The following is a 49,230-nucleotide window of genomic DNA, read 5'->3' on the forward strand; positions in this document are numbered from 1 at the left end:
CGACCGTTGCACGCGTCAACGGTCACGCCTTCGGCGGCGGCGTGGGCCTGATCGCCTGCTGCGACCTGGCCGTGGCGCTCGAGACCGCAAAGTTCGGCCTGACGGAAGTGCGCCTGGGCCTGGCGCCGGCGACCATCGCGCCGTTCGTCATCCCGCGCATCGGCGTCAACAATGCCCGTCACTACATGCTCACCGGTGAGCGCGTCGACGCCGAACGCGCCGTGCATATCGGCCTGGTCAGCGATACCGTACCCACCGGCCAGCTCGACGGCCACGTGGCCGACCTGGTCGACCTGCTGCTCGCCGGCGGCCCGCACGCGCAGGCGCACTGCAAGGAATTGATCCACACCATCGCCAGCGGCCGTCACGATGAAGCCGAAACCGACCGCCGCACCTCCGAACTGATCGCCGCCCTGCGCGTCTCCCGAGAAGGCCAGGAAGGCCTCAACGCCTTCCTCGAAAAGCGTAAGCCGTCCTGGATTGCAGGCGATTCCTGAAAAATCTTTATGTCCACAGATAAACACAGATTAAAAACAACAGGCGAGCCAAACGAGGTGGATTGGGTAGATCCCGATTCTTCCATCGAGCGCCCGCACCCGGACTCTTTCTTTATCTGTGTTCATCTGTGTTCATCTGTGGACAATTTTATTATTGGGGGACTATGTTCAAAACAGTTCTGATTGCCAATCGCGGCGAGATCGCCTGCCGCATCATCGCCACCTGCCGCCACCTGGGCGTGGAGACCGTGGCCGTCTACTCCGACGCCGACGCGAACGCGCGGCACGTGCGCCTGGCCGACCGGGCCGTGCATATCGGTGCCGCGGCCGCGCGCGAGTCCTACCTCGATGTCGATCGCATCATCCAGGCGGCGAAGGCCACGGGCGCGCAGGCCATTCATCCCGGCTACGGCTTCCTGGCCGAAAACGTCGACTTTGCGCGAAAGCTCCGCGATGCCGGCGTGACTTTGATTGGACCCACCCCGGAGACCATGGACCTGATGGGCTCCAAGGCCGCGGCCAAGGCGAAGATGGAAGCCGCCGACGTGCCGCTCATCCCCGGCTACCACGGTGACGACCAGGACGACAATAAGTTGATGAAAGAGGCCGAGCGCGTCGGCTTCCCGCTGATGCTGAAAGCCGCAGCCGGCGGCGGCGGCAAGGGCATGCGCGTGGTGCATTCGAAAACGGATTTCGAAGAGGCATTGAAAGCTGCCCGGCGCGAAGCCGCCGGCGCTTTCGGCGACGAGCGCATGATCATCGAGCGCTACCTGCCCACGCCCCGCCATATCGAGGCCCAGGTCTTTGCCGACACCCACGGCCATACCGTGCACCTGTTCGAACGCGACTGCTCCAGCCAGCGCCGCCACCAGAAGATCATCGAGGAAGCCCCGGCCGCCAAACTCGATGACGAGGTTCGCCAGCGCCTGCTGGCCGCGGCCGTACGTGCGGCCGCAGCGGTCGACTACGTCGGCGCCGGCACGGTCGAATTCCTGGTCGACGGCGACGAATTCTTCTTCCTGGAAATGAATACCCGTCTGCAGGTCGAGCACCCGGTGACCGAATGCATCACCGGCCTGGACCTGGTCGAGTGGCAGCTCCGCGTTGCCGCCGGCGAGCAGTTGCCTTTGAGGCAGAATGACATCCGCGCGACCGGCCACGCCATGGAAGCGCGTATCTACGCCGAGGACCCGGACCACGGATTCGTTCCCTCGACCGGCCGCATTGATGCGCTGGCGCTGCCCGAGACCGACTGGGTGCGCATCGATTCGGGCGTGGACGAAGGCGACGAGGTCAGCATGCACTACGACCCGATGATCGCCAAACTGATCGTCCACGACAGCACGCGCGAGGCCTGCCTGGCCCGGCTCAACCAGGCCCTGGCAGCGAGCTTCGTTGCCGGCCCGACCACCAACCTGGGCTTCCTGCAGGCCCTGGCCGGGTCGCAGGTGTTCACGGAAGCGGCCATCGACACCGGCCTGCTCGACCGCGAACTGTCGACGATTCTCGAAGCCGGCGAACCGCCACTCGACGTACTGGCCGCGGCCGCCGGCCGCTGGCTGCTGATGCAGGAATCGAAGGCGACCGGCGATACTCCCTGGGACACCTGCGACAGCTGGCGCCTGGGCGAGCCAGCCACGCGATCGCTCGACATCGAATGCGCCGACAAACGCGTCACTGTCGAGGCGATCGGTTTCGGCGGAGATTACCGCCTGCAGATCGATGACGAGACCCACCCGGTCCGCATCAAACAGTTGTCCGACACCGAATTCAGTCTGACGCTGGACGGCCAGGGCCGTCGCCTTCAGATCCACGCCGCCGGCGAACACCGCCTGGAAGTCTGTCTCGACAACCGCCGCTGGCCCGTCAACCGCCATGCCCGCTTCGAAGCCGCCGTTGACAGCAGCGCCGGCGACGGCCGCCTGCTCGCCCCCATGCCCGGCAAGATCCTCGAAATCCGCGCCAAGGCCGGTCAGTCGGTCAGCGAAGGCGAAACCCTGCTGATCATGGAAGCAATGAAGATGGAACTGGCGATCAAGGCGCCTATGGACGGCGAAGTCAGCGAGATTGCCGTCACCGCCGAAGACATTGTCGAGGCCGACACACTGCTTCTGGCCTTGGATCCGAAAATCTAGCGACTGCCATTACCCCGATCCGGGCGAGCCTCCCGCTCGAGCGCGTCCGCCTTCCGGTTCATCAATCGTGTAGCCGACAGGAGGAACCTGACGGCCAACACTGCCAGGGTAATCAGCAGTGCCAGGCCAATCAGCTGACCCACCAACGTTCCCATTGAAAATTCCATTTGACTATCCTGGTTTGTAGTACCTTTCCGCAGATTAACAGGTCCGTTCCGATAGCTGAATTCGGACCCCCCCGCCAATCGTAAGAACCACTGCGCGAAAGGGTGGTCACAACTCATATATTCCAATCGGAAAACGCCAATGCGGTGGATCATCAGCGTTCTCGTCGTCCTGGCCCTGGTAGCGGGCCTGTGGTGGATGGAGCAACAACGGCAGGCGGAACTGGTGCCGGAGGCCGACCTGGACATCCCGGCCGAGCCCGAGCAGCCCGAACCACGCCATCCCTTGCCCGAACCCGAGCCGATCCCGACGCCCGACGAAACCATGGGAGACGACAGCCCGGAAGCATCCGATACGTCGCCGGAAGCCCAACCTGAGCCGGAGCCACTACCGGACCTGGCCGACAGCGACACCGCCGCACTCGAAGCGTTGGCAAGCCTGCTCGGCAACGACTTCGTCCAGCAGTGGATCAAGCCCGAGTTCGTCATCCCGCGCGCGGTTTCGGTGATCAACAGCCTCGAAGGCGAAGCACCGGCGCTGAAATCGTTGCCGGTACGAACGCTGGATACCGAGCCGCTCACCGAGGAGAGTGGTGATGGTGAGAAGCTACTCTGGACCGAAGCCAACACCGCCCGCTACGAAAGCCTGGTCGCCTCGATCGAGTCCATACCGGCAGACGAAGCCGCGATGCTCTACCGACGCTACTACCCGTTGTTTCAGGAAGCCTGGCAAGAGCTCGGCGAGACAGAGCCGTATTTCAATGACCGTCTCATTGACGTCGTCGATCACCTGCTGGCCACGCCGGAAGTCGAACTGCCGTTCGAGGTCGTGCCCTACGAGGGGCGACTGCATTTTGCAGACGAAGCGCTGCAGGAAGAGTCATGGGGCCGCAAGCTGCTGATCCGGATGGGACCGGATCAGGCTGCCGCCATCAAGCAATGGCTGCGTGATTTCCGGCAGGAGCTTGCCGCTCCGCCTGAGGGCGAGGAGGAGAAGGATTTCTCCTGAACGCTAATCCGCCAAGGTCAATTTCGTCACCTTCTGGAAACCTCGCGGCAATTTCCGGCCGCGCTGGGCGCGCTCACCCCAGTAGTTTTCGGTATCCGCCCAGCTCAGACGCAGGTAGCGCTGCCCGGCCCAGACCAGGCAATCCTCGCCGGCGGCGATGACGATGGCACCGGCCATTTTCTCGCCGGCCTTCTTTGCCTTGGGCGGGATATTGATGAGCTTGTTGCCCTTGCCCTTGGACAGCTCGGGGACTTCGGACAGGTAGTAGGCGAGCAGGTAGCCCTCGGTGGTGGCGCAGACGATGACGGCTTCCTCGTCCTCGGTCACCGGTGAGATCGGCAGCACGTCCGAGCCCGCCGGCACGGTGAGCATTTGCTTGCCGGCCTTCTGGCGTGTGTGCAGGTGCTCCAGCTGCGTGACGAAGCCGTAGCCGGCATCACTGGCCAGCAACACCCGATCTTCGGGCGCGCCGATGGCCAGGCTGCGGAAAGCCGCGTCGGCCTTGGGACTGAAGCGGCCGGTGAGCGGCTCGCCCAGGCTACGAGCCGAAGGCAGTTCATGGGCAATCAACGAATAGCTGCGTCCGGTGGAATCCAGAAAGCAGGCCGTCTGCGTGCTGCGGCCGCGCGCGGCGGCCAGGAATTCGTCGCCGGCACGGTAATTGAGTTCCTCGGGCTTGATGTCGTGGCCCTTGGCCGCGCGCACCCAGCCATTGTCGCTGAGCACCACGGTGACCGGCTCGGACGGCACCAGGTCGGTTTCCTTCAGGGCCTGGGCGGCGGCACGTTCGACGATCTGCGAGCGGCGCTCATCGCCGTAGGCTTCGGCGTCTTCGAGCAGTTCGTCACGAATCAGGCGGGTGAGCTTCTTCGGCGAAGCCAGGATGGCCTCGATCTGCTTGCGCTCGTCTTCGAGCTTGTCCTTTTCGCCCTGGATCTTCATTTCCTCGAGCTTCGCGAGATTGCGTAGCTTGAGCTCGAGGATGGCCTCGGCCTGGGTACCGGTCAGGCCGAAGCGCTCCATCAGGACGGGCTTGGGCTCATCTTCGGTGCGGATGATGTGGATCACCTCGTCGATATTGAGATAGGCGATCAGCAGACCATCGAGAATATGCAGGCGATCGACGACCTGATCGAGCCGATATTCCAGACGCCGGGTGACGGTCTGGCGCCGGAACTCCAGCCACTCGATCAACAGTTCCTTGAGATTGCGCACGCCGGGCCGGCCGTTGAGGCCGATGACGTTGAGATTCATGCGCGCACTCTTTTCCAGGTCGGTGGTCGCGAACAGGTGGCCCATGAGCTGTTCGAGATCGACCCGGTTGCTGCGGGGCACGATGACCAGGCGGGTGGGATGCTCGTGGTCGGACTCGTCGCGCAAGTCGGTCACCCAGGGCAACTTCTTGGCCTGCATCTGCGAGGCGATCTGCTCGAGCACCTTGGCCGGCGAGACCTGGTGCGGCAGCGCCGTGATGATGATCTCCTCGCCTTCCCGTTCCCACTTGGCGCGCTGTCGGATACCGCCCGAGCCGGTCTCGTAGAGGTTGAGCAGTTCCTCCCGGGAGCTGACGATTTCCGGCCCGCCGGGAAAGTCCGGGGCGGGGATGTGTTCGCACAGCTCGGCCACGCTGGTCTTCTTGGGCGCCTCGAGCAGGCGCACGCAGGCCGAGACCACCTCGCGCAGGTTGTGCGGCGGGATGTCGGTGGCCATGCCCACGGCGATACCCTGCCCGCCATTGAGCAGCACGTTGGGTAGACGGGCAGGCAGAAGCTTGGGCTCTTTCAGCGTGCCGTCGAAGTTGGGCACCCACTCCACAGTGCCCTGCCCCAGCTCGGCCAGCAGGGCCTTGGCATACGGCGCCAGGCGCGACTCAGTGTAGCGCATGGCCGCGAAGGACTTGGGGTCATCGGGCGAGCCGAAGTTGCCCTGCCCGTCGACCAGCGGGTAGCGATACGAGAACGGCTGGGCCATCAGCACCATGGCCTCGTAGCAGGCGGAATCGCCGTGCGGATGGAATTTGCCGATCACGTCACCCACCGTGCGGGCGGATTTCTTGTGCTTGGACGCCGCCGACAGCCCCAGCTCGCTCATGGCGTAGACGATGCGCCGCTGCACGGGCTTGAGACCGTCGCACACGTTGGGCAGGGCGCGGTCGAGCACGACGTACATGGCGTAGTCGAGATAGGCGCGCTCGGCGTAGGTGCGCAGGGGTTGCTGTTCGAAGTCGCCGGAAACGGGTTTGATTTCGCTCATGGCCGGGAATTGTCGCCCAAGACGGGCAACCTTGCCACAGCGATTACCGACGAAATACCGGAAGTACCGGTGGCCGGCGCTCCCTATGGATGGCTGGGGCCGGAATGCTCTCCTAGAGGAGAACCCAGGCGATAATGGCGAACGTCACCAGCACGCTCCCGGCGGCGGTCAGGTAGACCTTCACCGGCGTGGTGTCGGTGCTCACCTTCGGCTCTGACCATTCGCCTTGCGGCATTGACGCCTCGGTGGACTCCCTGAGCACATCGAGCACCTCGTCGATCGTCTCCTCGTCGAAGTGGAATGGATCGAAGCGTTTGTGGCCGCGGTGCTCGAGCTTCTTGCGCAAGGTGCGGTCGAGTGTGAGGTATTTCATCGCCCAGAGTTTGAAGCGCCGCCTTTCGATCGGCCGCTTGCGAAGCAATGTGATGTCGCGGTGGCGCGGGTCGTCATTGAGCTTGTTGTAGAGCTTCTCGACGTGTTCGCGCTCACCTTCCAGGCACTGGAAGAAGATGTCGTTGCCGAAGCACAGTACGCCACCGATATTCCTGGGTTCGTTGTTGCGGCGCGACTGGATGAGGATGCGACCGACTTCCGGCTCGACGCCCAGTGCCCCCTTGTTGCGGGCGACATTGGAACGGCTGGCGTAGACCAGTTCGATCAGTTCCGGCATGGGCGTCTCTCTTCTCTGGTGACTTTCATCGGTTGAACAGCATACGAACCAATGAGTCACCGGAATGTGAGGGGTGGACGCCTGCCCTCAGCATTTCGGTCGAGTCCGCATGGCGGGTTCAATCGGCCAGGTTGACACCGCGTGCAGCCGCATCCAGCCAGGCGATGACGTTGCCGTCCTGCAGGAACTCGATCCGGTTCAAGTCGGGATTGTGCCGCAGTGCGACTCCTGCCCCGCCGTCCAGTTCCAGCGGCGTCCCGCCGGCCATGCGAATGGAATTGGTACCAAGATCGAGGCCGACATCGAACTGGCCTCGCATCCAGAGACCCCTTCGACCGTGCGTGTGTCGATCGAACTCGATGCCGGTGTCGTAGTAGCCGGCCCCCGGCTGCCCGGCCAGACGCAGACCGGCCATCCAGCTGCCGTCCATGCCCGGTTCCCACCAGTCATGTTCCTCGGGAAGGGGTCCGGTTTGTACCTGCAGCCCGGCATTGCCCACATGGGCCTTGTTCTGGACATTCAGCCCGATCAGGTAGGAACGATCTTCTCCGATGTCGTAAGTCTCGATGCTGTTGCCAATGGCGGCGCCCGAGCCGTAGGCGAATACGTCGGCATGATAAGCGGCGGACCAGCCCGAGCCGCGCTTGCGCAGATTGACGATGCTGGCGACGCCATCGCCGCGATCATGATTGGTATCGAGGTTGACGAAGAAGGCCAGCGGATAGGATTTGGCCCCGGCCGGCACGTCGTTGTGCTGTTGCAAGCTCATCAACGTGTGGGTGTAACCGGTATCACCGGGATTGGGAGCGTCGTTGTATCGACGATAATCCAGCGGTGCATTGACCGGCATGAACTGTTCCGGGTCGGCGCCGCCGTCAGCCTGTTCATCGACGAACAGTGCCGCCTGCGGCTCGATCTCGACATGGGCCCACTGCGGGAAAGGGAAATCCGACACGGCCCAGGCCAGTCCCCCGGCAAACAGGAATGTTACGGCAAGTGCCGGCCAGCGAAGCCTGCCGTGCAGACCCCGACTGCCCTGGCGGCGGATAAAACGATCGAGGTCGCGCCTGAGAATGCGCCGGCGGCGCCCGATGCCTACATCTGCCAACCGGCCGGCGGCAATTTCGGCTTCGATATCGGCGGTTGAAACGCGAAGCAGCGCGGCCGCTTCATCCACGGTCAGGACGGGAAGAACATTCATGGCGCTCGACTCCGATTGAAGCCCACAACGGGTCAAAGACTAGCACGCCCCTTTCCGTGATTCCGGGCTTGAGCCGCTACCAGTCATGCCGGCCGAAGAGCCGTAATCTCGCACGGTTGACTCACCCCGAACACTGAATTCCGGATCAGGCTGTGCTCCGGCAGGTGCCTCCGAACAACCATTCGCTGCCTCAGGGAGGTCCCGGATCGGGGCTGCGCCCCGTCCGGTGACTCCGACTTATCGTATCGCCAGGTGACGGAGGTCCCGGCTCTTCGCTTCGCTGCGGCCGGGACGTTAAGACGCTTGCTGCGACAACCCTCCGTGCCGCTTCAGGGAGGTCCCGGCTCTTCGCTTCGCTGCGGCCGGGACGTTAAGACGCTCGCGGAGCGAGCGTCTTAACGCTTTACGAACTTGAGGGTGAAGCGGTCGCTTTCGCCGATCTGGCGGTATTGCTCCTCGTCCTCGCCCTCGGGAACGCGCAGGCTCGGCGGCAGGGTCCAGACGCCGTTGGGGTGGTCGGCCGTGTCGTCCGGATTGGCGTTGATCTCCGAGGCTTCTTCCAGCACGAAGCCGGAGGATTCGACGACGCCCACCACCCAGCTCTGCTTGAGATAGCCGGTGCCCGGATCCTGCTCACCGTCTTCGGGCAGGCGATGGCCAACCACGCCGAATACCCCGCCGGGCTTGAGCACATCGTATGCTGCTTCGGCCACGTCACGGAAAGTGCCGTCACCGGCATAGCTGTGCACGTTGCGGAAAGTCAGCACCATGTCGGCCGAGCCGGGCTCGCCCAGGTCTACCATCTCCGGCGGATCGAACGCGATGATCTCCACCTCGCCGAAACGCTCGGCGGCTATGCGTTCCTTGTAGGTCGCCATGCCCGGCTCGTAGTAGCCCGGCAACTCTTCCTGCTCCATGTTCCAGTGCGCGGCCACGAGCTTGCCCTCCTCGGCCAGATAGGGACCGAGAATCTCCGTATACCACCCGCCAGCCGGCGAAATCTCGATCACGGTCATGTCCGGCTCGATGCCGAAAAAGGTCAGGGTCTCGTAGGGATTCCGGTACTGGTCCCGCTCGGCTTCTTCAGCCGGCCGGACGTCGCTTTCGATGATGTCCTTCAACTTTTCGTCGGCCAGGACCGGGGCGGCCAGCATCAGGGCCGAAATTACGAGACCGCTTGCGCGCAGTGCTTTCATGGTGTCACTCCAGAGTTGCGGTGAGTTGGAACAATCGGTGCCCGCTGAGCAGGTACTTGCGCTCGAACGGGCTGATTGGGTCGTCAACCCGGAAAGATACCACTTTCACGTCGACGACTCCGGCCAGCGCCAGCGCCCGTGCGAATTCGTCGACGTACAGCTCGAAATTACTGCGTAGCTCCAGCCGCCCGCCCAGTGCGAGCAGGCTGGGGAAGGCCGGGTGGCCGTGCCAACGGCGCTTGAGATGCGCCGGCTTGGGCCAGGGGTTGGGATAAAGCAGGTAGTGATGCGCCGGTTTGCAGCCGGCCTCGCTCATCAACCGCCACAGATCGGCCAGGTCGGCCCGGACCAGGCGGGCATTGGCCGGCAGCTCGGGAGACTTGCCGAGCCGGGCCGCACTCTTGTCGATGCCGACGACCAGGCATTCGGGATATTTTTGCGCCAGCGCGACCGTGGAGACGCCGGTCCCGCAGCCCGAATCCAGTACCACGGGCCAAGCGGAGTCGAGCGATCGGTTCAGTTCGCCGAATGCGCGGCGACTGTAGTCGTGGACAGGCGATTGCCAGGCATGGCGCAAATGCCGCAGCACCGTTTCCTCGAGCCGCCGGTGCGGTCCGGTCTGCGAGGTCTGCGGGATGCGCGATTGCGCCATGGGCGGCAGGGAAATGGTGGGCCGTGAAGGACTCGAACCTTCAACCAATAGGTTAAAAGCCTACTGCTCTACCATTGAGCTAACGGCCCGAAAAGCGAGCCGCGTATGATACCCCCGCTTTCGCCGCCGCTCAACAGTCCGGGCCCGCCGATTCGTTGCGATAAACCTCGAAGGGCCGCTCCGCCTCCTGCATGGTCACCTCGCCGTCGCGCTCAAGCGGCACAGCCAGCACACGCACGCTACAGGCCTCCGGCATTGCCTCGGCCTCGCCGGGCGAACGATACGCCACCGAAACGCGCACGCCGGATCCGAGGGCCACGCTTCGCTTACCGGGAAGGCGAAACGCTTCTCCGTCTTCGAGCACCAGTACCAGATGATCGCCACCGCCGAGCTGTGAGGCGTCGAGGAGCTGGACGCTCTCGACCTGGCCGACGATGCTTTCCCCGGCCGCGGCCATCCCTGCCGGCAGCAAGCACCACAGCAGCAGGCCGGTGATCGATGGTCGATGCATGTTCATTCCTGTTCCTCTCGGGACAAATCCAGTATGACCTCGTGAATCCCGTCCTCATCCGCGGCTTCGACGCGAAAGCCCAGGTCGCGCGCGAGGCCGAGCATGCGGGTATTTTGCTGCAGCACCTGGCCGACTACTTCTTCGACACCGGTCTCGCGGCAGTGACGAATCAGGCGCGAGAGCAGTATGCGGCCCAGGCCGCGACCCTTGATATTCGAACGTACGACAACAGCGAACTCGGCCCGGTGCCCCAGTGAATCGAGAACGATGCGCGCCACGCCCAGGGTGCGGCCCTCGTCGTCGACGGCGATGAAGGCCATCTCGCGCTCGTAGTCGATCTGGGTGAAACGGGCGAGTTCCGTATGCTCCGGCGCGCGAATCACGCCGAAGAACCGGAAGCGGACGTCCTCGGCTTCCAGGCTGTCGAAGAAATCGCGATGCGCCGGCTCATCCTCGGGGCGGATCGGCCGTAGCGTGATCTCGCCGTCGCCGAACGGGACACGCTCGACCAGATGCGTCGGATACGGGGCGATGGCCGGGCGTCTGCGCGGACCGGCGTCGACACTTCGCAGTTCGACACGGGCATCCAGGGCCACGACACCCTCGTCGTCGGCCAGCAGCGGGTTGATGTCGATCGACTCGACCATCCGGAGATCGGTCATCAAGCGCGCCACCCGCACGAGCACGTCACAGATCAGGTCGGCGCGGGCCGCCGGGCGGTTGCGGTAGCCGGCCAGCAGTTTCGCCACCCGGGTGCGATCGATCATCTGCCGGGCCAGGCTCATGTTCAGCGGCGGTAGACCGACGACGGTATCGCCGACCACCTCCACGGCCGTGCCGCCGCTGCCGAACACCATGACTGGGCCGAAGACCGGGTCGGTGCTGGCGCCGACGATCAACTCGACGCTCTCGGGCCGCCGGACCATGCGCTGTACCGAAAATCCCTCGAGCCGGGCATGGGCAAGCTGTTCGACGCGTCGGGCGATGCCTTCGGCCGCCTCGTGCACGGCCTGTTCGGACTCGAGGTCGAGCACCACGCCGCCGACGTCGGACTTGTGCGTGATGTCAGCGGAAATCACCTTCAGCGCCACCGGGAAGCCGATTTCGACAGCCATGCGGGCGGCTTCTTCGGGTGTTTCGGCCCGGCGCGTTTCAACAACGGGGATGCCGTAGGCCGAAAGCACGCACTTGGCCTCGATCTCACTCAGCCAGTTGCGTTGCTCTCGATGGGCACGATCGAGAATGACGGAAACCGAGTCAGGATCCATGACCGCCGAAGTGGGCATCTCCGACGGCGTTTCCATCAACGCGGTCTGATTGGCGCGGTACTCCTGCAGGGCCAAAAAGGCGGCCACGGCGTCGGCCGGCGACAGGAAGCCGGGCAGGCCGGCGGCGGCGAATTCCTCGTAGGCCTCGCGAGCCGAGGCTCCGCCCAGCCAACAGCCAAAGACGGGTTTGCCGGCTTTGGAGGCCACCGGGGCCAACTCCGCGGCGATGGTGCGACTGCCCGCCATCGCGGTCGGCGCGTGCACGATGAGTATGGCATCCACTTCATCGGCCGAAATCAGGATATCCAGCGCCTTGCGATAGCGCTCCGGCGAGGCGTCGCCGATGATGTCGATCGGATTGCCGTGCGACCAGTTGTGCGGCAAGACCTCATCGAGCCGGGCCCCGGTGGCGTCGTCCAGCTCGGCCAGGGTTCCGCCGTTGAGGACGAGTTCGTCGGTGGCAAGGATGCCCGGCCCGCCGCCGTTGGTGAGGATGGCCAGGCGATTGCCCTCGTGCGGTCGCACGCGGCCCAGGAATTCGGCGGCACGGAACAGATCTTCGATGCCGTAGACACGCAGCGCGCCGGCACGGCGGATGGCCGCGGCATAGACCTCGTCGCTTCCAGCCAGCGCCCCGGTGTGCGAGGCGGCCGCCCGGGCGCTCTCGGGTGCGCGACCCGACTTGACCACCACCAGCGGCTTGTTGCGCGAGGCCGCCCGTGCCGCCGACATGAACTTGCGCCCGTCGGTGAGCGCTTCCATGTAGAGCAGGATCGAGCGCGTCCGCGCATCCGACCCCAGGTAGTCGATGACATCGCCGATGTCGACATCCAGGCAGTTGCCCAGCGAGATGAATGACGAAAAGCCGATCTCGCGCTCGGCGGCCCAGTCGAGCACCGTGGTGGCCAGCGCCCCGGACTGGGTGATGAAGCCGATGCGGCCGGGTACGGGCTGGCCCGGTGCGAAACTGGCGTTGAGGCCGATACCCGGGATCATCAGGCCGACGCAGTTGGGGCCGAGAATGCGCAAGCCGTGGCGCCCTCCGTGTTCGAGCATCTCGGCTTCCAGATCGCGACCGCTGTCGGCGCTGGCTTCCTTGAAACCGGCGGTGACCACCACCGCCGCGCGCGTGCCGAAGGCACCCAGGTCTTCGAGTATGCCGGGGACCGTCTCGGGTGGCGTGCAAATCACGGCCAGGTCGGGTACTTCGGGCAGGTCCGTCGTCTTGCGGTAGACCTTGCGCCCGACTACTTCGCGGTGGTGGAGATTGACCGGATAGAGTTCGCCCTCGAAGTCACCGCCAATCAGGTTGGCGAACACGGCCTGGCCGACGCTGCCAGGCCGCTCCGAGGCGCCGAAGACCGCGACCGAACGCGGCGCGAACATCCGGTCGAGATGGCGAATTGACATGCCCGGCTCCCTGGCAGGAATTGGTATCGCAGCGGCAGATTATCACGTCGGTTGGAAAAGCTCGATCAAGCCGGGTGTCTCAGCCGCGCTCGCCCAGGCGGGCCTTGGCGGCCTCGTAGACAGCTTCGAGTTCATCGTGGTCGAGATCGGCGAGATCGATCGCACGATCGCGTGCCATCTCTTCCATGGTGCGAAAGCGCCGTTCGAACTTGTAATTGCAACGCCTCAGCGCCGCCCCCGGGTCGACATCGAGCTTGCGCGCCAGGTTGGTGACCGCGAACAGCAGGTCGCCGATTTCCTCCTCGATATTGTCGGCGTCGTCGTTGGCGAGCGCGGCCCGCAGTTCCTCGGCTTCTTCGTGCAGCTTGTCGAAAACGGGATCGATATCGGGCCAGTCGAAGCCGACGCGGGCGGCACGCTTTTGCAGCTTCACCGCCCTGCGCAGGGCCGGCAGCCCGCGCGAGACCCCGTCGAGAACGCTCTCGTCAGCCTGCCCCTTCTCGGCGCGCTCGGCGGCCTTGATCGCTTCCCAGTTGGCGCTCTGCTGCTCGACATTGTCGAAGGCAGCATCGCCGAAGACGTGCGGATGGCGGCGCACCAGCTTGTCGGCGATTGCCCCGGCGACGTCGTCGAAGCCGAACCGCGATTGCTCTTCGGCCATGCGAGCGTGGAACACTACCTGGAAGAGCAGGTCGCCGAGCTCGTCGCGCAGATCGTCGAAATCCTCACGCTCGATGGCGTCGGCCACCTCGTGGGCTTCTTCGACGGTGTAGGGCGCGATGGTGCGAAAGGTCTGCTCGACATCCCAGGGGCAGCCACGCTCGGGGTCGCGCAGCCGCGCCATGATGTCGATCAGCCGATCGATGGCGGTACGGTCGGTCATCGTGGCGGAAGGATAACCCGAAAACGCGCGCCACCGAATTCACCGGTGTCGACCTCGAGTCGGCCCCCGCTCGCCTCGACCAGTTCGCGCACGATCGACAGGCCCAGGCCCTGGCCGTCGCGCCGTTCGTCGCCGCGCTGGCCGCGCTCGAACAGTCGATCGAGCGCCTCGGGCGCGATCCCGGGGCCGTTGTCCTCGATCTCGATGATCACGCCATTTCGCCGCTGGCCGGGTTCACCGGGGCGAACCGCTGCACGCAGGCGTCCGTTGCCGTATTTGGCGGCGTTTTCCATCAGATTGCCGCAGACTTCCCAAAGGTCGCGCTCGTCCATGTGGGCGACCAGTTCAGCATCGCCGATGACTTCCGCCCGAAGATCGCTGTCGACGTGCAAACGTTCGAGCGAGTCGGCCATGCGTTCGAGGATCGGGCGCACGGGAACCGCTGCCGGCAAGGCGCGGCGTGTGGAACGTTGCGCCCGCTCGAGCTGCCGACGGATGATCTGCTCCATATCGTCGATCTGGCGGGCCAGGTCGGACGGACGGGACGGTTCGCTGGATTCGAGCCGGGCGCGCAGGACGGCGACCGGCGTCTTGAGTGCATGCGCCAGATCAGCCAGGGCCTCGGAATAGCGCCGGGCGTTGTCGCGCTCGGCCGCCAGCAGGGCATTGAGGTTGTCGGTCAGCGGGCGCAACTCGCGCGGATAGCGCCCCTCGATCCCTTCGCGGCGGCCCGACTCGATCGCCGCCACTTCGGCGGCCACCCGCCGCAACGGTCGCAGGATCATCAGCAGCAGCACGACCTGGCCGGCGATGATCAATACCGCTGCCAGCCCCAACCAGCGCCACAGGTCGCCTCTGAACCCCGCCAATTCCATTCGCAGGCGATTCGGGTCCTCGGCTGCCCAGATGGTCAGGTCGATGATCTCCCCCCCGGGCAGTTCCCAACCCAGGCCGATGGCGAATACGTTCCAGTTGCCGTCGGCTTCCAGGCCACGGAACAGCTCGGTACCGCGCTCGATCAGCCGCGCATTGGGCTGCGGCTCGACACCCATCAGCGAAGGCGAACGCCATTCGCCCTCAGGGGTCATCGCGCCGCCGTGCAGGCTCGAACCGGGCCGGTTGAGGCGCGGTTCGGCGAGTGACTCCGGAATGACGGGCTGGCCGTTCTCGTCGACCTCGACGGTGGACAGGATCAGGTAGACCACCGCCTCGAGGCGCTCACGCATGCTGGACTCGGCAGCGTTCGTGAACACCCGGTCGATGGCGCCCCCCACGGCGGCCAGGGCGATCAGCAGGGCCAGCCCGGCGCCGACGAGCAGGCGAAGCAGCAGGGAGGGCGAGCGGGCCGTGCGTTCAGCCACGGCGACGGCTCAGTCGTCAGCCTGGCGAAAGCGGTAGCCGCGCCCGCGCAAGGTTTCGATGGGTTGCCATACCCCGTCCGGGTCGAGCTTCTTGCGCAACCGGCCGATGATCACCTCGATGACGTTGCTGTCGGGGTCGGCGTCCTCGTCGTAGAGATGCTCGTTGAGCTCCATCTTCGAAACCACCTGATCGGGATGCAGCATGAAGTACTCGAGCACCTTGTACTCGAAGGTGGTCAACTCCATCGCCTCCCCGTGCAGGCTGACTTGCTGGCTGGAAAGATTGACCGCCAGAGGACCGATACGGACTTCCGGTGCGGCGTGGCCGGCCGAACGCCTCAGCAGGGCGTTGACCCGCGCCATCAGTTCCTCTATGCGGAACGGCTTGGTGACGTAGTCGTCGGCGCCGGACTCGAGTGCTTCGACCTTGTCCTGCCAGTCCGAGCGGGCGGTCAGAATCAGGACGGGATACTTGAGTTCGCGCTCGCGTACCTTGCGCACGATTTCCATGCCGCTCTCGCCCGGCAGGCCCAGGTCGACGATGGCCAGGTCGATCGGGTATTCGGTGGCGAAATGCAGCCCGTCGGTGCCGTCGGCGGCGAGATCGACGGCATGCCCCTGTCGCTTGAGCGCACGGCCGAGCAACTCGCGCAGTTCGGTTTCGTCTTCGACCACCAGTATCCTCATGTTCAGTCCCCGTCGGCCGGAACGCGCACCGTGCGCACCACGCCGTCGTCGGTGACGATGCGAATCACGTGGATGCGCCGGCCGTCGCGCTCGACCGTGTGCGCCGAGACGACCTTGGCGTCGTATTCCTGCGCCACGCGCTGAGCCGCTTCCTCGAGCGTGATCGCCCAGGCCGAGACCACCAGCAAGGCGGACAGGGTCAGCGCAATCAGGAGCTTGTTAAGCAGTCGGTGCATGGCGATTCTTCTGTTGGTTACGCAGCGATTCTAGCGCGAGGGGATAAATCGGTGCTGAACTCGGGTCGTTCTTTCGTTTTGTCGTGTAGTCGTTTTATCGTTTCTTCGCTCGATCGCTGATGGGTTACTCGAACTCAGGCTCCCCTAGCCTCCCGACCTGGCTCCTCGCCACGACAACTCGAGCAACAATTGAACGACTTAACGATCAGACGATTAAACGATCAGTAGATTTCGGCGGCACAGCAGCGCAAGCTGCCACCGGCCTTCTCGATCTCGTCGAGCTCGACGCCGTGCACGGTGAAACCCCATTCTTCCAGTTTTTTCAGTTTCTCTGGCGCCAGAGCATCGACGGCGGTCTGGCTCATGAACAGGTCGGAAAAGCTCAGCGCGATCACATTGCCGGCAAAGGCTTCCTTTTCCTCGTTGGTGATTTCTAGAACGTGGCCCGGAAAAGCCTCGGCGATGGCCCTGGGTACTTCGGGGTCGACGAAGGCATCCGGGCATATGATGAGCGCGCGCGAGGCAAGCACGGCCATGACGACGTTCGTGTGGTACTCATGTTCATTGAGCTCGAACTGGAAGGTCAGGGCCAGATCGAAAACCTCATGCATGGCCTTACAGCCGGCCTCGTCGACGCGCTGGGTAATGCCGCAGAAGCCGATACGGCGGGCACGGTCGAGCACCAGCGCGCCGGTAAGTTCCGCCACCAGGCCCTGCCCTGACAGATCGATGGTCTCGTAGTGCATCAGGTCGCTGAAGAAAGCGCAGATGTCGGCACGCTCGGCCTCGCGCTGGCGCTCCGGATGCAGCATGGCGCCCACGATGAATCGCCCGGGTGCCGTGGCGAAGACGTTGTTGGGAAACACATCATCGGGCGTTTCGGGCTTGCCGGGAAAGCGCACCAGCGGAATACCGCAGGCCGTAATCCGCTCACTGAGCTGGCGATGCTGATCCAGGGCGCGTTCGGGATCGACATCGACGGCGAGATCCATGTACTCGTTGTCCCGTGCCGTCTGCTCGGACAACCTGAAACCGCTGGGCTCGACCAGAAATACAGCACGCGGCACGGCCGGGCCGTCGCCGATGAGCCAGCCGTCCTCGATCTGCTTCCTGAATTCTGCCGGGGTACGAACGATCACCTGGAAAACTCCGCTGGGCCTTGAGAAGCTGCACAATATGGGACCCTGGCCGTAATGGGTCAAGGCGCTGGTGTACTGTCCGGTACTAATTGCTGGTATCAGCGAGTCGCCAAGCGGTCAGCTGCCAGGCGCGCGCTCGCCGGAAGGGTGGGTCCCTTTCAAGAGAGCGGAACGCCGCAGATGGCCGCTTGGCGGCTCGCCCGAAGGGAGTCCCGCAAATGGCCCACAACGGCGTTGCAAGCCTTGAACAGAGGGCCCCGCTCTGCCCTGCGGCTCGCGCCTTGTTGTGAACCATTTGCGGGACTCTGATATCAGCAATTAGTGCCGGACAGTACACTAGAGTCAGCCCGCGGCGGCCCACGGTCCGGTCGAGGCGCTCATCGCCTCCAGCAGCAGACCGGTGTCGGCGCCGTCTGAGTGCATGTTCTGGCTCAGGTGACGGCGCCAATACCTGGCGCCGGGCTGGCCGTGGAACAGACCGAGCATGTGCCGGGCCACGTGGTTGAGGCGGCCGCCCGCTTCGATGTGCCGGCGAGCGTAGTCGACCATGGCCTCGACCACGGCCTCACGGGATCGGGCCGCCGGCCACCCCAGCTCGCGGCTGAGTTGGGCCAGTATCCAAGGATTCTGGTAAGCGGCACGGCCGAGCATGACGCCGTCGACATACTCGAGATGCTCGAGTGCATCGTCAATTTCGGTAATGCCGCCGTTGATCAAGATGTTCAATTCGGGATTGCGGGCCTTGAGCGCATGCACGCGTTCGTGGATGAGGGGCGGAACTTCGCGGTTTTCCTTGGGGCTCAGCCCCGACAGCCAGGCCTTGCGCGCGTGAACGATGACGGTGCTGATCCCGCTTTCGGCCACCGTATCGACGAATTCGAAGAAGAAACCCTCGCTCTCGCATTCGTCGACCCCGATGCGCGTCTTGACCGTCACCGGGATTTCGACCGCCTCGCGCATGGCCGCGAGGCAGTCGCGTACCAGCCCGGGCTCTTTCATCAGGCAGGCGCCGAAACGGCCCTTCTGGACCCGGTCGGAAGGACAGCCGACGTTGAGATTGATTTCGTCGTAACCGAATTCCGCACCTGCCCGAGCCGCCCGAGCCAGTTCTTCCGGGTCGCTGCCGCCGAGCTGCAACGCCACCGGGTGCTCGGCCGGATCGAAGCCCAATAGCCGCTCGCGGTCACCGTGAATGACCGCGCCGGTCGTGACCATCTCCGTATAAAGCAGGACTCGCGGCGCCAGCAAGCGGTGGAAGTACCGACAATGGCGGTCGGTCCAGTCCATCATCGGGGCGACGCTGAGGGTTTCCGGGCGCGGCATGGGGAAAGACCGTCTCTGAAAGTTCGAGGTTCAGGCGCCATTGTAACGACCCGGCCGGGTCCAGCTTGCCGCGGATCAGCACCCTGTGGCATATTCCACCCTATCTGTAGCTGCAAAACAGCGCCTTGAGGCTGTTTTGATTGGGGGAACAATATGCCGTCCAGCCAGGATTCCGACCCGGGGCCAGCCCAGCGACACCTCCAGTCGCTCGAGTGGCCTGTAGGGCTGGCGCGGCGCAGTATCGAAATGACGGTAATGAACTACTGCGGCATCACGACCGTGGTGGTCGTCACCGGCTTCGTATTCTATCGCTACTTCACCGGCGACACGGCCGGCGCGCTGATCAACGCGTTCATCGTCGTGATGATGACCACCGTCCTTCTGATGGGACAGTCATCGCGATTCCGGAAGGCCGCCCTGATCCTGTTCGGTTTCATCATCAGCCTCTCCTGCCTGCTGAGCGCCTTGCTAGTCAGCCCCAACGGCCTGCTCTGGGCCTATCTGGTGCTGTGGATCAACTTCCTGGTCCTGCCGCGCAGCTTCGCGATCGGCTGCAACCTGATACTCACCGTTACGCTGACCGCCAGCGTCGGGCTATTCGACTCTGTACTTCATCAGATCAGCTGGTTGACCGTGGCCGTCTTGATCTCAGGCTTCGGGCTGGTGTTCACCAACCAGCTTCGCGAGCAGCGACGCATGCTTTCGGAACTGGCCACACTGGATCCACTGACCGGTGCCGGCAATCGCCGGCTGATGCAGCACGACCTGGAAAAGGCCGTGGCCGAACGCCGTCGCAGCCGACGACCGGCGACGCTGATGGTGCTCGACCTAGACCACTTCAAGCGCATCAACGACACGCACGGCCACGAAGCCGGCGACAAGGTGCTTTCGGAGTTCGTGGCGGTCCTGCACAACGCGCTTCGCACGGAAGACGGGCTCTATCGCCTGGGCGGCGAAGAATTCGTGGTGCTATTACGCGATATGGATGCCGAGACCGCGAAGTCCAATCTCGACGATTTGCATCGTCGCCTGAGCGGAAAGGTGGACGGCCCCGACAGCCCCCTGTACTTCTCTGCCGGAGCGGCCGTTCTCAAGAACGGTGAAAACTGGTCAAAGTGGCTCGCGCGCGCCGACCACGCCCTCTACAGTGCCAAACGCGCCGGACGGAACCGCCTGATCATCGCCTGAAGACACGAAACCGGTGGGAAAACCCGTTTCAGCGCTCCTGTACGCCATCCTCGGTTGCAACCAGCACGACATCGGCGCCGCGCCGGGCGAACAGGCCGCAGGTGACGACGCCGGGAATCTGGTTGATCTCGGTCTCGACCTTGACCGGATCCACGAGGTCAAGGTTGCGCACGTCGAGAATCAGGTTGCCGTTGTCGGTGGTGAAATCCTCGCGCAACTCCGGCCGGCCGCCCATACCGACGAGCTTGCGCGAGACCATCGCTCGGGCCATGGGAATGACCTCGACGGGCAGCGGAAAATCGCCGAGCACGTTCACGCACTTGGACTCGTCGACGATGCAGACGAACCGCCTACTGGCCGCAGCGATGATTTTCTCGCGGGTGAGCGCCCCGCCGCCGCCCTTGATCAGGCGCCTGTGCTCGTCAACTTCGTCAGCACCGTCCACGTAGACTTCCAGATCACCGGTGTGGTTGAGGTCGACCACGCGCACGCCGATCGCCTTCAAGCGCTCGGTGGTCGCCTCCGATGAAGATACGGCCGCTTCGAGTCGCTTTCCGGAGGCGGCCAGTTCGTCGATAAAGGCGTTGACCGTGCTGCCCGTCCCGACGCCGAGTGTCATGCCGTCCTCGACATACTTCAGGGCCGCGCGGGCGACCTCGATCTTGAGTCGTTGCTTGCTCATAGCTTTTCCATTCCCATGATGTAGTCCCAGTGGGCCTTGTCGACCGGCATGACCGACAGCCGGTTGCCCTTGCGTATCAGCGGCAGCCCTTCCAGGGCCTCGCCGTGCTCCTTGATCTCGCGCAGTGGGATGGTGCGCTTCGTGCGCCGCTTGAATCTGACGTCGACCAGCATCCAGCGTGGGTCGTCGGGATCGCTTTTCGGATCGTGGTACTTGGAATCCGGATCGAATTGCGTCGGGTCGGGGTAGGGCTTGCTCGCCACCTCGGCGATGCCGACGATGCCCGGCTCCTTGCAGTTGGAGTGGTAGAAGAAAATCTTGTCGCCGATTTTCATGTCGTCGCGCATGAAGTTGCGCGCCTGGTAATTGCGCACCCCGTCCCAGGGTTCGGTGCCGACGCGCTCGAGATCGTCGATGCCGAAAACGTCGGGCTCGGATTTCATCAGCCAGTAGTTCATTACTGAGTGTTAAGTGTGATGTGTGGAGTGTGAAGTGTGAAGTTTACTTGAACCATTGCAGGCCTTGCTCGGTCACGACGCCGTCGAGGGGAATGTCCCACTCGTCCGTCGGCAAGGTTTCCACCTCCTGCACGGCGTAGGCGACACCGATAAGCCGCGGCAGTTGGCCGATGCGTTCCCGGCGAAAGGCAAAGGCGCGATCGTAGAAGCCCGCGCCCATGCCCAGGCGGGCCCCGTCCGGCGCGAACCCCACCAGCGGCATCAACACCAATTCAAGCGCCTTCGGTTCGAGGCGGTCGCCATCGACCGGCTCGGGAATACCGAAACGGTTCGGCGCCATGTCATTATCGGGTCGCCAGTGACAGAAGTGCATGCGCCGTCCACGGACGACCGGCAGGCACGTCTCGTGACCGGTTTCGTGCAGCTTCGCAAGGGCCGGCATCAGGTCGGGTTCGCCGCCGTGCGCCACGAAGCCCGCGATTCTCTGGCAACGCGACTGTGTACACAACTGGAGAATGTTCCGCCCGATTGCGGAATCATGGGACTTCCTGACCGAAGACTGGAGTTCACGACGCCGTTTGATCAGAAGTCGGCGCAAATCGGCCTTGTTGTCTGGCTCGGCGTATTCGGAATCCATGGCGGGAGGATTTGCCCGGCGGGAATATAAGGAGCGGCGCTCTCCACACGTGCCGCTGCAGGTCGGTGACCTTGAACCAGAGGTTCAGGTGGGTTGGCTCTTCCAACCTTTAGGCAATTCGCTTGAAAAGCGGACTGCACACCAGCTGGAAAGTCGCCATCCCGAGGTCGATAAGTAGGGACAAGGCATCTTACGTTCCTGCTGGCGAACACCGCAGAGAGCGCCTACCCCCAGTCTAGTCCTGCTCCAGGGCCCGATCAAGCCGATCGGCCAAATCGCGCACCCTCGAGTCAACCTGGTCGCGCCGGTCGTGCATCTGCTGGCGCAACTTGAGCACTTCTTCGGCCAGGTTGAGTGCGGCCATGACGGCGATCTTGTCCATCGAGGAAACCTTGCCGGAATCGCGGATCTCGCGCATTTGCTGGTCGAGAAACAGGGCTGATTCCATCAGCGTGCGACGCTGGTCCGGCGTACACATGACGCGGTATTCGCGGTCGACGATGCGGACGGTGACCGGTTCGGGAGACTGGCTCATGGCGTTATCCTGCGTTTTCCAGCGCCTTGAGGCGCTCGATCATCGCCTCGACCCGCGTGCGGGCTTCCTCGTTGCGCTGCACCAGGGTGGCTCGTTCGGCCACCAGCGATTCCTGCCGGGCCAGCAGGGAACTGTTCTCGTCTTCCAGGCGCTCGAGGCGTTTGAACAACTCCTCGAGGCGCTGCTCCAGCCGGTCGATGCTGCGAACGGTATGCTCCAGCGAATCCATGTCGGGGTCCCCGTTTCGAAAACTTTCAAGGGGTTAATCATAGAACCTGTCAAGCCGCTTCACAACTCCCCGATTAAGACCACCCCGAGTGATAAACTGAGCAACCTGACTTTCAGCACCCGAATTCATGACGACCGAACAGGAATCCAAGCTGGCCTGGCTGCTGGCCGTGGCCGCCGACAGCGCGCCCGAATCCGTGGCCGAAACCCACGCCGTGGTCACCGGACTGATTTGCGGCAAACCCGACCAGGACGAAAGCGAGCTGGCCACGCACCTGGCCGCCCTGCAGATGGGCGACTGGACCTCCGAGCGTATTCTCGACCAGCTCGGCCCGGCCCTGAACCAGCTTCGCAGCGAGCTGGCGTCGGAGAACATGGACTTCCAGTTGCTGCTGCCCACCGAAGACCGGCCGCTGGCCGAACGCACGCGTTGCCTGGCGCACTGGTGCTCGGGCTTTCTCACCGGCTTCGGCGCCGCCTCCCCCACCATCCGGTCCGAAGAGGCCAGTGACGCGCTGCGCATGATCGAGCAGATCGCGCGCGCAGACACTGACCCGGAATCCGACCAGGAAGCCGAGGAAGGCGCCTACATCGAACTGGTCGAGTTCGTACGCGTGGCCATCCTGATGCTGCGCGAGGAATGCCGGGCCGGCGCCACGAAACACTGAACCCTTACCGGTCATGATCAAGAGCGATGAATTCACCCGCCGCCGTCAGCGGCTGATGGAAGAGGCCGGCAACGAGGCCCTGATCGTGCTGGCCGCCGCGCCGGAGCGGCTGCGCAACGGCGACGTGTTCTATCCCTACCGCCAGGACAGCGATTTCCTCTACCTGACCGGCCTGGACGAACCCGAGGCCGTGCTGGTACTGCGCCCGGGCCGCAACGACGGTGAACAAATCCTGTTCCTGCGTGAACGCAACCCGGATCGCGAGCGCTGGGACGGGCCGCGCCTGGGACTCGACGGCGCCATCGAACGACTGGGCATGGACGACGCCTTTCCCATCGGCGATCTCGATGAAATTCTCCCGGCCATGATGGAAGGCTGTGACCGGATCTATCATCTGGTCGGCAAGGATGTGCAACTCGATCAGCGCATCATCGGCTGGCGCAACCGGCTGCGCGCGGAGCAGCGCGGCACCCACGGTCCCGGCGAAATCGTCGCGCTCGAACCGCTGCTGCACGAGCAGCGCCTGATCAAGTCGCGCGACGAGATCCGCTGCATGCAGCGCGCGGCGAAGATTTCCGCCGCCGCCGTCACGCGCGCCATGCGCGCCTGCAAGCCGGGCATGAACGAAAGCGAAATCATGGCCGAGCTGTACTACGAGTACATCCGCAACGGCTGCCCGGCGGCCTATCTCCCGATCGTCGCCGGCGGCGCGAATGCCTGCGTCCTGCACTACATCCGCAACGACCAGCCGCTGTCCGACGACGGGCTGCTTCTGATCGATGCCGGCTGCGAGTTCCAGGGCTATGCCGCCGATATCTCGCGAACCTTTCCCGTCAACGGGCGATTTTCCGGACCGCAACGGGATCTCTATGACGCCGTACTGGCCGCCCAGCATGCCGCCATCGATCGGGTCCGGCCGGGCGAGCCTTTCGAGGCCTTTCACGAGGCCGCCGTGGAAACGCTCACCCGCGGCCTGATCGACCTCGGCCTGCTGGACGGAAACCTGGAGGAGAACCTCGAAAAAGCGCATTACCGCCGCTTCTACATGCACAAGACCGGCCACTGGCTGGGCCTGGACGTGCACGACGTGGGCGACTACCGCATCGACGAACAGTCGCGCGTACTCGAAAAGAACATGGTGACCACTGTCGAACCGGGGCTCTACATCGACGATGGCGAAGACATCCCCGAGCATTTCCGCAATATCGGCATCCGCATCGAAGACGACATCCGCGTCACCGATAACGAGCCCGAGAACCTGACGTCGGCGGTTCCCACCGACCCGGACGAGATCGAGGCGCTCATGCGGTCATGAGTGATTTCGACGTCATCATTGTCGGCGGCGGCCTGGCCGGCTCGGCCCTGGCGATCGGCCTGGCGCAGGCCGGAAGCCGGGTCGCCCTCGTCGAGGCGTTCGAGCCGAAGGCGCAGTCGCGGCCGAGCTTCGACGATCGCACCCTGGTGGTCAACGCCGCCTCGCTCAACATCCTGTCGAACCTGGGCATCCTCGACGACCGTCTCACGACCTGTGCGCTCAAGCGCATCGAGATCAGCCGTGCCGGTGCGCCCGGCCACCTCTCGCTCAGGGCCGAAGAACACGGTTGCGAGCGCTTCGGCGCCGTCATCGTCGCGCGCGAGTTGGGCGCGGCCATGCTTCGCCGACTCGAGGCGCTCGGCACCATCGAATCGCTCTGCCCGGAAAGGCTGGCAGCCATCGATGCCGATGACGAACACATCGAGGTCGAACTGGAAAGCGGCAAGCGGCTACGTGGGCAGCTGCTGGTCGGCTCCGACGGCACCAACTCCACCGTCCGCCGCCTGGCCGGCATCGACAGCACGCGCCACGACTACGGCCAGTCGGCCATGATCTTCAACGTCCACTGCCCCGGTCGCCAGGCCGACACCGCCTGGGAGCGCTTCACGCCGGTCGGCCCGCTGGCCCTCCTGCCGCAGCCCGACGAACGCCTGGGCGTGGTCTGGATCGATCGCAACGAGCGAATCGAATCCGCCCTCGCGCTGGACGACGAGGCACTTCTGGAGCGCCTCGAATCTCGCAGCGGCCGCGCAGCCGGCGGCTTCGTCTCTCCCGGCAAGCGGGTGAGCTACCCGCTGGCGCTTACCCGTACGCCCTGCCCGCTCGGACGGCGCGTGGTCCTGGTCGGCAACGCCGCCAACACGATCCATCCCGTCTCGGCCCAGGGGTTCAACCTGGGTCTGCGCGACGTCGCGGCCCTGGTCGATCATGCCGGAGCGTCCGACGATCCCGGCCACGACGACGTGCTGTCGGCCTGGCTCGCGGACCGACAATCCGATCAGGCCGCGACCGTGCGCTATACCGACACCCTGGCGCGGGCCTTTTCGAACCCGTCGTCGATCATGCGCCTGGGCACCGGCCTGGGCCTGTTCGCCCACGCCGCCGTACCGGCGATGTCGGGACGCCTGGTTCGTGCCGCCATGGGTTTTCGTGAGCCGGTCAGTTCCCTGGCCGCCGAGGTTCGTCGATGAAAATCGATCACGACATCGTCATTGCCGGCGGCGGGGTCGCCGGCGCCACGGCCGCGGCCCTGCTGGCGCAGGCCGGCCAGCGCGTCGCCCTGATCGACCGGCGCCGGCCCGAAGATCCGGACCCGACCGCGGATTTCGACCCACGCGTGGTCGCCATAGCGCCCGGCTCGGCCGCCGTGCTACGCGCCGCGGGCGCCTGGGAATGCCTGCCGGCCGAGCGTCTCGGCCCCTACGACCGCATGCAGGTGCATGCCGACGGCGGCGAGATCGAGTTCCGGGCTTCCGAGCACGGCCTGGCCCATCTCGGCTGGATCGCGGAAGTGCCCTGGCTTCAGGCTTGTTGCTGGCAGGCGCTGGCCGGTATGGAAAGCGTCGAGTTGATCGCGCCGGCCGGCGTGAAGGACTTCAGCCAGCGCGAAGACCACGTCCGCGTCGAACGCGACAACGGCAAGACCCTGCGCGCCCGGTTGCTGGTGGCCGCCGACGGCGCACACAGTCGGCTCCGCCAGATGGCCGGTATCGAGACGGAAATTTGGCACTACAACCAGCGCGCCCTGGTCACGCACGTCACGACCGAGCGGCCCAACGCGGGCATCGCCTGGCAGCGCTTCACCGAGCACGGCCCACTGGCCCTCCTGCCCCTGGCCGACGGCCGTTCCTCGGTCGTGTGGTCACAACCCGAACGCCGCGTAGCCGAGTTGAAATCGCTCGACGAGGCCGCGTTCCTGGCCGACCTCAACGATTGCCAGGACAGTCCCTTCGGCATGGCCACCGCGGCGACCCGACGTTACGCCTTTCCGCTCATCCGTCGCCAGGCAAAGTCACTGGCACAAGGCAGATTCGCTCTGCTCGGCGATGCCGCGCGCAACGTCCATCCCCTGGCCGGGCAGGGTCTCAACCTGGGCCTCATGGACGCCGCCGCGCTGGCAGAAGCACTGGCCGATTGGACCGGAAACACCGACCCGACGCGAGCGCTCAGACACTACGAGCGCTGGCGCATCAGTGGCGGCAGCGTGGTCGCCGGCGGCATCCACGCCATCAACGAATTCACCCGCGCCGGTCCCGGGCGAAGTCTCGCCGGCCTCGGGTTCTCGGTTGCAGGCAAGCTGTGGCCGTTGCGCGAGGCATTTGTCGAGCACGCCTGCGGTCTCGATCGCGACAGTCCCGGGCTGGCCCGTAGCGCCCGATGAACACGCCCTCGCCCCTCAAGGCCGCGCTGCTGGTACTCGCAGGCGCCATCATGCTCAGTTTCGCAGCGATTTTCGCCCGCTTGACCGGCATGCCGCCGACGACCTCGGGGTTTTACCGCATGGTCTTCGGCTGCCTGGCCTTCGCCACCCTGCTCGCCCTGCGCCCGGAAATGCGGGTGGGCTGGCGTGACAACTGGATCGGCTCCCTGCTGATCGGCGCCTTCTTCGCCGCCGATATCTGGTTCTGGCACCGCGCCATTGACTACATCGGCCCGGGCCTTTCGACCCTGCTGGCCAACTTCCAGGTCTTTCTGCTCACCGCCATCGGCGTGATCTGGATGCGCGAACGTGTCGGCTGGCGCTTCGCCTCCGGCCTGGGGCTGGCCATGGGCGGCCTGTGGCTGCTGTTCGGCCGCGACTGGGCCAACCTGCCGCCCGACTATCGCGTGGGCGTCATCCTGGGCCTGCTGACCGCGCTGGCCTACGCGCTGTATCTTCTCAGCCTCCGGGGCTTCCAGATACGCCACGGCCATATCCGACCCGAGGCCAGGCTATTGCAGTCAACCCTGTTCTGCGGCCTGATCCTGGGTCTGGCGAATCTGCTCGAGGGTAATTCCTTCGACATCCCGACCTGGCAGGCGCTGGCCTCATTGATCGGCCTGGGCGTGGTCTGCCAGGTGCTCGGCTGGCTATCGATCACCCGCGGCATGCCCTTCCTGCCGGCCGGAATAGTCGGCTTGCTGCTGCTCATCCAGCCAGCCTCCTCGGTACTGTGGGACTACCTCATCTTCGGCCTCAGGCTGGACGCCTGGCAGCTGACCGGCATCGGCCTGGCCCTGATCGGCATCTACCTCGGTCTGCGCTCGGCTTCGAGGCGAAAGCTTGGGTAGGTCGGGGTTATATCCCCGACGGACGACATGGAGGATCTGTACGCACGTAGCTGATGCGTGTCGAGATCCGATAAGGCGTCCGTCTCCGACAAGGTCTAAAGACGCCAGTCGATCGGCGCCACGCCCCGGCTTTCGAGCCACTCATTGGCTTTCGAGAAATGCCGGCAGCCGAAGAAACCGCGGTGGGCGGACAGGGGCGAAGGGTGCGGGGCCTTCAACACGAGATGGCGCTGGCGATCGATCCCGGCGCCCTTCTTCTGGGCCTGGCTGCCCCAGAGCAGGAACACCACGTTCTCGCACTGCTCGTTGACGGCGCGCACGGCTGCGTCGGTGAACTGTTCCCAGCCCTTGCCCTGGTGCGCGCCGGCTTTGCCACGCTCAACGGTGAGCACGGCGTTGAGCAGCAGCACGCCCCGGTCCGCCCAGGCCTGCAGGCAGCCGTGATCGGGCGGGGGATAGCCGAGGTCGGCCTCGATCTCCTTGAAGATATTGACCAGCGACGGCGGCGGGCGCACGCCCTTCTGCACCGAAAAGCAAAGCCCGTGTGCCTGTCCCGGTCCGTGATATGGGTCCTGCCCCAGGATCACGGCCTTCACTTTCGACAGGGGCGTTGAGTCAAGCGCGTTGAAGATCTGCGACCCCGGTGGATAGATGGTGGCCCCGGCCTGCTTGCGTTCCAGCAGAAAGGCGCGCAGGCGCTTCATGTAGTCCTTTTCGAATTCATCGCCGATGGCTTCGAGCCATTCGGGGTGGAGTTTGATGTCGCGTTGCTCAGTCATCTCGGAGTCTGTTGTCTGTGATCTGTAGTCTGTGCATCTGCCCGATAATAAATCAGACCACTGACCACTGACCACTGATCACCGATCACGGACTCACTGGCAACTGAAAAAGCCCCACTCCCGGTTATCATAGACAACGCAACTCGAATCGAACTCGCGGAGTCATTCCATGCCCATCCAGACCGATGCGGTCATCGTCGGCGCAGGCCCGGTCGGCCTGTTCCAGGTTTTCGAACTCGGCCTGCTGGGGTTGAAGGCCGAACTGGTCGATTCCCTGCCCCAGGTCGGCGGCCAGTGCGCCGAACTCTATCCCGAAAAACCGATCTACGACATTCCCGCCTGGCCGGTGATTGGCGCGCAGGAGCTGGTCGACAAACTGATGCAGCAGATCAAGCCTTTCCATGCCGGGATTCATCTCGGCCAGCGCGTGGAAAAGTTCGAAAAGCGCGAGGATGGGCGCTTCACCGTGGTGACTTCCGCGGGCACGGAGTTCGACGCCGGCGCGGTCATCATCGCCGCCGGGCTGGGTGCCTTCCAGGCCAGAAAGCTCAAGGCCAAGGGCATCGACGAGGTCACCAGCGACCAGATCCACTACAAGGTTACCGATCGTGAGTATTTTCGCGACAAGCGCCTGCTGATACTGGGCGGGGGTGATTCGGCGCTGGACTGGACCATGGATCTGGCGGAAATCGCCGCCTCCGTCGACCTGATCCACCGCCGCAACGAGTACCGCGGTGCGGCCGCCTCGGTCGAGAAAGTGCGCGCACTGGCTGCCGAGGGCAAGGTCTCTGAACGCCAGGGCATCATCACCCAGGTGCACAGCGAGGACGGCCGCTTCACGGGCTTCGACATGATGGACCTCGAGCGCAACAAGTTCACCGTCGAGGGCGACGAGGTTTTGGTGTTTTGGGGCCTGGCGCCAGACCTGGGACCGATCGCCGACTGGGGCCTGGACCTGGAGAAAAAACAGATTCCGGTCGATACCGAGAAATTCCAGACCTCGATCGAGGGCGTATTCGCCATCGGTGACGTCAACACCTACCCGGGCAAGAAGAAATTCATCCTCTCAGGATTCCACGAGAGCGCGCTGGCAGCATTCGGCGTGCAGAAACACGTCTACCCCGAGCAGCGCCAGTTCGTGCAGTACACGACTACCTCACCGATCATGCACAAGCGGCTCGGAGTGGCAGAAGAATGATTCCCGGGCTGCATTAACCATTCGGAGCCATTCCAATCTTGGGGCAATGACTGAAACCGAAAATTTTCAAATCACAAGCACCAAATTCGAAACAAATTCGAATGACCAAAACGGTCACGATCCGCGGTGACCGACTCTTTATCCCCCAGAGTATGGCTGGAGTTGCAGCTCGAATTCCAGGTCGACGCGGTTGCGGATGAAATCGGTGTCCTCGAAATCCTCGTCGCCGGTGCCAACGTTCCAGTCCAGGCGCATGATCTCGGCACTGCCGCTGAGTACCGGCGGCTTGTCGTCCGAAAGCCGTAGCCGCACCGTCTGATCGCCGGTAATGCCGCGCAGGGTTAGATCGCCCTCGGCAACGAAAGCCTCGCCATCGGCACGAATATCGGTACTTTCCCAGGTCGCTTCGGGATACTCCTCCACGTGGAAGAAATTCTCGCCGTGCAGTTCGCTGTCGCGCTGGCCGTCACCAGTATCGGCGGAGGCGGTCTTGACGACCACATCGATTCCGGCGCTCTCCAGGTCGCGTGCGTCCATGCACAAAGATACCTTGAACTCGCCGAACTCACCGGTGAATCGGTTGCCTTCGGCCGCGCCGATGAACTTCAATTCACCATCTTCCTGGTCCGCCCGGAAACAGTCGGCCAGGCTCAATCCGGGCAGCATCAGCAGTGCGAGCATCATTCCTTTCGCCATATCGGCAGCATCCTTTTCAATACATCATCCTTGCGCCAGAAGTGGTGGTGCAGCGCGGCCAGCGCGTGACCGATGGCGACGATCGCCAGCGTGTCGGTGAGCCACTCATGCGTGCTTTCGAACAGTTCTTCCAGTTCCTCGCCCTTCGCCACGATGCTCGGGAAATCGATCGGACCCCACCAGTAGTCACCGTAGCCTGCAGCCGAGGAATAGGCCCAGCCCGAAAGCGGAATGGCGATAATGAGGCCATACAACAACCAATGACCCGCGTGGGCGGCGTTTTGTTCCCAGCGCGACATGTGTGCAGGCAGCGGCGGCGGGCGGTTGAACAGCCGCCAGAATAGTCGCAGCAGCGCCAGGAAAAGGATGGTCATGCCTATGGTCTTGTGCTGCGTGACCAGCTCGAGTCGATCGCGCAGACCGTCGATCTCGTCGATGCGCCAGGCCCATATGAACTGGACGATGATCAGGACCACGATCAGCCAGTGAAAGCCCTGGCTCACCAGTCCGTAGGCACGTTCGGTATTACGGAACGGTGCCCTCACGCAAGCACTCCTCTTCGGTTTTCCGTCACGACACTATAGTGCTTACGTAAAAATGCCGTCAGTCCATCAACCGCATTTCTCTCAAGATCACCTCAAGGCGTTGCCGACTGGCCTCGGTCAGCGGCGCCAGCGGGCTTCGCACATCGCCGGCATTCAGGCCGCATAGGTTCATCGCCGTCTTGATCGGAACCGGGTTGGTCTCGATGAAGGCGGCCTTGAACAGAGGCAACAATTCGAAGTGGATGGCGCGGGCGGTCTCGAAATCACCCTTTTTCGCGGCATCGACCAGCGCCACCATGCGCTCGGGGACCAGGTTGGAGACCACCGAGATAACGCCGTGGCCGCCGATACTCATCAACGGCAGTGTCAGCGCATCGTCGCCGGAAACCACCCAGAAGGGATCGTCGCCATGATGACAGAGACAATCGATGACATCGCCCATCTGTCCGATATCGCCGGAAGCTTCCTTCACCGCGATGACCTCGGGAATGCGGGCGATCTCGGCCATCGTCTCGGTCTCGACATTGACCGCCGTTCGACCCTTGATGTTGTAGACGATAATCGGCAACCCGCCGCCGTCTGCGATTTCCCGGAAGTAGCGCAACAGGCCGGCTTGTGAGGGCTTGTTGTAGTAGGGGGTGACCACCAGCGCCCCGTCGGCGCCGGCCTCCCGGGCTTCGCGCGTGGTACGAATGGCCTGCTGAGTATTGTTGGAACCCGTGCCGGCCCAGACCTGCACCCGACCGGCGACTTTTTCGACCGCGTAGCGAATGACGCCGTCGTGCTCGGCATTGAACATCGTCGGCGATTCGCCGGTCGTGCCCATCGGCACTACCCCCGACACGCCGGCGGCAATCTGTTTTTCCAGCAACTCGCCGAGCGCGTCGTAATTGACTTCCCCCGACTCGTCGAGGGGCGTGACCAGGGCTGTATAGACGCCTTGTACCTGCACGATATCGCTCCGTGATGTGGTGGTGGAACTCAATGGCCTAGCATAACGCCGGAACCCGCCGCGAAGCGACGGGTCCGCCGTCAATCAAGGCAGGGTAACCGGCTGATCCGCACCCAGACCGGGACCGAGGATCAGCGCGTTCTCCAGAATCCGCATGGCACCGATCTGTGCCGCGCGGAATGCCGGCGGGTGGGCAAACAGGATAATCTGACCATCCCCCACCGATTCGCGCGTGACCCAGGCGCCGTTGGCAATGCGCTCGCGCGCCTCCGGCCATAATAGACCTCCGGCCCGCACGCGCAGTTCCCGGCCTTCGGGGACCGGCGACCAGCCGAGCAAGCGGGCGTTCTTGTCGGCTTCCGTGTACACGCCCATGCGCAGCGGCGCCTCGACCGGTGGCTTGCTCATCAGCACCGGTGAGTCGGAAAACAGGCCGGTCAGGTACTCGCCCGTACCGGCGGTCAGCCAATGCTCCTCATCGTTGCGCGCGGCCACCAGCGCGCCCGAGGGCATGAAGAGACGCTGCCAGTCATCCCGGCGCTTGCGAGCATCCGCCGACGGCAGGCTGTCGTCCCGGCCTTCCCAGGGAAGCGCGGTCGCTTCGGCGGCATGACTCCAGATCGAGTCGGGAAGGGGATCGTGACGGGCCTGCCACTCCCGGTACAAGGCATCCTGGTACTCGCCGAGATCTTCCTCTACGACCTGCGACAACGTGCGCACCGAAATCAGTGGCTCTTCACCCGCGGTCAGACCCCGGGCCGCGCTGCCGACGGCAATCAGCGTACCGCCGGCCTTCACCCACGCTTCGAGTTCCCCGGCAAGCGCGTCGGGCAGGCTGCCGCCCCGGCGATCGGGCAGGTAGAGGGTATTGTAGCGGCGCAGGTCAGCGCCGCCGAGCCGCCCTTCGTCGAGATGGCTGTGGCGAATGCCGAGTCGATGATCCAGCAGGTACCAAGCGGCGCCGAAATCAAGCATGTTGCTGCTGCCGCGCCCGATTAGCGCAATCTTCGGTTGCTGCAGTAATTCCCAGTAGCCGCCGCCGAGGTCCGCCTTTTCGCCCGGCGCCCGGCCGTGTCCGACCGGCTCTACCGCCAGGCCCAGCTCCCCGGCTGCGTCGACTACCTGTTGCTGCCAGTCGTCCAGATCGCGATTGTCGTCACGGGTGACGGCGATCGAACCGACCGGTAGCTCGACCCCTTCCAACTCGGACTCGCGGGTGTTCGCGCGCACATTCAGGCCGCGCTCCATCAGCCGGGCGGCCAGGGCCACGCTGCGGTCGTCATCACCCGATGCAACAAGCGCGATGGCGCCATCGGCTGTCCCGGCATCACCCTTGACGCGGACCGGCTCGATACGTTCGATCGAACGGGTCAGGTGCTCGGGTACACTCAGCGCCTCCAGGTCGAACATCATCGGGATGTTCCAGCCGGTGGTGTCGTAGAGCGTACTGCGGCCTTCTTTCAGAATACTCTCGCGCTCGGCTTCCAGCGCCGACTCGCCGATGTGCGGGTCGAACTCGAACATCGCCGCCACCAGGCGTGCCTCGGGCTGGCGATTGCGGATGACGATGGAACCGGCCGGAAGCGTTACACCGCGCCGATCGCGACCCAGTCGATCGGTCACTCGCGAAACACGCAGGTCTTCGGTCAGGCGGTGCGTTTCGATCTCCTGGATAGCAAGCAACCCGAGCAGTTCATTCATGCGGCCCTGGTTGGCCGTGGGCGGAAAGACAAAGCTGCGCTCCCCGTAGGGTCCGCGGCCGGAAACGAGGGCGGCCTTGTCTTCGGCAAAGGCGGTCAGCATCTCCCGGCGGTTCTCGCGCAGGGTTTCCAGGTTGGCGAAGGTCGAAAGCACCTGATGATGTACCGACTGCCGGTAGCTGAGCAGATGGCTCGGTCGCTGCACGCCATCGTCGGCGATGCGTGCCTGTTCATAGAGTATGCCGTGCGCACCGCGAAGGGCGGCCCATGCGTCCGAATACCCCGGAAACCAGTTCTCGTTCCATTCGCCCGAATAGTAGGGATAACCGAACTCGTCGAAGGCGGCGGCCTGGTCGTCGGCAAAGCGGTTGCCCATGTCACTGCCCTGGTGCGGCAGGTGCGGGTTGTAGGGCTCGCGCGGGGGTGAGAACAGGAAGGTGTCCTGCGAGCCCATCTCGTGGATGTCGACGAACAGCAGCGGCTTCCAGTTGATGACATGCGGAATGCGACCGCGCGTTTCGGGCTGGCGAGCGTAGAGCCAGTCGCGGTTGAGATCGAACAGATAGTGGTTGCCCCGGCCATAAGGCCAGTAGCCGCTGTGTACCAGCGACTGGTCGTCGACATTGGGCTGCTCGCCGCGCGACTGGTGCACGCCGTTGACGAAGCGCATCCGGCCGTCGGGGTTCATGTTGGGATCGATGATCACCACCAGGTCTTCGAGCAATTCGGCGGTCGCCTGCGAACGGTCGGCGGTCAGGTGGTAAAGCACTGCCAGCGAGGCGTCCGAGCCGGAGCTCTCGTTGCCGTGGATCGAGTAACCGAACCAGCCCACAGCCGGCAACTCGTCAATCAGCCGCTCAGGCTCCCCGGTGGAAGAGTCACGCGGATCGGCCAGTGCGGCCATGCCCTCCTGAATCTCTTCGCGGCGCGCGAGATTGTCAGGCGACGACACAGCCAGGTAGACCAACTTCCGACCCTCGAAGGTCTCGCCGTACTCGACCAGCTCGACCCGGTTCGAAGCCTCGGCCACCCGGCGCGCATACTCGAGAATCTGGCTGGAAGTTGCGACCTGCTGCCCCACCGGGAAGCCCAGCACGGACTGCGGAAGGGGGATAGCGGGATCATGGTCGGCGCTGTCGGGAAACAGCGAATACGGATAATCCAGCCCGGCCAGCGGAGAGGGTGTCGGCTCGGGATAAGGCGTCTGCGTCTCGGCCAGCGCCAGCGGCGCCAGCAAGACGGCAAGCAGTAAAACTCTCGACATCGGTGTTCTTTCCTCGGGGCATTCGGATAGGTGGGATTAGAAAGATTAACGCATCTGCATCAACGAAAGTGATTCCACCCACCCAATCGGGTATTCCATCGTCTCCCGTTTTAATTGAAGTTTCTTTATCTGTGTTCATCCGTGTTCATCTGTGGACGAATTTTCCATCAACGAAACCTCGCCACATTTCTGAAGGCTCGCCGAAACGGTATGATTACCCGCATGAAACCGTCATTCCAGACCGCCGGCCGGCTCGAGGCGGTGCGCTACGAAATTCGCGGCGCGCTCGCCCGGCGTGCGCGCGAACTCGAGCAGCAGGGCAACGACATCCTGCATCTCAATATCGGCAACCCCGGCGCCTTCGGATTTCGAACCCCCGAAACCATGCGCCGCGCCGTGATCCGCAACCTGCCCTTCTCCGAGGGCTACGGACCGCAGGCCGGGATCTTCCCGGCGCGCGAGGCGGTAGCGATGCAGTTCCAGGCGCGCGGACTGACCGATACCCGCTACGACCAGGTCGTGATCGGCAACGGGGTCTCCGAACTGGTCGACTTGACCCTGCGCTCGCTGCTCGAACCCGACGACGAGGTGCTGGTGCCGGCGCCGGATTATCCGCTGTGGACCGCCGCCGTCATGCTCAACGGCGGCAAGGCGGTGCATTACCAGTGCCGGGAGGCGGACGGTTTCCTGCCCGATGTCGCGCGAATCGAGGAACAGATCACGCCGAAGACGCGCGCAATCGTGGTGATCAACCCCAACAACCCCACCGGCGCTGTTTACCCGGAAGAAACGCTGCAGGCGCTGTCCGACCTGGCGACGCGTCACGACCTGATCATCTTCTCCGACGAAATCTACGACAGCATCTGCTATGAAGATGCGCGCTTCGTGCCGATGGCGCCGCTGGCGCCCGAGACCCTGTGCGTGTCCTTCGGCGGCTTGTCGAAGGTCTACCGCGCCTGCGGCTGGCGCGTGGGCTGGGCGGTCTTCACCGGCGCCCTGGAACGAGCCGAGGACTACATGCTGGCGGTCGAGAAGCTGGCCGCGCTGCGCTTGTCGGCAAACGTGCCCGGCCAGTGGGCGGTGCAGACGGCACTGGGCGGCTACCAGTCGATCGCCGACCTGGTCGGTCGCGAGGGACGGCTATTCGAATCGCGCCAGGCCGTGGTCGAAGCCTGCGAGAAGAGTCGCTTTCTCGAACTGGTCAAGCCGATGGGCGCAATGTACGCCTTTCCCTCGGTGCGCACGGACATTTTCGGCGAATTCGACGACCATCGCTTCGCCGCCGAACTGCTCGAACACAAGCACATCCTGATCGTGCCCGGCTCGAGCTTCAACATCCCCGAACGCAATCATTTCCGGATCACCCTGCTGCCCGAGGCCGAACAACTCACCGAGGCTTTCGAACGCATCGAGGATCTGCTCGAGGAGCTGGCCGACGAGCCGCAGCGCATCCGGGCTGTCAAGTAAGCGACATAACTCAGGAACATCATGGATAATCCTCTACTGGCCGACGGGCTGCCGGCCTTTTCGAGCATTCGCCCCGAACACGCCCTGCCGGCCATCGAGCAGCGCCTGGCCGAATATCGCGGCGTCATCGAGCAAATCGAAGCCCTGGGCGACGAGGTCGACTACGACAACGTGGTCGTGGCTGAAACGCTGGCCGACAATGCCCTGGCCAACACCTGGTCGACCATCTCGCACCTGAACTCGGTCACCAACACGCCCGAGTGGCGCGAAGCCTACGAGGCCTGCCTGGCGCCGATGACGCGCTTCGACACCGAGCGTGGGCATAATCGAAAACTGTGGGCGGCCTACAAGGCACTGGCCGATCGCGACGACTTTGCCGATCAGATTGCCTCCCTGAAAGCCACCATCGAGCACGAGCTGCGCGACTTCCACCTCGCCGGCGTCGACCTGCCCGAAGCCCAGCGCAAGCGCTTCGGCGAGATCAGCCTGCGCCTGTCGGAGCTGGGCAATCGCTTTGGCAACCACGTGCTCGACGCCACCGAAGCCTACAGCGAGACCTTCGACGATGCCGAACAACTCGCCGGCCTGCCCCAGGCCGAGCTCGACCTGCTCGCCGGTATGGCGCGCGATGCCGGACAGGACGGCTGGATGGCGAACCTCAGCTTCCCGGCCTTTCGTGCCATCTTCACCTATGCCGACGATCGCAAGCTGCGCGAGCGCTTCCACCGCGCCTTCGCCACCCGCGCGTCGGAGACCGGCCCCCAGGGGGGCGAGTTCGATAACGGGCCCGTCATGCGCGAGATGCTGGCTCTGCGCGATGAGCAGGCGAAGCTGCTCGGATTCGAGCATCATGCTGCCATGCAGCTTTCCACGCGCATGGCCGATACGGCTGAAGAAGTGGATGCTTTCCTCTGCCACCTGGCCGAGCGCGCCCGGCCGCAGGCAAAAGAACAGCTCGACGAACTGAACGAATTCGCCGCCGGCCTGGGTGCCGAAACACCGCTGGCGCCCTGGGACATCACCTACTACAGCGAAAAGCTGCGCGAAGAAAAGCTCGGCATCAACGAATCCATGCTCAAGCCCTGGTTTGAGCTCGAGCGTGTTTTCAATGGCCTTTTCACCACGGCCGGGGCGTTGTTCGGGCTGCGATTCGAAGGCGACGACAGCATCGACACCTGGCACGAGGACGTGCACTACTTCAACGTGCTCGACGAAACGGGCCAGACCGTGGCCGGCCTGTACCTGGATCTCTACAGCCGGCCACGCAAGTCCGGCGGCGCCTGGATGGATGTATGTCGTGCACGCATGCTCGCCGGCGGCGTCGAACAGCTGCCGGTCGCTTACCTCACCTGCAATTTTGCGCCCCCTTCGGAGGGTCACCCGAGCCTGCTCACCCACGACGACGTGGTCACGCTCTTCCACGAGTTCGGCCACTGCCTGCATCACCTGCTCACGCGCATGGACCTGCCCGGGGTGGCCGGTATCAACGGCGTGGAGTGGGACGCGGTGGAGCTGCCCAGCCAGCTGATGGAAGGCTGGGCCTGGGAGGCCGATGCCCTCGAGCGCTACGCGCGCCATGTCGATACCGATGAGCCGCTGCCGGAAAAACTGATCGCCGGACTGAAGGCCGATCAGCAATTCCAGGGTGCCATGGCCCTGGTTCGCCAGATCGAGTTCGCGCTGAGCGATCTCGCCCTGCACACCCGATCCGATCCCGACCCGATCGCCATCCATCGTGAAATCCACGAGCGCGTCGCCGTGCTCCCGATGCCCGAATACAACCGCTTCCTGATGAGTTTCAGCCACCTGTTCGACGGCGGCTATGCTGCTGGGTACTACAGCTATCTCTGGGCGGAACAGCTGGCCCGCGACGCGTTCGAGCTGTTCAGGAAAGAGGGCTTGTTCAATACACGAACCGGGCACAAGCTCGCGCACGAAATCCTCGAGGTGGGGTCGACTCGACCCATGCAGGCATCCTGGCAGGCATTCAGGGGGCGCGACCCCGAACTCGGTCCCCTGCTGGCCTCCTACGGAATCACCGCATAGCAAGCTTAAAAAAAACGGTCGCCCGATACTTCCTAACAGACGCGGTTTCGGCCCGAGGACTTGGCCTCGTAAAGCTGCCGGTCGGCGGCCTGGAGCAGTTCGCTGATGCTTTGCATGTGCGATTGCCAGGTGGCCACGCCTGCTGACAGCGTGATGGTGTGGTCCGCTTCTCCGATGCGGAAAGTTTCCCGCTCGACGGCTTTCCGGATGTCCTCGACCAGCAGCCGGGCTTCCTCCAGTGCGGTATCCGGAAGAATCAGGGCGAACTCCTCGCCGCCGATTCGCGCCAGGGTGTCGCTACCCCGCACCCGGTCAGCGGCGATAGTGCTGAGCCGCTTCAATACGCTGTCCCCGGCGAGGTGACCGTATTCGTCGTTGATGTCCTTGAAGAAGTCCAGGTCGAGAATGACCAGTGCGAGTGAATAGTCTTGATCGCGCCGGGCTCGAGCTGCTTCCTTCTCCAGCACGGCCATGGCGTGGCGGCGATTGTAGAGCCCGGTAAGCGTGTCGCGGATGGTGCTCTCGTGCAGCTCCGAATGATAGCCGGCTTCGATATTGCCTTCGTCGACGAACTTCAGCACCGTCTGGCTGACGCGAACCAGGTCGCCGTCGCGCAGCGGGGCGCGTTCGATCTGCTCGTCATTGAGCCAGGTGTGGTTGGTCGAACCCAGGTCCTCGATCCAATAGCGCCCCTCCTTCAAGAAGACGCGGCAGTGGTAGCGCGAGATGCTTCTTTCGGAAATCTGGAAGTCGGCGTCCATCGCCCGGCCGATCGTCAGCGGCTCTTCGCCCGGAACGATCCTTGAACCCAGGCGTGCGCCGCGGATGATGACCAGACAGGACTCGTGTCCTTCGTTTCCCGTCCGGCCGGTCTCCGCCAGAACGGTCTCGCCGTCCGTGGGGGGCTGTTGTTCAGATCCCTTGTTCAACACAATCCTCGTGAGCGCAGCGTTCGCGCTTTTTACGCCCGTTCATGTTCCAAAACCACAGTGTAGCGCGAGCGGAATGATCCTGAAGCAGGGAAACCTTCCCGGTAGGATAAACCCCGAAAATCACGATGAGGTGTCGAACGATGAGCGTTTCCGTGGACCAGCAGGGTCAAGTCACCATAATCACGATCCATCGTCCCGAGCGCCGCAATGCGGTCGACAGCATCACGGCGCGGGCGCTGGACGAGGCGTTCACCGCATTCGATCGAGATCCGGCTCAGCACCTCGCGATCCTGACCGGCGCCGGCGGCAGTTTTTGTGCCGGCGCCGATCTTCGGGCCGTTGCAGCCGGCGAAGACACCGCCCGACGCGTCGCACCCGAACAGCCAGGCCCGATGGGTCCAACCCGGCGCCAGCTGTCCAAACCGGTGATTGCCGCCATCGAGGGCCACGCGGTTGCCGGCGGACTGGAACTGGCCTGCTGGTGCGATCTTCGGGTCGCCGCGCAATCGGCCGTTTTCGGCGTTTTCTGCCGCCGCTTCGGCGTACCGCTTGTCGATGGCGGAACCGTGCGCCTGCCCCGCCTGATCGGCCACTCGCATGCCATGGACATGATCCTGACCGGGCGCGGCGTTGACGCCGCCGAGGCGCTGCAGATCGGTCTCGTCAACCGCGTTGTCGACGACGGCCACGCGCTGGACGCGGCATGCGAACTGGCCGAATCGATCGCGACCCTGCCGCAGCAGTGCCTGCGCAATGATCGCCGCTCGGCCCTCGAGCAGTGGAGCCTGGGCGAGCGAGACGCCCTGGCTCACGAGGCACAACTGGGGGTGGCGACACTGGCGTCCGGAGAGGCCCGGCAGGGCGCCGGGCGCTTTGTTCGCGGGGACGGACGCAGTGGCCGCCCGCTCGAAGACTAAACTTCAGCCGTCCAGCATCCAATTGAGGGTCAAGTACGCGCTGCGGCCCGCGCCGGGAAAGTAGCGGTAATTGCCAAAGGCATAGTCCGCCCGCTCAGCGTAGCGTCGATCGAACAGGTTGCGCAGGCGAAGGCCGATTCGCCACTGTTCGGCCAGGGCGTATTCACCGGACACATGCACGAGGGTGTGACCCTCGTATCGGCGGGTATTGTCGGCATTGAGCCAGTACTCGCCGGTGTGCTCCGCAGCCACTTGCGCGGTAAGCCCGCCTGCAGGCCGCCAGGTCAGATCGGCGCTGGCCATACGCCGCGGTGCGGATGAAATCGTCTGGCCGGAGACGATTCGCTCGCCGCCGAGGTCCCGGTCGAAGCGGTACCAGTGAACCGCATAGCTCCCTCGCGCGCCGATATCGAGCGTCTCGGTCAGCGGGTAGCGCAGTGAAAACTCGATACCGCGATGCCCCGACTTCCCGTCGCTGACGTTAAAGCCCTCGCTATCGCGGAAAATGTAGTTGCGCTTGCGCTGGTAGAAGGCGACCAGTTCCCAGTCCAGCCGGCCGTCTCTCCGGACACCCAGCTCGATGGCGTCGAGCTGCTCGGGGTCGAGATCGGCCACATCCTGGCCGCGTTGCAGTCGATACAGCTCGGTCGCCTGCGGTGCCCGAAAGCCACGCGCCAGGCGCAACCAGGCCTGGCCACCATCGAGTTCGCGGCTCAGTGTCAGTTCGGGTGCGAGCTCCAGGAAGTCGTCACTGCGGTCGGCCGGTCGGTTGTAGAGACAGCCGCCGAGATCGCAGGCAGTACCGTCCTCGGCCAGGTTGCCGGTCGACATGCGGTTGTCGTAGTCGTAGCGGATCCAGTCGGCATGCACACCGGCCCGCAGGTCCCAGTTGCGATCCAGTTCGAAACGCCGGGCCAGGTAGCCGCCCAGACGCTGTCCGTCGACCACGTAGTCGTAGTGCCGGCCGGGCGGGCGAATTTCGGCCAAGAAGGGTGGGCCTTGCGTGGGTCCATCCTGGGCCTGCGACAGATCACCGCGAAACAGCTCGGCATCGATACCCCAGTCCCAGCCGCTGTCGGGATCGGTCCGGTCATACTGGATGCCGGCCGAGATCTGGCCATTACGCTCGAGCGGCTTGCCGGGCAGGAAATGCTGCAGGAACGTCATGTCCGATCGTCTGGCAAAGCCGCTCAGGCGGTGTTCAACGCCTTGCCCGTCCAGCCATTCCCGCCGGGAGATTACCCGAACGGCGCTGGCCTCCCGATAGGCCTCGGGATTCAGGTTGACCCGGCGGAGTTCTGGATCCTCAAAAGCGCGAAAGCCCAGGGTGTAACCGGCCGTGTCCTGGTCCATGCGCGCAGCGCTGACGATCGTGCGCCACTGTCCGCCGTCGATGGGAACGGCATGCTGCAGCGTGGCGAGCTGGTGTTCGTAGCCCTCGTCGATCCGGAAACTGCCCGCGTCGGTGGCGGTGAAATCGATGCCGACAGTGCCCGCTCCGGCCTCACCGGTCAGTGACGCGCCCAGCCGGTAGTAATCGTTGCTGCCGGCTTCAAACCGAACACGGTTCTCCGGGTTGGCCAGCGGTGATCGGGGCATGATGTCGATAACGCCGTGCAGGCCACCCGAAGCATGCCCGATACCGCCGGGACCGCGCAGAACGCTGACGGCCTCGGCCTGGGCAATATTCACCTCGAAGAGATTGTTGACGTTGCAAAAGCCGGGCGGCCGGATGGGGATGCCGGCTTCGAGAATCAGCAGCGCGCCGCAGCCACCCGCCCCGGACAGGATCGGCGAACGGATGGCAGTGAGATGCTCCTGGCCGCTGCCGCGCGTGACCCATGTACCCGGCAGGCGCGAGAACAACTCGGCCGGGTGGGTCGGCTCAATCCGCCCGATCTCGTCTTCGGAAAGCGTCGCCGTGGCCTGCGGCGCTTCCGACGTGATGTCGCGACCACGAACCTGAAGTCGCGGCAGCTCGTCGGACTCAGTGGCCAGAGCCGCCGCGACCAGAAGTTCAATCATCATGAAGCCTCAATCTCCTTTCGGTGAAGCCGGGCAAGCATCACGAATGTGACCGCCCCGCCCAGGGTCAGCAGGAATGGAAACAGCAGCACGAAACGACCCAATCCGGCTTCCAGCGATTCCAGGAACTGGTAAACGCCCACCCCCACCAGGGGGGCGATCAGGCCGCGAACGCCGGTCAGTGTCACATGGATGCCCATGTAGAGTGTCGACTGGTCGTCCCTGGCGAAATCGTTGTGGCCGAGATTCCAGCCCAGCTTGCCGCCGGCGAAGGCCATGCCGAGTGACAGCGCGCCCACCCAGAACAGCCACTTGAGGCCGAAGATCGTCGCCGAGAGAAAGAAAAGCATGGTGATCACGAACATCCAGGCCTGGCGGGCGCGGTAGTCCAGGATATGTACGGCATCCAGCCGTCTGGCCCAGATCGGCGTGAAGATCGACAGCATGATCAGCGGCAGGGCCGTGGTGATCATCACCTGCTGGAATCGCTCGAAGCCGAACTGCTCGTTGAGCAGGACAACCAGCAGTGCGATGACCATCAGGTTGCCGCTCCCGAAGGCGAACATCGTGATCATGTAGCGCCGGTACCAACGATCACCCCTGAGAATCTCGAAGGCCGCGCGAAGCTGCCCGCCGCTGCGGTCGCGTCGCTGATCGAGTTCCTCGTTCTGGATTCTGCGGCCACCGCGAACCCGGGTGGCCTGGTATCGCCAGGCCGCTGCCAGCCCGACCACGCCGGCGATCGGAAACGCCAGGCGCCAGACTTCCGGCCACCAGTTCATGAGCAGGCCGATCACCGCCGCCGTGGCGGCGATGGTCAAAGAATAGATGATGGTGATCCAGCCGGTGATGCGGGCACGCACCTGGCGCGGGAAATTGGCGCGCCAGATGGCGGCACGCAGGGTGATCACGCCCGCCCAGGCCAGGCGTGCAACGAGCATGCCCAGCGTAATCAGCACCAGCCCGAGCACATTGGTCGGCGCGAACGCCATCAGGATCAGGAACGCGCAGGTCACCGCCATCAGTCGCGCGACCCAGGCCGGCTTGTTGCGCCCTTCGGCCAGACCGGAAATCCACAGACTGACGATATTCGCGAAAGCCGGCGATCCGGCAACCAGGGCGACGCAGAGGTTGACCCAGACGGCATCGGCGACCGGAGCGAAATGCGTCTTGACCACGACCCCGACCAGACCACCCTCGAGCGCGCCCAGGGCAACCGCCATGGCACCGTTGGTGCGCACCTCGCGCGGCATCAGCGTCCGGGCGACGTAGGGCAGCGCGGATGGTTCGGAAGCGGCGGGCATGAGGCTATTTTACGGTATGACGCTAGAATGACCGAATGGATACACAAATCGACGAAGCCGACTGGCTCGAACACACGCTCACGACCGATATTCCGCTTGGCGGTGCCATGGCCTTGTCGGTCAGCCGCCTGGATACCGAGGGCGTGGAGCTGACCCTGCCGCTGGAACCAAGCATCAATGACAAGGGCACGGCCTTCGGCGGCGCACTGGCCAGCGCCATGATCCTGGCGGGCTGGTCGCTTCCACGGCTGCTCTTGCGCCGGGCGAACATTGACGCCGACCTGGTTATCGGGCGCTGCGATATCCGTTTCATCGCACCCGTCGGGCAATCGTTTCGGGCCACCTGTCGCTGGCCGGATGAAGCGGCCGTGCAAGCTTTCCTGGCGCGCCTGCGCGATCGCGGCCGCGCCAGCCTGGTGCTCGAGCCCGAACTGCGGGTCGGCGACAAGGTGGCGGCAACGCTCTCGGCGAAGTATGCTGCCCTGATGAGGGACAGCGAGGGAAAAGCCGATGCGTAAGTTATTGATTCTCCTGCTGGCAGTATTGCTCCTGGCCGCCTGCGCCGGCGGCAACCAGGCGCAGCGGGAGCGCCAACAGGCCATGGACCGGTGGCAGGACATGGTGCGCTGGAGCCAGTATGACGGCCTGGTCGACATGATCCACCCCGACTGGCTGGCCGCAAACCCGATCCGCGACCTGGAATTGCGGCGGCTGCGGCAATTCAGGGTTACCGAGTATCGGGTACAACGTGTCCTCGCCGAACCCGACGGCCAGCGCGTGGAGCGCGATGTCCAGATTCGGTTGTATCATGTCCATAGCGCCCGCGAGCGCGTGATCCAGCACCGCGAAGTGTGGCGCTACGACGAGAAGCGGGAACGGTGGCTGCTCCATTCCGGGCTGCCCGACCCGCGCCAGACCTGACGGGGACACTGCCAAGGGATCGAAACACAACGGAGGGCCGGAGTCATGCGAACCATCGCCATCGTCAACGCCAAGGGTGGATGCGGCAAGACCACCATCGCCACATCGCTGGCCGCCGCCCTGGCCTGGGAAGGACACGCCGTCGCACTCGGCGACATGGACCCGCAGCAGTCAGCCACCGACTGGCTGGCGCTGCGTCCCGAAGAATATCCGGAAATCATTCCCGCCGAGCCCCACAAGGGCCAACTGCGGGCACCCCCGGAATCCGACACGCTGGTACTCGATACGCCGGCGGCCGTGGGCAGTCACGAACTGAACAATATCGTGCGTCGATCACAGACGATCCTGGTGCCCGTACTGCCGTCGCCGGTGGACATGCGCTCGGCGTGGCGTTTTCTCAATCACCTCCTCGACCTCAAGCCGGTCAAGAAGGGTCATGTGCGGGTCGGCCTGGTGGCCAATCGCGTCAAACCCTACACCATCATCTTTCGGGAGCTGACCGGCTTTCTCGACGATTTCCGCGTTCCCGTCGTCGGCCAGCTCAGGGATTCGATGAACTACGTGCGCGCCTTCGAACGGGGCCTTACCGTCTCCGACCTGCCGCCCTATCTGGCCTGGACCGACTGGGAGCAATGGGAGGAAATCATGAGCTGGATCCGGAGCAAGAAGTCGGTGGGGAAGGGATGAGTGTGAAGTGTTAAGTGTTAAGTGTTAGGGGTACCGGGAGGTTGTCGATCAACCTTGCCTTGCCCAGCCAGGCGGCGCCGAACACACGGCTGGGTACGCCGGCCTTCGGTTCGCCCAGATCTTCGGCTGAGCGCCATTCCAGATAGTCCGGCCTGAAACCGGCCGCCCGCAGCCCTTCGAGACCCCACCGCTTCAGCGACTCGAAATCCCCGCCCGCGGCCAGCTTCCCGGCAAGTCCATCGAGCACGCGGTAGAGCATGGGCGCGACCGCGCGTTGCTCCTCGTCGAGATAGCCATTGCGCGAACTCATGGCCAGTCCGTCTTCCTCGCGCACGATGGGTGCGCCGTGAATCTCGACCGGCAGCGCAAAGTCGCCTGCCATCTGCCTCAGAATCAGCAGTTGCTGGTAATCCTTCTCGCCGAAGACGGCGACGTCGGGCGCCACCTGGTTGAGCAAGCGCAGCACCACCGTCGCCACGCCATCGAAATGCCCCGGGCGCGAGCGGCCGCACAGGCAGTCCGACAGGGCCTCGGGCACGTGCACCATGAAAGGCGGCTCGAGCGGGTACATGGTTGCGACCGACGGCGCCCAGACCAGGTCACAGCCGACCGATTCCAGCGCATCGAGATCGGCTTCGAAGGTCCGGGGGTAGGCATCGAAATCCTCACCGGGCCCGAATTGCGTGGGGTTGACGAAAATCGAGGCGACGGTCGCCTCGCAATGCCTGCCGGCTTCCTCCACAAGGCTGAGGTGGCCGCGGTGAAGATTGCCCATGGTGGGCACGAAACCGATGCGATCACCGCGCTCACGCAGCCTGCCGACCGACTCGCGCAGCTGGGGCAAGGTCTCGTCAACGCGCGGCATCACTGCCAGGCGTGTTCGACCGTCGGAAACCGGCGCTCGCGAACCGCGGCCACGAAGGCCTCGAGCGCCTCGCGCACACTCCCCGCCTCGGCGAGAAAATCATGCACGAACTTCGGGGCGCGACCCGGCGAAATGCCGAGCATGTCGTAGAGCACCAGAACCTGCCCGTCGACCTCGCTGCCGGCACCGATGCCGATGACGGGAATGGCCAGGGACTGCGCCACCTCCCGCGCCAGCGGCACCGGAACGCATTCGAGTACCAGCATGGCTGCGCCGGCTTCGGCCAGGCATTCGGCGTCGTCCTTCAGGCGCCTTGCCAGCACCTCGTCACGCCCCTGCACCCGATAGCCGCCAAGCTGGTGCACGTGCTGCGGCGTCAGACCCAGATGCGCACACACCGGTATGCCATTGGCAACCAGCGCACTCACGGTCCCGGCATGCGCCGCGCCACCTTCGAGCTTGACCATTTGCGCGCCGGCACGCATCACGGCAGCGGCTGAAGCCATGGCCGTGGGTTGGTCGTGGTAGCTCATGAAGGGCAGATCGGCAATCAACAGGGCACGCTCAAGCCCACGCCGCACGGCCTGCGTGTGATAGGCCATGTCGTCGACAGTGACTGGCAGGGTGGAGTCCCGTCCCTGGATGACGTTGCCGAGCGAGTCGCCGACCAGCACGCAGTCCACGCCGGCCGAGTCGATCAACCCGGCGAAGCTGGCGTCATAGGCCGTCAGCATCGTTATGGGGCGGCCTTCGGCCTTCATCGCAGCCAGCGATGGAACGGTAACGGGACTCGCGGCGGTCATCAGCGTTTCTTTGCGTCGTCGTTCGGGGGTAAGTAGCCCGCTTCGGGACCCGGCCGAATGCCGGCGCGCTCATTATCGTCCAGTTGGCCAAGCAATGCATCCGCACGACCCCGACCCGGGATGACCAGATCCGGGGCCAGCTCGAGCAGTGGCACCAGAACGAAGGCGCGTTCGTGCAGGCGCGGATGGGGCACGGTCAGCTCGGGGCCTTCGATGCATTGATCGCCGTAGAGCAGGAGGTCGAGATCGATCACCCGCGGCCCCCAGCGGCGTTTACTCCGTTCGCGCCCCAAATCGCGCTCGATGCCCAGCAGGCCGCGCAACAGCTCGCCAACCGTCAGTGCGGTTCGCACACGGGCCGCGGCATTGAGAAACTCGGGCTGGTCGGTATCACCCCAGGGCGGCGTGAAGTAGTAACGGGAGACAGCGCACAAATGTGTGTCGCTCAAGCGATCAATGCGCCCGAGCGCCGCATCCAGCGTGGCGGCCCGGTCGCCCAGGTTGGCGCCGAGACCGATCCAGGCTTCGATCAAGACGCGGCCGACCGTCGCTTCCGGGGGCGTCGACGCTTGCGCTTACCCCCGCCCGGCGCGGCTCGCGCCATTTCCTGGCGATCGCCGCCATCAACTTCCTGGAAGGCGGTCCACCAGTCGGCCAGTTCCTGGAGCTCGGGGTTTTCCAGTGCCCGCAGCAACAGGAAATCGTAGGCGGCACGAAAGCGACGCTCGGCCATCAGGCGCTTGGGGCGCTTGCCGCGGCGTTTCTCGAAGCGCGGCTGGAGGCACCAGATTTCCTTGGACATGCTGGAAAAGCGGCGATGAATGGCCACACGTTCGGCCTGCTCGGCGATCGCTTCCTCGCCGGCGGCCGCGAGTGCTTCGACCGGCGGCAGCCCCTCGCCGGTGAGTTCTTCGGCACGCTGTTCCACGCGCCGCCACAGAAAGGCGGCGAACAGGAAAGCCGGGGTAACGGGCTTGCCTTCGGCAACGCGCTGGTCGGTGTTTTTGAGCGCCTGCTCGACCAGTGCCGGCGGATTGCCCGGATCATCGAACAGGTTGGGGAACAACGGCTCCCAGAGATTGAACCCGACCAGCGCCTGGAAGGTCGCCCAGGCCTTGCCGCCCATGAGCAGCTTGAGAATCTCGTCGAACAACCGCGCCGGTGGAATGTCGTGCAGCAGTTCGGACATTTCCGGGATCGGGCCGGCGGTGGGCGGATCGAGCTCGAGCTCGAGCTTGACCTTGAAACGCACGGCACGCAGCAAGCGAACCGGGTCTTCGCGGTAGCGGGTCACCGGATCGCCGATCAGCCTCAGGCGGCGCTTGAGCAAGTCCTCGAAACCGTCCACGTAATCGCGAATGGTGGACGTCTCCGGATCGTACATGAGGGCATTGATCGTGAAATCGCGCCGGCGCGCATCCTCCACTTCGCTGCCCCAGACGTTGTCGCGTACGAGCCGACCCTGATCGACTTCGCGATGTTCGTCCTTCCCGCCTTCACCGGTGCCGCGAAATGTCGCCACCTCGATGATCTCGCGCCCGAAACGTACGTGAGCGAGCCGAAAACGCCGGCCGATCAGGCGGGCGTTGCGAAAGACTTCACCGACCTGCTCGGGGGTGGCGTCGGTGGCAACATCAAAGTCCTTGGGATCGTGGCCGAGCACCAGGTCACGGATACTACCGCCCACGATATACGCCAGGAAGCCGGCTTCCTGGAGCCGCTCGACCACTTTTCGGGCGTTGGCGCTGACGCGATCCGGACGAATGCCGTGTCGCTTCTCGGGGATGATGCTTGCCTTCTCAGACAATGGCCAGATTTCCGTTCCGGGATTTTGTTGGTTGATGGCGCACGCCGGCAAAAGCCGGAAGCGCAACTGCTAAAATACAGTCTATCATTTGCCCGCCTCCTCCCCCACCATGGGAGCCCTGAAGGCGGGCAAACCTGGCAACGAACCCGGAATCCCGCACATGACCTTCGTCGTTACCGAAAATTGCATCAAGTGCAAGTACACCGACTGTGTTGAAGTCTGCCCCGTGGACTGTTTTCACGAGGGGCCGAATTTTCTGGTGATCGATCCGGAAGAGTGCATCGACTGCACCCTGTGCGAACCCGAGTGCCCGGTGCAGGCGATCTACCCGGAAGACGACCTGCCCGCGGATCAGCGCGAGTTCCTCGAAATCAACGAAGAACTTTCGAGGGAATGGCCGGTAATCGCCGAAATGAAGCCGGCACCGGACGACGCCAAGGAATGGGAGGACGTTCCGGGCAAGATCAAGTACCTGGAACGCTAAGGAACCCGGAGGAACCTCTGAACAACTCTGCGCGGGCGCGACGGTGCCTTTGCGGGAGGCTCCGGTTTGGCTTCGGCGAGCGTGGTTTGGTGGGCCCAAATGAGCGAGCCGAAACGAAGCGGAGGCCCCGCAAAGGCACCGGCCCTTCGGGTTTCGCCGGAAATGCCGCATCCCGCGCACGCGCTTTTCCTCGCTGCGCCCCTCGGCCGTAGCTACGGCTACTGTCACTCGGGTCGCACCACACGATCTGCGGCATTTCCGA

General features: G+C 64.2%; 48 protein-coding genes, 1 tRNA gene and 1 other RNA gene (1 of these 50 cut by a window edge). 17 read left to right on the top strand and 33 right to left on the bottom strand.

The features are described from left to right. Nucleotides 1–497, top strand: partial view of an enoyl-CoA hydratase-related protein gene (locus DZK26_RS11910; protein ID WP_116899004.1) — the 3' portion only. Its footprint begins 298 nt before the window's first position; the window shows 497 of its 795 coding nt (coding positions 299–795); its start codon lies off the left edge, out of view; it ends in the stop codon at nucleotides 495–497. A gap of 164 nt (nucleotides 498–661) precedes the next feature. Continuing rightward, nucleotides 662–2,632, top strand: coding sequence for a biotin carboxylase N-terminal domain-containing protein (locus DZK26_RS11915; protein WP_116899003.1), 1,971 nt, complete (start codon nucleotides 662–664; stop codon nucleotides 2,630–2,632). On the opposite strand, the gene DZK26_RS14350 is transcribed toward DZK26_RS11915, so the two are convergent. After that, a complete protein-coding gene (locus DZK26_RS14350) occupies nucleotides 2,629–2,775 on the bottom strand; it encodes a hypothetical protein (protein WP_181918465.1) in 147 nt (48 codons plus the stop codon). The two genes, DZK26_RS11915 and DZK26_RS14350, sit on opposite strands and share 4 nt — an antisense overlap. A gap of 163 nt (nucleotides 2,776–2,938) precedes the next feature. On the opposite strand from DZK26_RS14350, the gene DZK26_RS11920 reads away from it, so the two are divergent. Beyond that, nucleotides 2,939–3,805 carry a DUF3014 domain-containing protein gene (locus DZK26_RS11920; RefSeq protein ID WP_116899002.1) on the top strand — a complete coding sequence of 289 codons (867 nt, stop codon included), beginning with the start codon at nucleotides 2,939–2,941 and terminating at the stop codon, nucleotides 3,803–3,805. Nucleotides 3,806–3,808: 3 nt separating this feature from the next. On the opposite strand, the gene parC is transcribed toward DZK26_RS11920, so the two are convergent. From parC to dusA, 14 genes are all read right to left on the bottom strand, one after another. Next, complete coding sequence (parC, locus tag DZK26_RS11925) at nucleotides 3,809–6,058, bottom strand: DNA topoisomerase IV subunit A (RefSeq protein ID WP_116899001.1); 2,250 nt, start codon at nucleotides 6,056–6,058, stop codon at nucleotides 3,809–3,811. 112 nt (nucleotides 6,059–6,170) lie between these two features. After that, nucleotides 6,171–6,728, bottom strand: a complete 558-nt coding sequence (locus DZK26_RS11930; RefSeq protein ID WP_116899000.1) for a BLUF domain-containing protein — start codon at nucleotides 6,726–6,728, stop codon at nucleotides 6,171–6,173. A gap of 118 nt (nucleotides 6,729–6,846) precedes the next feature. Further along, complete coding sequence (locus DZK26_RS11935) at nucleotides 6,847–7,929, bottom strand: helix-turn-helix domain-containing protein (protein ID WP_116898999.1); 1,083 nt, start codon at nucleotides 7,927–7,929, stop codon at nucleotides 6,847–6,849. A gap of 395 nt (nucleotides 7,930–8,324) precedes the next feature. Continuing rightward, nucleotides 8,325–9,125 (bottom strand): class I SAM-dependent methyltransferase, encoded by an 801-nt coding sequence (locus DZK26_RS11940; protein ID WP_116898998.1) that lies wholly within the window; start codon nucleotides 9,123–9,125, stop codon nucleotides 8,325–8,327. A gap of 4 nt (nucleotides 9,126–9,129) precedes the next feature. After that, the gene (locus tag DZK26_RS11945) at nucleotides 9,130–9,777 is read right to left on the bottom strand and encodes a tRNA (guanosine(46)-N(7))-methyltransferase TrmB (protein WP_116898997.1); all 648 of its coding nucleotides are present in this window, start codon (nucleotides 9,775–9,777) and stop codon (nucleotides 9,130–9,132) included. A 14-nt stretch (nucleotides 9,778–9,791) separates the two neighbouring features. Continuing rightward, nucleotides 9,792–9,866 (bottom strand) — tRNA-Lys (locus DZK26_RS11950). Between the two features lie 41 nt (nucleotides 9,867–9,907). Further along, nucleotides 9,908–10,294 (bottom strand): hypothetical protein, encoded by a 387-nt coding sequence (locus tag DZK26_RS11955; RefSeq protein ID WP_147316868.1) that lies wholly within the window; start codon nucleotides 10,292–10,294, stop codon nucleotides 9,908–9,910. After that, a complete protein-coding gene (locus tag DZK26_RS11960; protein ID WP_116898995.1) occupies nucleotides 10,291–12,966 on the bottom strand; it encodes a bifunctional acetate--CoA ligase family protein/GNAT family N-acetyltransferase in 2,676 nt (891 codons plus the stop codon). The genes DZK26_RS11955 and DZK26_RS11960 overlap by 4 nt, the downstream gene beginning before the upstream one ends. Before the next feature lie 79 nt (nucleotides 12,967–13,045). After that, on the bottom strand, nucleotides 13,046–13,849 hold the full coding sequence (gene mazG, locus DZK26_RS11965) for a nucleoside triphosphate pyrophosphohydrolase (RefSeq protein ID WP_116898994.1): 804 nt from the start codon (nucleotides 13,847–13,849) through the stop codon (nucleotides 13,046–13,048). Continuing rightward, entirely contained in the window at nucleotides 13,846–15,210 is a 1,365-nt protein-coding gene (locus DZK26_RS11970) for an ATP-binding protein (RefSeq protein ID WP_116898993.1), read from the bottom strand. The genes mazG and DZK26_RS11970 overlap by 4 nt, the downstream gene beginning before the upstream one ends. A 9-nt stretch (nucleotides 15,211–15,219) precedes the next feature. Continuing rightward, nucleotides 15,220–15,885, bottom strand: coding sequence for a response regulator transcription factor (locus DZK26_RS11975; RefSeq protein ID WP_309545490.1), 666 nt, complete (start codon nucleotides 15,883–15,885; stop codon nucleotides 15,220–15,222). A 14-nt stretch (nucleotides 15,886–15,899) separates the two neighbouring features. Then, complete coding sequence (locus DZK26_RS11980; protein ID WP_116898991.1) at nucleotides 15,900–16,133, bottom strand: PepSY domain-containing protein; 234 nt, start codon at nucleotides 16,131–16,133, stop codon at nucleotides 15,900–15,902. Between the two features lie 221 nt (nucleotides 16,134–16,354). After that, nucleotides 16,355–17,272, bottom strand: coding sequence for an arginine deiminase-related protein (locus DZK26_RS11985; RefSeq protein WP_220337238.1), 918 nt, complete (start codon nucleotides 17,270–17,272; stop codon nucleotides 16,355–16,357). 342 nt (nucleotides 17,273–17,614) lie between these two features. Further along, nucleotides 17,615–18,595, bottom strand: a complete 981-nt coding sequence (gene dusA, locus DZK26_RS11990; RefSeq protein WP_116898989.1) for a tRNA dihydrouridine(20/20a) synthase DusA — start codon at nucleotides 18,593–18,595, stop codon at nucleotides 17,615–17,617. Between the two features lie 246 nt (nucleotides 18,596–18,841). Between dusA and DZK26_RS11995 the strand changes: the two genes are divergently transcribed. Further along, a complete protein-coding gene (locus DZK26_RS11995; protein ID WP_181935627.1) occupies nucleotides 18,842–19,783 on the top strand; it encodes a GGDEF domain-containing protein in 942 nt (313 codons plus the stop codon). Between the two features lie 28 nt (nucleotides 19,784–19,811). On the opposite strand, the gene rpiA is transcribed toward DZK26_RS11995, so the two are convergent. The 6 genes from rpiA to DZK26_RS12025 all read right to left on the bottom strand — a co-directional run bounded on the left by rpiA (nucleotide 19,812) and on the right by DZK26_RS12025 (nucleotide 22,324). Continuing rightward, nucleotides 19,812–20,465 (bottom strand): ribose-5-phosphate isomerase RpiA, encoded by a 654-nt coding sequence (gene rpiA / locus DZK26_RS12000; protein WP_116898987.1) that lies wholly within the window; start codon nucleotides 20,463–20,465, stop codon nucleotides 19,812–19,814. Further along, nucleotides 20,462–20,923, bottom strand: coding sequence for an EVE domain-containing protein (locus DZK26_RS12005; protein WP_116898986.1), 462 nt, complete (start codon nucleotides 20,921–20,923; stop codon nucleotides 20,462–20,464). The genes rpiA and DZK26_RS12005 overlap by 4 nt, the downstream gene beginning before the upstream one ends. A gap of 43 nt (nucleotides 20,924–20,966) precedes the next feature. Continuing rightward, on the bottom strand, nucleotides 20,967–21,560 hold the full coding sequence (locus DZK26_RS12010) for a 5-formyltetrahydrofolate cyclo-ligase (protein WP_116898985.1): 594 nt from the start codon (nucleotides 21,558–21,560) through the stop codon (nucleotides 20,967–20,969). A 36-nt stretch (nucleotides 21,561–21,596) separates the two neighbouring features. Next, nucleotides 21,597–21,783: non-coding RNA, 6S RNA (gene ssrS / locus DZK26_RS12015), on the bottom strand. Between the two features lie 12 nt (nucleotides 21,784–21,795). Next, nucleotides 21,796–22,095 (bottom strand): cell division protein ZapA, encoded by a 300-nt coding sequence (locus tag DZK26_RS12020; protein ID WP_116898984.1) that lies wholly within the window; start codon nucleotides 22,093–22,095, stop codon nucleotides 21,796–21,798. Nucleotides 22,096–22,099: 4 nt separating this feature from the next. Continuing rightward, on the bottom strand, nucleotides 22,100–22,324 hold the full coding sequence (locus DZK26_RS12025; RefSeq protein ID WP_116898983.1) for a TIGR02449 family protein: 225 nt from the start codon (nucleotides 22,322–22,324) through the stop codon (nucleotides 22,100–22,102). Between the two features lie 127 nt (nucleotides 22,325–22,451). On the opposite strand from DZK26_RS12025, the gene DZK26_RS12030 reads away from it, so the two are divergent. The 5 genes from DZK26_RS12030 to DZK26_RS12050 are packed head-to-tail and all read left to right on the top strand — an operon-like array spanning nucleotide 22,452 to nucleotide 27,576. Next, entirely contained in the window at nucleotides 22,452–22,991 is a 540-nt protein-coding gene (locus DZK26_RS12030) for a UPF0149 family protein (protein ID WP_116898982.1), read from the top strand. Between the two features lie 13 nt (nucleotides 22,992–23,004). Continuing rightward, nucleotides 23,005–24,306 carry an aminopeptidase P N-terminal domain-containing protein gene (locus tag DZK26_RS12035; protein ID WP_116898981.1) on the top strand — a complete coding sequence of 434 codons (1,302 nt, stop codon included), beginning with the start codon at nucleotides 23,005–23,007 and terminating at the stop codon, nucleotides 24,304–24,306. After that, nucleotides 24,303–25,496: an FAD-dependent monooxygenase gene (locus DZK26_RS12040; RefSeq protein ID WP_116898980.1), complete on the top strand. Its 1,194-nt coding sequence runs from the start codon at nucleotides 24,303–24,305 to the stop codon at nucleotides 25,494–25,496. Before DZK26_RS12035 ends, DZK26_RS12040 begins: the two co-directional genes overlap by 4 nt. Continuing rightward, a complete protein-coding gene (locus tag DZK26_RS12045) occupies nucleotides 25,493–26,686 on the top strand; it encodes an FAD-dependent oxidoreductase (protein WP_116898979.1) in 1,194 nt (397 codons plus the stop codon). The genes DZK26_RS12040 and DZK26_RS12045 overlap by 4 nt, the downstream gene beginning before the upstream one ends. Next, a complete protein-coding gene (locus tag DZK26_RS12050) occupies nucleotides 26,683–27,576 on the top strand; it encodes a DMT family transporter (protein ID WP_116898978.1) in 894 nt (297 codons plus the stop codon). Before DZK26_RS12045 ends, DZK26_RS12050 begins: the two co-directional genes overlap by 4 nt. Before the next feature lie 95 nt (nucleotides 27,577–27,671). On the opposite strand, the gene ung is transcribed toward DZK26_RS12050, so the two are convergent. Then, on the bottom strand, nucleotides 27,672–28,355 hold the full coding sequence (ung, locus tag DZK26_RS12055; RefSeq protein ID WP_116898977.1) for a uracil-DNA glycosylase: 684 nt from the start codon (nucleotides 28,353–28,355) through the stop codon (nucleotides 27,672–27,674). A 169-nt stretch (nucleotides 28,356–28,524) separates the two neighbouring features. Between ung and DZK26_RS12060 the strand changes: the two genes are divergently transcribed. Next, a complete protein-coding gene (locus tag DZK26_RS12060) occupies nucleotides 28,525–29,553 on the top strand; it encodes an NAD(P)/FAD-dependent oxidoreductase (protein WP_116898976.1) in 1,029 nt (342 codons plus the stop codon). A 138-nt stretch (nucleotides 29,554–29,691) separates the two neighbouring features. Here DZK26_RS12060 and DZK26_RS12065 read toward each other — a convergent pair whose 3' ends face one another. From DZK26_RS12065 to DZK26_RS12080, 4 genes are all read right to left on the bottom strand, one after another. Then, nucleotides 29,692–30,249, bottom strand: coding sequence for a YceI family protein (locus DZK26_RS12065; protein ID WP_116898975.1), 558 nt, complete (start codon nucleotides 30,247–30,249; stop codon nucleotides 29,692–29,694). Continuing rightward, on the bottom strand, nucleotides 30,234–30,794 hold the full coding sequence (locus tag DZK26_RS12070) for a cytochrome b (protein ID WP_116898974.1): 561 nt from the start codon (nucleotides 30,792–30,794) through the stop codon (nucleotides 30,234–30,236). Before DZK26_RS12070 ends, DZK26_RS12065 begins: the two co-directional genes overlap by 16 nt. A 58-nt stretch (nucleotides 30,795–30,852) precedes the next feature. Continuing rightward, nucleotides 30,853–31,746: a 4-hydroxy-tetrahydrodipicolinate synthase gene (gene dapA / locus DZK26_RS12075; protein WP_116898973.1), complete on the bottom strand. Its 894-nt coding sequence runs from the start codon at nucleotides 31,744–31,746 to the stop codon at nucleotides 30,853–30,855. A gap of 84 nt (nucleotides 31,747–31,830) precedes the next feature. Continuing rightward, nucleotides 31,831–34,710 (bottom strand): M14 family zinc carboxypeptidase, encoded by a 2,880-nt coding sequence (locus DZK26_RS12080; RefSeq protein ID WP_116898972.1) that lies wholly within the window; start codon nucleotides 34,708–34,710, stop codon nucleotides 31,831–31,833. A 222-nt stretch (nucleotides 34,711–34,932) separates the two neighbouring features. On the opposite strand from DZK26_RS12080, the gene DZK26_RS12085 reads away from it, so the two are divergent. Both DZK26_RS12085 and DZK26_RS12090 read left to right on the top strand, forming a co-directional pair. Next, complete coding sequence (locus tag DZK26_RS12085; protein WP_220337236.1) at nucleotides 34,933–36,177, top strand: aminotransferase class I/II-fold pyridoxal phosphate-dependent enzyme; 1,245 nt, start codon at nucleotides 34,933–34,935, stop codon at nucleotides 36,175–36,177. Between the two features lie 21 nt (nucleotides 36,178–36,198). Next, nucleotides 36,199–38,223 (top strand): M3 family metallopeptidase, encoded by a 2,025-nt coding sequence (locus tag DZK26_RS12090; RefSeq protein WP_116898970.1) that lies wholly within the window; start codon nucleotides 36,199–36,201, stop codon nucleotides 38,221–38,223. Nucleotides 38,224–38,255: 32 nt separating this feature from the next. Here DZK26_RS12090 and DZK26_RS12095 read toward each other — a convergent pair whose 3' ends face one another. Then, the gene (locus tag DZK26_RS12095) at nucleotides 38,256–39,152 is read right to left on the bottom strand and encodes a GGDEF domain-containing protein (protein ID WP_147306707.1); all 897 of its coding nucleotides are present in this window, start codon (nucleotides 39,150–39,152) and stop codon (nucleotides 38,256–38,258) included. A 143-nt stretch (nucleotides 39,153–39,295) separates the two neighbouring features. Here DZK26_RS12095 and DZK26_RS12100 point away from each other — a divergent pair, with 143 nt between their 5' ends. After that, nucleotides 39,296–40,072, top strand: coding sequence for a crotonase/enoyl-CoA hydratase family protein (locus DZK26_RS12100; RefSeq protein WP_116898968.1), 777 nt, complete (start codon nucleotides 39,296–39,298; stop codon nucleotides 40,070–40,072). Nucleotides 40,073–40,075: 3 nt separating this feature from the next. Here the strand turns inward: DZK26_RS12100 and DZK26_RS12105 are convergent, their stop codons facing one another. Both DZK26_RS12105 and DZK26_RS12110 read right to left on the bottom strand, forming a co-directional pair. Further along, a complete protein-coding gene (locus tag DZK26_RS12105; protein WP_116898967.1) occupies nucleotides 40,076–42,100 on the bottom strand; it encodes a TonB-dependent receptor in 2,025 nt (674 codons plus the stop codon). Further along, nucleotides 42,097–43,401 carry an MFS transporter gene (locus tag DZK26_RS12110; protein WP_116898966.1) on the bottom strand — a complete coding sequence of 435 codons (1,305 nt, stop codon included), beginning with the start codon at nucleotides 43,399–43,401 and terminating at the stop codon, nucleotides 42,097–42,099. The genes DZK26_RS12105 and DZK26_RS12110 overlap by 4 nt, the downstream gene beginning before the upstream one ends. A gap of 35 nt (nucleotides 43,402–43,436) precedes the next feature. On the opposite strand from DZK26_RS12110, the gene DZK26_RS12115 reads away from it, so the two are divergent. From DZK26_RS12115 to DZK26_RS12125, 3 genes are read left to right on the top strand one after another with little or no spacing between them, the layout of a single operon-like run. Beyond that, nucleotides 43,437–43,919 (top strand): YiiD C-terminal domain-containing protein, encoded by a 483-nt coding sequence (locus DZK26_RS12115; RefSeq protein ID WP_116898965.1) that lies wholly within the window; start codon nucleotides 43,437–43,439, stop codon nucleotides 43,917–43,919. Further along, nucleotides 43,912–44,322 carry a hypothetical protein gene (locus tag DZK26_RS12120; RefSeq protein WP_147306706.1) on the top strand — a complete coding sequence of 137 codons (411 nt, stop codon included), beginning with the start codon at nucleotides 43,912–43,914 and terminating at the stop codon, nucleotides 44,320–44,322. The genes DZK26_RS12115 and DZK26_RS12120 overlap by 8 nt, the downstream gene beginning before the upstream one ends. A gap of 45 nt (nucleotides 44,323–44,367) precedes the next feature. Beyond that, nucleotides 44,368–45,009 (top strand): ParA family protein, encoded by a 642-nt coding sequence (locus DZK26_RS12125; protein WP_116898963.1) that lies wholly within the window; start codon nucleotides 44,368–44,370, stop codon nucleotides 45,007–45,009. 10 nt (nucleotides 45,010–45,019) lie between these two features. On the opposite strand, the gene panC is transcribed toward DZK26_RS12125, so the two are convergent. Genes panC through pcnB form a run of 4 tightly spaced genes read right to left on the bottom strand, consistent with a single transcriptional unit; the run spans nucleotide 45,020 to nucleotide 48,484 of the window. Then, nucleotides 45,020–45,874, bottom strand: a complete 855-nt coding sequence (gene panC, locus DZK26_RS12130) for a pantoate--beta-alanine ligase (protein ID WP_116898962.1) — start codon at nucleotides 45,872–45,874, stop codon at nucleotides 45,020–45,022. After that, the gene (gene panB, locus DZK26_RS12135) at nucleotides 45,874–46,677 is read right to left on the bottom strand and encodes a 3-methyl-2-oxobutanoate hydroxymethyltransferase (protein ID WP_116898961.1); all 804 of its coding nucleotides are present in this window, start codon (nucleotides 46,675–46,677) and stop codon (nucleotides 45,874–45,876) included. The genes panC and panB overlap by 1 nt, the downstream gene beginning before the upstream one ends. Beyond that, a complete protein-coding gene (gene folK / locus DZK26_RS12140) occupies nucleotides 46,677–47,210 on the bottom strand; it encodes a 2-amino-4-hydroxy-6-hydroxymethyldihydropteridine diphosphokinase (RefSeq protein WP_116898960.1) in 534 nt (177 codons plus the stop codon). Before folK ends, panB begins: the two co-directional genes overlap by 1 nt. Beyond that, entirely contained in the window at nucleotides 47,207–48,484 is a 1,278-nt protein-coding gene (pcnB, locus tag DZK26_RS12145) for a polynucleotide adenylyltransferase PcnB (protein ID WP_181918463.1), read from the bottom strand. The genes folK and pcnB overlap by 4 nt, the downstream gene beginning before the upstream one ends. Before the next feature lie 160 nt (nucleotides 48,485–48,644). Between pcnB and fdxA the strand changes: the two genes are divergently transcribed. After that, nucleotides 48,645–48,968: a ferredoxin FdxA gene (gene fdxA, locus DZK26_RS12150; RefSeq protein WP_116899050.1), complete on the top strand. Its 324-nt coding sequence runs from the start codon at nucleotides 48,645–48,647 to the stop codon at nucleotides 48,966–48,968. The last annotated feature ends 262 nt before the right edge of the window (nucleotides 48,969–49,230 follow it).

It is taken from the genome of Wenzhouxiangella sp. 15190 (genome assembly GCF_003417465.1).
In the GTDB taxonomy this organism is placed as follows: Bacteria; Pseudomonadota; Gammaproteobacteria; order Xanthomonadales; family Wenzhouxiangellaceae; genus Wenzhouxiangella.

Bases quoted from the DNA above. Each gene is read 5' to 3' on its own strand.
- parC (WP_116899001.1), bottom strand. From the start codon at position 6,058: ATGAGCGAAATCAAACCCGTTTCCGGCGACTTCGAACAGCAACCCCTG.
- DZK26_RS12120 (WP_147306706.1), top strand. From the start codon at position 43,912: ATGCGTAAGTTATTGATTCTCCTGCTGGCAGTATTGCTCCTGGCCGCC.
- dusA (WP_116898989.1), bottom strand. From the start codon at position 18,595: ATGCCGCGCCCGGAAACCCTCAGCGTCGCCCCGATGATGGACTGGACC.
- ung (WP_116898977.1), bottom strand. From the start codon at position 28,355: ATGACTGAGCAACGCGACATCAAACTCCACCCCGAATGGCTCGAAGCC.
- DZK26_RS12100 (WP_116898968.1), top strand. From the start codon at position 39,296: ATGAGCGTTTCCGTGGACCAGCAGGGTCAAGTCACCATAATCACGATC.
- mazG (WP_116898994.1), bottom strand. From the start codon at position 13,849: ATGACCGACCGTACCGCCATCGATCGGCTGATCGACATCATGGCGCGG.
- DZK26_RS12115 (WP_116898965.1), top strand. From the start codon at position 43,437: ATGGATACACAAATCGACGAAGCCGACTGGCTCGAACACACGCTCACG.
- DZK26_RS11960 (WP_116898995.1), bottom strand. From the start codon at position 12,966: ATGTCAATTCGCCATCTCGACCGGATGTTCGCGCCGCGTTCGGTCGCG.
- DZK26_RS11955 (WP_147316868.1), bottom strand. From the start codon at position 10,294: ATGAACATGCATCGACCATCGATCACCGGCCTGCTGCTGTGGTGCTTG.
- DZK26_RS12045 (WP_116898979.1), top strand. From the start codon at position 25,493: ATGAAAATCGATCACGACATCGTCATTGCCGGCGGCGGGGTCGCCGGC.
- DZK26_RS12065 (WP_116898975.1), bottom strand. From the start codon at position 30,249: ATGGCGAAAGGAATGATGCTCGCACTGCTGATGCTGCCCGGATTGAGC.
- DZK26_RS12080 (WP_116898972.1), bottom strand. From the start codon at position 34,710: ATGTCGAGAGTTTTACTGCTTGCCGTCTTGCTGGCGCCGCTGGCGCTG.
- DZK26_RS12060 (WP_116898976.1), top strand. From the start codon at position 28,525: ATGCCCATCCAGACCGATGCGGTCATCGTCGGCGCAGGCCCGGTCGGC.
- DZK26_RS12050 (WP_116898978.1), top strand. From the start codon at position 26,683: ATGAACACGCCCTCGCCCCTCAAGGCCGCGCTGCTGGTACTCGCAGGC.
- panB (WP_116898961.1), bottom strand. From the start codon at position 46,677: ATGACCGCCGCGAGTCCCGTTACCGTTCCATCGCTGGCTGCGATGAAG.
- DZK26_RS11945 (WP_116898997.1), bottom strand. From the start codon at position 9,777: ATGGCGCAATCGCGCATCCCGCAGACCTCGCAGACCGGACCGCACCGG.
- DZK26_RS11980 (WP_116898991.1), bottom strand. From the start codon at position 16,133: ATGCACCGACTGCTTAACAAGCTCCTGATTGCGCTGACCCTGTCCGCC.
- DZK26_RS12040 (WP_116898980.1), top strand. From the start codon at position 24,303: ATGAGTGATTTCGACGTCATCATTGTCGGCGGCGGCCTGGCCGGCTCG.
- DZK26_RS12085 (WP_220337236.1), top strand. From the start codon at position 34,933: ATGAAACCGTCATTCCAGACCGCCGGCCGGCTCGAGGCGGTGCGCTAC.
- DZK26_RS12090 (WP_116898970.1), top strand. From the start codon at position 36,199: ATGGATAATCCTCTACTGGCCGACGGGCTGCCGGCCTTTTCGAGCATT.
- DZK26_RS12005 (WP_116898986.1), bottom strand. From the start codon at position 20,923: ATGAACTACTGGCTGATGAAATCCGAGCCCGACGTTTTCGGCATCGAC.
- DZK26_RS12010 (WP_116898985.1), bottom strand. From the start codon at position 21,560: ATGGATTCCGAATACGCCGAGCCAGACAACAAGGCCGATTTGCGCCGA.
- DZK26_RS12030 (WP_116898982.1), top strand. From the start codon at position 22,452: ATGACGACCGAACAGGAATCCAAGCTGGCCTGGCTGCTGGCCGTGGCC.
- DZK26_RS12110 (WP_116898966.1), bottom strand. From the start codon at position 43,401: ATGCCCGCCGCTTCCGAACCATCCGCGCTGCCCTACGTCGCCCGGACG.
- DZK26_RS11930 (WP_116899000.1), bottom strand. From the start codon at position 6,728: ATGCCGGAACTGATCGAACTGGTCTACGCCAGCCGTTCCAATGTCGCC.
- DZK26_RS11995 (WP_181935627.1), top strand. From the start codon at position 18,842: ATGACGGTAATGAACTACTGCGGCATCACGACCGTGGTGGTCGTCACC.
- DZK26_RS12105 (WP_116898967.1), bottom strand. From the start codon at position 42,100: ATGATGATTGAACTTCTGGTCGCGGCGGCTCTGGCCACTGAGTCCGAC.
- DZK26_RS11940 (WP_116898998.1), bottom strand. From the start codon at position 9,125: ATGAAAGCACTGCGCGCAAGCGGTCTCGTAATTTCGGCCCTGATGCTG.
- DZK26_RS12125 (WP_116898963.1), top strand. From the start codon at position 44,368: ATGCGAACCATCGCCATCGTCAACGCCAAGGGTGGATGCGGCAAGACC.
- fdxA (WP_116899050.1), top strand. From the start codon at position 48,645: ATGACCTTCGTCGTTACCGAAAATTGCATCAAGTGCAAGTACACCGAC.
- DZK26_RS12020 (WP_116898984.1), bottom strand. From the start codon at position 22,095: ATGAGCCAGTCTCCCGAACCGGTCACCGTCCGCATCGTCGACCGCGAA.
- DZK26_RS12025 (WP_116898983.1), bottom strand. From the start codon at position 22,324: ATGGATTCGCTGGAGCATACCGTTCGCAGCATCGACCGGCTGGAGCAG.
- panC (WP_116898962.1), bottom strand. From the start codon at position 45,874: ATGCCGCGCGTTGACGAGACCTTGCCCCAGCTGCGCGAGTCGGTCGGC.
- DZK26_RS11935 (WP_116898999.1), bottom strand. From the start codon at position 7,929: ATGAATGTTCTTCCCGTCCTGACCGTGGATGAAGCGGCCGCGCTGCTT.
- DZK26_RS11915 (WP_116899003.1), top strand. From the start codon at position 662: ATGTTCAAAACAGTTCTGATTGCCAATCGCGGCGAGATCGCCTGCCGC.
- DZK26_RS12035 (WP_116898981.1), top strand. From the start codon at position 23,005: ATGATCAAGAGCGATGAATTCACCCGCCGCCGTCAGCGGCTGATGGAA.
- DZK26_RS11920 (WP_116899002.1), top strand. From the start codon at position 2,939: ATGCGGTGGATCATCAGCGTTCTCGTCGTCCTGGCCCTGGTAGCGGGC.
- rpiA (WP_116898987.1), bottom strand. From the start codon at position 20,465: ATGAGCAAGCAACGACTCAAGATCGAGGTCGCCCGCGCGGCCCTGAAG.